Annotated in this window: 56 protein-coding genes and 1 tRNA gene (1 of these 57 cut by a window edge); 27 read left to right on the forward strand and 30 right to left on the reverse strand. The window is 64.7% G+C overall.

Translation table 11 applies throughout. From position 1 onward, the window contains the following. Positions 1-88: 88 nt before the first annotated feature. Positions 89-171, reverse strand: a tRNA-Leu gene (locus ACWIVK_RS04475). A gap of 318 nt (positions 172-489) precedes the next feature. Continuing rightward, positions 490-2025, reverse strand: coding sequence for a PucR family transcriptional regulator (locus ACWIVK_RS04480; protein WP_448575378.1), 1536 nt, complete (start codon positions 2023-2025; stop codon positions 490-492). Positions 2026-2316: 291 nt separating this feature from the next. Between ACWIVK_RS04480 and ACWIVK_RS04485 the strand changes: the two genes are divergently transcribed. From ACWIVK_RS04485 to rimM, 12 genes are all read left to right on the forward strand, one after another. Continuing rightward, a complete protein-coding gene (locus ACWIVK_RS04485) occupies positions 2317-2814 on the forward strand; it encodes an SRPBCC family protein (RefSeq protein ID WP_448575379.1) in 498 nt (165 codons plus the stop codon). 37 nt (positions 2815-2851) lie between these two features. Beyond that, positions 2852-4015: an NAD(P)/FAD-dependent oxidoreductase gene (locus ACWIVK_RS04490; protein WP_448575380.1), complete on the forward strand. Its 1164-nt coding sequence runs from the start codon at positions 2852-2854 to the stop codon at positions 4013-4015. A 434-nt stretch (positions 4016-4449) separates the two neighbouring features. After that, positions 4450-5586: an aromatic ring-hydroxylating oxygenase subunit alpha gene (locus tag ACWIVK_RS04495; protein ID WP_448575381.1), complete on the forward strand. Its 1137-nt coding sequence runs from the start codon at positions 4450-4452 to the stop codon at positions 5584-5586. A gap of 46 nt (positions 5587-5632) precedes the next feature. Continuing rightward, positions 5633-6799 (forward strand): NAD(P)/FAD-dependent oxidoreductase, encoded by a 1167-nt coding sequence (locus tag ACWIVK_RS04500; protein ID WP_448575382.1) that lies wholly within the window; start codon positions 5633-5635, stop codon positions 6797-6799. A 39-nt stretch (positions 6800-6838) separates the two neighbouring features. Then, positions 6839-8035, forward strand: a complete 1197-nt coding sequence (locus ACWIVK_RS04505; RefSeq protein ID WP_448575383.1) for an ABC transporter substrate-binding protein — start codon at positions 6839-6841, stop codon at positions 8033-8035. Positions 8036-8443: 408 nt separating this feature from the next. Next, a complete protein-coding gene (locus ACWIVK_RS04510) occupies positions 8444-8878 on the forward strand; it encodes an acyl-CoA thioesterase (RefSeq protein ID WP_448575384.1) in 435 nt (144 codons plus the stop codon). Beyond that, entirely contained in the window at positions 8875-11046 is a 2172-nt protein-coding gene (locus tag ACWIVK_RS04515) for an acetate--CoA ligase family protein (RefSeq protein WP_448575385.1), read from the forward strand. Before ACWIVK_RS04510 ends, ACWIVK_RS04515 begins: the two co-directional genes overlap by 4 nt. Next, complete coding sequence (locus tag ACWIVK_RS04520) at positions 11043-12329, forward strand: acyl-CoA dehydrogenase family protein (RefSeq protein WP_448575386.1); 1287 nt, start codon at positions 11043-11045, stop codon at positions 12327-12329. The genes ACWIVK_RS04515 and ACWIVK_RS04520 overlap by 4 nt, the downstream gene beginning before the upstream one ends. 348 nt (positions 12330-12677) lie before the next feature. Then, positions 12678-12998 (forward strand): heavy metal-binding domain-containing protein, encoded by a 321-nt coding sequence (locus ACWIVK_RS04525; RefSeq protein WP_448575448.1) that lies wholly within the window; start codon positions 12678-12680, stop codon positions 12996-12998. Positions 12999-13470: 472 nt separating this feature from the next. Continuing rightward, positions 13471-13770, forward strand: coding sequence for a 30S ribosomal protein S16 (gene rpsP / locus ACWIVK_RS04530; RefSeq protein ID WP_448575387.1), 300 nt, complete (start codon positions 13471-13473; stop codon positions 13768-13770). 12 nt (positions 13771-13782) lie between these two features. Continuing rightward, positions 13783-14130, forward strand: a complete 348-nt coding sequence (locus ACWIVK_RS04535; protein ID WP_448575388.1) for a KH domain-containing protein — start codon at positions 13783-13785, stop codon at positions 14128-14130. After that, on the forward strand, positions 14093-14647 hold the full coding sequence (gene rimM / locus ACWIVK_RS04540; protein ID WP_448575389.1) for a ribosome maturation factor RimM: 555 nt from the start codon (positions 14093-14095) through the stop codon (positions 14645-14647). Before ACWIVK_RS04535 ends, rimM begins: the two co-directional genes overlap by 38 nt. Here rimM and hisIE read toward each other — a convergent pair. From hisIE to trpE, 10 genes are read right to left on the reverse strand one after another with little or no spacing between them, the layout of a single operon-like run. After that, on the reverse strand, positions 14632-15288 hold the full coding sequence (gene hisIE / locus ACWIVK_RS04545) for a bifunctional phosphoribosyl-AMP cyclohydrolase/phosphoribosyl-ATP diphosphatase HisIE (protein WP_448575390.1): 657 nt from the start codon (positions 15286-15288) through the stop codon (positions 14632-14634). The genes rimM and hisIE overlap by 16 nt on opposite strands. A gap of 19 nt (positions 15289-15307) precedes the next feature. Continuing rightward, positions 15308-16366 (reverse strand): 3-deoxy-7-phosphoheptulonate synthase, encoded by a 1059-nt coding sequence (aroF, locus tag ACWIVK_RS04550; protein WP_448575391.1) that lies wholly within the window; start codon positions 16364-16366, stop codon positions 15308-15310. Continuing rightward, entirely contained in the window at positions 16363-16779 is a 417-nt protein-coding gene (gene aroH / locus ACWIVK_RS04555; RefSeq protein ID WP_448575392.1) for a chorismate mutase, read from the reverse strand. The genes aroF and aroH overlap by 4 nt, the downstream gene beginning before the upstream one ends. Before the next feature lie 6 nt (positions 16780-16785). Next, complete coding sequence (gene trpA, locus ACWIVK_RS04560; RefSeq protein WP_448575393.1) at positions 16786-17619, reverse strand: tryptophan synthase subunit alpha; 834 nt, start codon at positions 17617-17619, stop codon at positions 16786-16788. Beyond that, positions 17616-18830, reverse strand: a complete 1215-nt coding sequence (gene trpB / locus ACWIVK_RS04565) for a tryptophan synthase subunit beta (RefSeq protein WP_448575394.1) — start codon at positions 18828-18830, stop codon at positions 17616-17618. Before trpB ends, trpA begins: the two co-directional genes overlap by 4 nt. Beyond that, complete coding sequence (locus tag ACWIVK_RS04570) at positions 18827-19519, reverse strand: phosphoribosylanthranilate isomerase (protein ID WP_448575395.1); 693 nt, start codon at positions 19517-19519, stop codon at positions 18827-18829. The genes trpB and ACWIVK_RS04570 overlap by 4 nt, the downstream gene beginning before the upstream one ends. Then, positions 19504-20331, reverse strand: coding sequence for an indole-3-glycerol phosphate synthase TrpC (trpC, locus tag ACWIVK_RS04575; RefSeq protein WP_448575396.1), 828 nt, complete (start codon positions 20329-20331; stop codon positions 19504-19506). The genes ACWIVK_RS04570 and trpC overlap by 16 nt, the downstream gene beginning before the upstream one ends. Continuing rightward, a complete protein-coding gene (gene trpD, locus ACWIVK_RS04580) occupies positions 20328-21374 on the reverse strand; it encodes an anthranilate phosphoribosyltransferase (RefSeq protein WP_448575397.1) in 1047 nt (348 codons plus the stop codon). Before trpD ends, trpC begins: the two co-directional genes overlap by 4 nt. Further along, positions 21371-21982, reverse strand: a complete 612-nt coding sequence (locus tag ACWIVK_RS04585; protein ID WP_448575398.1) for an anthranilate synthase component II — start codon at positions 21980-21982, stop codon at positions 21371-21373. The genes trpD and ACWIVK_RS04585 overlap by 4 nt, the downstream gene beginning before the upstream one ends. Beyond that, positions 21979-23598, reverse strand: a complete 1620-nt coding sequence (trpE, locus tag ACWIVK_RS04590) for an anthranilate synthase component I (RefSeq protein ID WP_448575399.1) — start codon at positions 23596-23598, stop codon at positions 21979-21981. The genes ACWIVK_RS04585 and trpE overlap by 4 nt, the downstream gene beginning before the upstream one ends. Before the next feature lie 806 nt (positions 23599-24404). Between trpE and ACWIVK_RS04595 the strand changes: the two genes are divergently transcribed. Further along, positions 24405-26534, forward strand: a complete 2130-nt coding sequence (locus ACWIVK_RS04595) for a methyl-accepting chemotaxis protein (protein WP_448575400.1) — start codon at positions 24405-24407, stop codon at positions 26532-26534. A 303-nt stretch (positions 26535-26837) separates the two neighbouring features. Here ACWIVK_RS04595 and ACWIVK_RS04600 read toward each other — a convergent pair whose 3' ends face one another. From ACWIVK_RS04600 to ACWIVK_RS04620, 5 genes are read right to left on the reverse strand one after another with little or no spacing between them, the layout of a single operon-like run. Continuing rightward, the gene (locus ACWIVK_RS04600) at positions 26838-27326 is read right to left on the reverse strand and encodes an ATPase (RefSeq protein ID WP_448575401.1); all 489 of its coding nucleotides are present in this window, start codon (positions 27324-27326) and stop codon (positions 26838-26840) included. 4 nt (positions 27327-27330) lie between these two features. Beyond that, a complete protein-coding gene (coaD, locus tag ACWIVK_RS04605; RefSeq protein ID WP_448575402.1) occupies positions 27331-27834 on the reverse strand; it encodes a pantetheine-phosphate adenylyltransferase in 504 nt (167 codons plus the stop codon). Then, positions 27831-28418 carry an RsmD family RNA methyltransferase gene (locus ACWIVK_RS04610; RefSeq protein ID WP_448575403.1) on the reverse strand — a complete coding sequence of 196 codons (588 nt, stop codon included), beginning with the start codon at positions 28416-28418 and terminating at the stop codon, positions 27831-27833. Before ACWIVK_RS04610 ends, coaD begins: the two co-directional genes overlap by 4 nt. 11 nt (positions 28419-28429) lie before the next feature. Continuing rightward, a complete protein-coding gene (pheA, locus tag ACWIVK_RS04615) occupies positions 28430-29287 on the reverse strand; it encodes a prephenate dehydratase (protein ID WP_448575404.1) in 858 nt (285 codons plus the stop codon). 51 nt (positions 29288-29338) lie between these two features. Then, positions 29339-29593, reverse strand: a complete 255-nt coding sequence (locus ACWIVK_RS04620; protein WP_448575405.1) for a hypothetical protein — start codon at positions 29591-29593, stop codon at positions 29339-29341. 167 nt (positions 29594-29760) lie between these two features. Here ACWIVK_RS04620 and thpR point away from each other — a divergent pair, with 167 nt between their 5' ends. From thpR to prmC, 4 genes are read left to right on the forward strand one after another with little or no spacing between them, the layout of a single operon-like run. After that, positions 29761-30360 (forward strand): RNA 2',3'-cyclic phosphodiesterase, encoded by a 600-nt coding sequence (gene thpR / locus ACWIVK_RS04625; protein ID WP_448575406.1) that lies wholly within the window; start codon positions 29761-29763, stop codon positions 30358-30360. Then, a complete protein-coding gene (locus ACWIVK_RS04630; RefSeq protein ID WP_448575407.1) occupies positions 30357-30866 on the forward strand; it encodes a TIGR00725 family protein in 510 nt (169 codons plus the stop codon). The genes thpR and ACWIVK_RS04630 overlap by 4 nt, the downstream gene beginning before the upstream one ends. Beyond that, positions 30863-31954, forward strand: a complete 1092-nt coding sequence (prfA, locus tag ACWIVK_RS04635; protein ID WP_448575408.1) for a peptide chain release factor 1 — start codon at positions 30863-30865, stop codon at positions 31952-31954. Before ACWIVK_RS04630 ends, prfA begins: the two co-directional genes overlap by 4 nt. 7 nt (positions 31955-31961) lie before the next feature. Next, positions 31962-32813 (forward strand): peptide chain release factor N(5)-glutamine methyltransferase, encoded by an 852-nt coding sequence (prmC, locus tag ACWIVK_RS04640; RefSeq protein WP_448575409.1) that lies wholly within the window; start codon positions 31962-31964, stop codon positions 32811-32813. Positions 32814-32837: 24 nt separating this feature from the next. Here prmC and rpmB read toward each other — a convergent pair whose 3' ends face one another. Further along, the gene (rpmB, locus tag ACWIVK_RS04645) at positions 32838-33029 is read right to left on the reverse strand and encodes a 50S ribosomal protein L28 (protein ID WP_448575410.1); all 192 of its coding nucleotides are present in this window, start codon (positions 33027-33029) and stop codon (positions 32838-32840) included. A gap of 230 nt (positions 33030-33259) precedes the next feature. On the opposite strand from rpmB, the gene ACWIVK_RS04650 reads away from it, so the two are divergent. Genes ACWIVK_RS04650 through ACWIVK_RS04660 form a run of 3 tightly spaced genes read left to right on the forward strand, consistent with a single transcriptional unit; the run spans position 33260 to position 36189 of the window. Next, positions 33260-34456, forward strand: a complete 1197-nt coding sequence (locus tag ACWIVK_RS04650) for a glycosyltransferase family 4 protein (RefSeq protein ID WP_448575411.1) — start codon at positions 33260-33262, stop codon at positions 34454-34456. Then, positions 34444-35580 carry a glycosyltransferase gene (locus tag ACWIVK_RS04655; protein ID WP_448575412.1) on the forward strand — a complete coding sequence of 379 codons (1137 nt, stop codon included), beginning with the start codon at positions 34444-34446 and terminating at the stop codon, positions 35578-35580. The genes ACWIVK_RS04650 and ACWIVK_RS04655 overlap by 13 nt, the downstream gene beginning before the upstream one ends. Before the next feature lie 36 nt (positions 35581-35616). After that, positions 35617-36189 (forward strand): flavin reductase family protein, encoded by a 573-nt coding sequence (locus ACWIVK_RS04660; protein WP_448575413.1) that lies wholly within the window; start codon positions 35617-35619, stop codon positions 36187-36189. Here the strand turns inward: ACWIVK_RS04660 and ACWIVK_RS04665 are convergent. Further along, a complete protein-coding gene (locus ACWIVK_RS04665; RefSeq protein ID WP_448575414.1) occupies positions 36168-36956 on the reverse strand; it encodes a hypothetical protein in 789 nt (262 codons plus the stop codon). The genes ACWIVK_RS04660 and ACWIVK_RS04665 overlap by 22 nt on opposite strands. 14 nt (positions 36957-36970) lie before the next feature. Further along, on the reverse strand, positions 36971-39394 hold the full coding sequence (gene recG / locus ACWIVK_RS04670; RefSeq protein ID WP_448575415.1) for an ATP-dependent DNA helicase RecG: 2424 nt from the start codon (positions 39392-39394) through the stop codon (positions 36971-36973). Between the two features lie 316 nt (positions 39395-39710). On the opposite strand from recG, the gene ACWIVK_RS04675 reads away from it, so the two are divergent. The 4 genes from ACWIVK_RS04675 (at position 39711) to ACWIVK_RS04690 (ending at position 44062) form a co-directional block, all read left to right on the forward strand. Continuing rightward, the gene (locus tag ACWIVK_RS04675; RefSeq protein ID WP_448575416.1) at positions 39711-39968 is read left to right on the forward strand and encodes a hypothetical protein; all 258 of its coding nucleotides are present in this window, start codon (positions 39711-39713) and stop codon (positions 39966-39968) included. A gap of 73 nt (positions 39969-40041) precedes the next feature. Continuing rightward, positions 40042-41658: an alpha-amylase family glycosyl hydrolase gene (locus ACWIVK_RS04680; RefSeq protein WP_448575417.1), complete on the forward strand. Its 1617-nt coding sequence runs from the start codon at positions 40042-40044 to the stop codon at positions 41656-41658. A gap of 489 nt (positions 41659-42147) precedes the next feature. Continuing rightward, positions 42148-43107: a TerC family protein gene (locus ACWIVK_RS04685; protein ID WP_448575418.1), complete on the forward strand. Its 960-nt coding sequence runs from the start codon at positions 42148-42150 to the stop codon at positions 43105-43107. Between the two features lie 49 nt (positions 43108-43156). Then, complete coding sequence (locus ACWIVK_RS04690) at positions 43157-44062, forward strand: universal stress protein (RefSeq protein WP_448575419.1); 906 nt, start codon at positions 43157-43159, stop codon at positions 44060-44062. Here ACWIVK_RS04690 and ACWIVK_RS04695 read toward each other — a convergent pair. From ACWIVK_RS04695 to ACWIVK_RS04705, 3 genes are read right to left on the reverse strand one after another with little or no spacing between them, the layout of a single operon-like run. Beyond that, positions 44031-44483: a hypothetical protein gene (locus tag ACWIVK_RS04695; protein WP_448575420.1), complete on the reverse strand. Its 453-nt coding sequence runs from the start codon at positions 44481-44483 to the stop codon at positions 44031-44033. The genes ACWIVK_RS04690 and ACWIVK_RS04695 overlap by 32 nt on opposite strands. Before the next feature lie 24 nt (positions 44484-44507). Continuing rightward, a complete protein-coding gene (locus ACWIVK_RS04700; protein ID WP_448575421.1) occupies positions 44508-45110 on the reverse strand; it encodes an amino acid permease in 603 nt (200 codons plus the stop codon). Between the two features lie 15 nt (positions 45111-45125). Continuing rightward, a complete protein-coding gene (locus ACWIVK_RS04705) occupies positions 45126-46049 on the reverse strand; it encodes an APC family permease (protein ID WP_448575422.1) in 924 nt (307 codons plus the stop codon). Between the two features lie 149 nt (positions 46050-46198). On the opposite strand from ACWIVK_RS04705, the gene ACWIVK_RS04710 reads away from it, so the two are divergent. After that, positions 46199-47062 carry a cytochrome c oxidase assembly protein gene (locus ACWIVK_RS04710; RefSeq protein WP_448575423.1) on the forward strand — a complete coding sequence of 288 codons (864 nt, stop codon included), beginning with the start codon at positions 46199-46201 and terminating at the stop codon, positions 47060-47062. A gap of 6 nt (positions 47063-47068) precedes the next feature. Here ACWIVK_RS04710 and ACWIVK_RS04715 read toward each other — a convergent pair whose 3' ends face one another. Continuing rightward, positions 47069-48562: an FAD-dependent oxidoreductase gene (locus ACWIVK_RS04715; protein ID WP_448575424.1), complete on the reverse strand. Its 1494-nt coding sequence runs from the start codon at positions 48560-48562 to the stop codon at positions 47069-47071. A 441-nt stretch (positions 48563-49003) separates the two neighbouring features. After that, the gene (locus tag ACWIVK_RS04720; protein ID WP_448575425.1) at positions 49004-49342 is read right to left on the reverse strand and encodes an ArsR/SmtB family transcription factor; all 339 of its coding nucleotides are present in this window, start codon (positions 49340-49342) and stop codon (positions 49004-49006) included. 355 nt (positions 49343-49697) lie between these two features. Here ACWIVK_RS04720 and ACWIVK_RS04725 point away from each other — a divergent pair, with 355 nt between their 5' ends. Then, positions 49698-51293: an amidohydrolase gene (locus ACWIVK_RS04725; protein WP_448575426.1), complete on the forward strand. Its 1596-nt coding sequence runs from the start codon at positions 49698-49700 to the stop codon at positions 51291-51293. A 77-nt stretch (positions 51294-51370) separates the two neighbouring features. On the opposite strand, the gene ACWIVK_RS04730 is transcribed toward ACWIVK_RS04725, so the two are convergent. After that, the gene (locus ACWIVK_RS04730; RefSeq protein ID WP_448575427.1) at positions 51371-52774 is read right to left on the reverse strand and encodes a M28 family peptidase; all 1404 of its coding nucleotides are present in this window, start codon (positions 52772-52774) and stop codon (positions 51371-51373) included. Positions 52775-52797: 23 nt separating this feature from the next. Continuing rightward, on the reverse strand, positions 52798-53760 hold the full coding sequence (locus ACWIVK_RS04735) for a PfkB family carbohydrate kinase (protein ID WP_448575428.1): 963 nt from the start codon (positions 53758-53760) through the stop codon (positions 52798-52800). Between the two features lie 344 nt (positions 53761-54104). Here ACWIVK_RS04735 and trxA point away from each other — a divergent pair, with 344 nt between their 5' ends. Continuing rightward, complete coding sequence (trxA, locus tag ACWIVK_RS04740) at positions 54105-54428, forward strand: thioredoxin (protein WP_012641485.1); 324 nt, start codon at positions 54105-54107, stop codon at positions 54426-54428. 49 nt (positions 54429-54477) lie between these two features. Here the strand turns inward: trxA and ACWIVK_RS04745 are convergent, their stop codons facing one another. The 3 genes in view from ACWIVK_RS04745 to ftsZ are tightly spaced (at most 18 nt apart) and all read right to left on the reverse strand, a layout consistent with a single transcriptional unit that may run on beyond the window. Next, positions 54478-55650 (reverse strand): hypothetical protein, encoded by a 1173-nt coding sequence (locus ACWIVK_RS04745; protein WP_448575429.1) that lies wholly within the window; start codon positions 55648-55650, stop codon positions 54478-54480. Beyond that, on the reverse strand, positions 55608-56093 hold the full coding sequence (nrdR, locus tag ACWIVK_RS04750; protein WP_448575430.1) for a transcriptional regulator NrdR: 486 nt from the start codon (positions 56091-56093) through the stop codon (positions 55608-55610). The genes ACWIVK_RS04745 and nrdR overlap by 43 nt, the downstream gene beginning before the upstream one ends. An 18-nt stretch (positions 56094-56111) precedes the next feature. Next, positions 56112-56731, reverse strand: partial view of a cell division protein FtsZ gene (gene ftsZ, locus ACWIVK_RS04755; protein WP_448575449.1) — the 3' portion only. 490 nt of this gene lie beyond the right edge of the window; the window shows 620 of its 1110 coding nt (coding positions 491-1110); the start codon falls outside the window, past its right edge — the gene reads right to left on this strand; its stop codon occupies positions 56112-56114.

The following is a 56731-nucleotide window of genomic DNA, read 5'->3' on the forward strand; positions in this document are numbered from 1 at the left end:
ACTCGTACACCACTGACGCCACTGACCGCACCCGACCACGGCCGAGGCTGCCGCTCGCTGCGTCGTCGTTTTGCCTGTCCTGGTGCGGTGCCGGAGGTGGGACTCGAACCCACACGGGGTCGCCCCCAGCGGTTTTTGAGACCGCCGCGTCTGCCGTTCCGCCACTCCGGCGTCACTCCTTGTAAGTATAACCGCTCGTTCTTCTCAGCGGCAGTGCGCACCCCCCATGCGTAGACAGAGCCGACGGCATCGGCGCAAGGGCCTCCGTGCGCCGAAGATAACCGGTCGTTGGCCGGTCAACCACCACACGTTTGCGTAGCCTGTCCACCACCTGCTCGACCTCGTGGCTCGCCCAGCCGACCACGGTGATGCTGGTGTTCCCCGGAGCCAGACGAAGCACAACGCGCCACCCGCTGCGACCGCGTGTCGCCCACCAACGACAGCGACCTGTCATCGCTTCCACAATGCTTCCACAATCGTGCGTTTCCACTAGTCGACTACCGATCCCTGAGGTGTTGAGTCGCCCGCACCAGCACCCAAAATCTGAGCCGCTCGCATCGCCAGCCAGAGGGTCGCCAGATCATCCAACCGGTCGACGCGCAATCCCGTCAGCATTTCCACCCGTCGCAGGCGATAGAGCAGTGTCTGGCGATGGATGCCCAGCCGGCGAGCCGTCTCGCTCCACGACCCGTTGCAGGCGAGGAAGGTGCGCAGCGACGTCAGGAGTGCCGTGCCGTGGGTGGCGTCGTACGCTTGCACGGGAGCCAGTACCCGCGCGACCAGTTCCCGCGCCGCTTCGAGCGAAAGGGGCCAGCCGAGCGCACCGCCACGCACCGCTGCATACCGCTGCAGTCCGCGCTCCTGCACATGCGCTGCCCAGCGAGCCTCGACCACAGCCACCGGTATCCGGCTGAGCGAGCGGATCGGATCGCTCCACCCGATCGCCCGATCGCTCGCGAGCGCGCGCATCACCTCGAGTGCGTGCGAGGAGTCGGGGAGCAGCACGAGAAAGTAACCATCCCGCCGGATGACGGCATGGGGAACGAGCCGTCGCTCGAGTATGGTGTGCAGCTCCTCGAGCGTCACGGCGAGTTCCGGCACGGCAGCGATCGCGTACGGTGGTTCGGGGAAACCATGCTCGCGGAGCAAGAGGTCATGAGCGAGATCCGGGTTCAGGCGTTGGTCGACGAGCTGAGCGAGCAGCTCACCTGCCAGGCGTCGCTGCCGCTCTCGTTCGACCGCCTTGCGTTCCAGCGCGAGTGCAACGACCGTCGCCACATGCCGCAAGACGACGACATCATGACCGCGTCGCCGATCCTTCGGGATGACGACCAGGAAAGTTCGACCACGCGTCGGAACCGGCAACGCGATCGCCCCACTGGCGAGCTCGGGCAGCTGCACCACGGCGGGGAGCTGCCCTTCCGGATAACGTTCCACGGCGCGCCGCACCGATCGAAGCAGCTCCGGCTCGGGACCCGCCACCGGCAGGAGCTCCTGACCGAGTACGAGGTCGAGGACGATGAGTCGGGCAGCGAGGATCCGTTCCAAGCGTCCCCGCAATTCCGCGTCCTCGGCCGTCCCGTGCACGACGAGCCGCGCGACCTCATAGATCTGCACGGTGCGGCGCAGGCGCTCGTGCTCGTCGCCGAGATTGGCGTCGGCCACCACCCGGGAGACAGCGACAAATGGCACATCGTAAGCTGCGAGGAGAACCGGTACGGCTAGGCGATCAGCCGTCTCCAGCATGGCATCCGACAGGGCTGGGGCCCGCATCCCCTCGCAGATCATGAGCCCGCTCAGACGAGCCCGAGCGAGACGCTCGATGTACGCCACTTGCCCAGCCTCATCCCGGGGTATACCGATCCCGACGGTCATGACGAGTTCGCCACCACTCAGCCAGACCGTCGGATCCTCCAGCTCGCAGACATGCGCCCAAGTGATCACCCGGTCGAGGCCAGCTTCACCCGCCACCAGGCGGGTCTTCAACTCAGGATGTTCGAGCAGCTCGCGCACCGTGATGCCCATGGCACCTCGCATTTCACCTGCCGATGCGGTCGTCTGCTGAGCCCTTCGCCGAGATTCCGCACTGAAGGCCCGCGACGGTCTCGACCGCTCATCCTGGTGAGTCACATCCCCCGGCCTGCACTTAAGGATACCGGACGGTTCGTTGCGATCGTCCAGCAAATCTCTGCCGCTTCGTGCAACTGTGGGATTGCTCGGCCACCTCTCTCCACCTCACACTGGCTATGAAGCGACCGGAACCGTCACAGGAGAACGACAGGGCCAAAACGGCGACGAGCGAGAGGGGCAACGAGTGTGGCCGAACTAGGAGAACACGGCGGGGACGTTACAGCAGCGGCTGAGACGCTGCTCCCTGCAGCACGCGAGCGAGTGTGGCAGTTTCTCCTGGATATCCCCCGTTCCACGCGCTGCCTGCCTGGCGTCCACGACGTGGTCCAGGTCGGAGAGCGCATGTTTCGTGGGACGGTACGCTTTCGAGCTGGCTTCGTACAGTTCGCCTTCGACGCTCTTGTCGAACTCACCGAGCTGGTGCCCCCAGAGCGGATCCGCCTGACTGCCCTGGCGACTGACCCGCTGACACGAGAAACGGTAACTGCTCATGCCGTTGCCGAACTTCGGGAAGACGGCGAGCGAACGGCGATCCGCTACACGCTCACGGTCTCGAGTCCTGGCCTCTTCGGTAGTCTCGGCCGACGCATGCTGGAGGAAGTGAACCGCCGGATGATCGACGCATTCTTCCGCTGTGTCGAACGGACTCTGCTCAGCGAACAGCCGGTCGAGATACAGGAGTGAAGGAGCGCGCCTGGAGTAGCAGGAAAGGAGTGCGCACATGCGCAGTTACGACGTCGTGATCATCGGCGCTGGAAATCTCGGTCTCTGGACCGCCTACCACCTGGCCCAGCGAGGGGTACGTCGGATCGTCGTCTGCGAACGGTATTGGGCCGGGTACGGCGCCACGGTGCGCTCAGCTGGGATCATGCGGCAGCAAGGCGGGTCGGAGACCGCCGTGAAACTCGGGAAATGGTCGCGCGAGCTATACCGAAAGCTCGGCCAGGAACTCGGGCTGGACAGTGGCTTCCGTGAAGTCGGCTACTACGTCGTCGCTTCTAGTCCCATGGAGAAAGCGGTGTTCCAGCGCCTGGTGGAGCTGCGAACCGCTCACGGCGTTCCGAACGAATGGTTGGAGCCGGAGGATCTCGCCCGACGCCTTCCTTATGTCGATTGGAGCCGATTCGCCGGTGCGACCTACACACCCAACGACGGCTATGTCGAGCCAGCGATCATCGTTCGCAACATCGTCATGGCCGTGCGAGCCGCCGGCGTCGAGCTGCTCGAGCAGTGCGAGGTCCAGGGGATCGAGCCGCTCGCCAGTGGTTATCGAGTCGTGACGTCGCGAGGCGTACTCGAGACGGAACGGGTAGTCGATGCTGGCGGCCCACGCGGTGCCCGGCGTATTGCCGAGTTCGTGGGGATCGAGGTACCGGTGGCCGCTGCCCGGCACATGGTGATCTCCTTCCCGGAGCGACCGCCCGACATGCCGGCGAACTTCCCGATGATGTTCGTTCTGGCTTCTGGCTTTTACCTACGCCCGGACGAGCAGGGAGTGCTCTTGGGGTTTTCGAATCCCTTGGAGCAACCGGATCCGAGCGATCGCTACCTTCTGGAATTCGACTGGGACTACTTCGAGAAGCTGAGACCAGAGTGGGAAGCGACGATCCCCAGTTTGACAGGGAAGGTGATCGGTCGAGCCTGGACCGGTTCGATCGATTACACACCGGACCAGCTTCCCATCATCGACGAGCCGCGCTTCGGTTTCTACGTGCTGGCCGCCGGTGGACACGGGATCATGTGGGGGCCAGCTCTCGGGATGAAGATGGCAGAACTGGTTACCGAAGAGCGCTTGAGTGACCTCGACCCGGAGGAAGTGCGCCTCAGCCGTTTCACGGAAGGCCGACTGGCCACCGACGCCATTCATCTCCCTTTCCCGCACTGAGCACACGGTCGAATCTCCCCAAACCGACGGTCAGCGGGGGGGCAGCGTGGTGGACCACGCTACCCCCTCGATCTGTCGTGACAGTTCCGGGGGGCCGGTCACCCGCTATCGATTGCCGGCCCTCTTCGGGTAATGACTGGGGCCACCGCGCGACGACGAGTGGCGCGGGCTGTCTCGAGTGCGTATGAGCGCTCGCCGGGACGCGGTGGCTGTCGCCTGACGAGCGTGTTGGTCGACCGCAACTCAGCCTTGGCCCTCTTCATCATCGTGCATCTGTATGAACCAGCTCGACAGTCTTTCGACCCTTCGTGGATTGCCAGCAGGGGGTTCCGATCGGTATACGTGGTAACAGGAACTTTTCCAGCCGCGGTAAAGGCGAGGATCGATCCTTCGGTTTCGGCTTCATGATCGATCGCGTGCAGCGGAGGTGAGTAGTGAAGGTCGAGAGCGTCTCGCTCGTCCCTACGTTGCCAGGCCGCTACTATGTCGATCCGGCGATCTACGCGCGCGAACAGGAGCGGATTTTCGGCCGCCTCTGGACCTGCATCGGGCTCGCCCAGTCAGTAGCCGAGCCTGGCCAGTATCTCACCACCGAGCTCGCTGGTGAGCCCGTGCTGGTCATCCGCGGTCACGATGGTGAGTTGCGAGCCTTCCTGAACGTTTGCCGCCATCGCGGAGCGCGACTCTGCACCGAGTCCAGAGGATGTCTGGAATCGCGCGTGATCCAGTGCCCCTATCATGCCTGGAGTTATGCCCTCGATGGACGCCTGATCGGTGCACCGAACATGCGGGACGTGTCCGAGTTCTCCCCGGAGCGATACGGGCTCGTACCCGTACCGCTCGCAGTCTGGGAAGGCATGATCTGGGTCAACCTCTCGAACGATCCTCCGCCGGTCGAGTCGCAAATCGTGCCTCGCATCATCGAGCGACTGGGAGATCGCGCGATCTTCGATCGGTATAGGGTCGGCCAGCTCCGCATCGGGGCAACGCTGACCTACGACGTGCAAGCGAACTGGAAGCTCATCGTCGAGAACTTCATGGAGTGTTACCACTGTGCCGTCGTCCACCCCGAGCTGAGTCGGCTCGTCCCGAGCTTCCGTGCCGGTTACGCCTACCAGGAAGGGCTCGGGGCCACGTTCGCTGAAGGGGTCGAGACACTGACACTGACTGGCAAGCGCACGCGCCCGCTCTTGCCTGGTCTTCGCCCCGAGGACGATCGCACCTACTATGGTATGGTCCTGGTACCCAACATCTTCGTCAACTTGCATCCGGACTACGTTCTCATTCATCGCTTGGAGCCGCTCGGTGTCGGACGCACCTTGGTGCACTGCGACTGGCTGTTCGATCCGGCTGTCGTCGCCGCGCCGGATTTCGATCCCAGCGATGCAGTCGAGTTCTGGGATCTCGTCAACCGGCAGGACTGGGCGATGTGCGAGCGGTGCCAGCTGGGCGTCGGCTCGCGGGTCTATGCAGATGGGGGCGTCTTCGCACCGATCGAAGCGCACATCCGCCGTTTCAACGATTGGGTGCTCGCGCAACTCGGAGACGACGCGACGGGCCCATCGACCTGAGGCAGGTGGCCGAGGATGAGGAAAGCGGTGAAAGGAGTGACAGGCAATGCCCTCCTATGATGTGCTGATCATCGGCGGTGGAAACCTCGGGCTGTGGACAGCTTATTTTCTCGCGAAGCGTGGTCTGCAGCGGATCGCCGTCTGCGAGCGCTACTGGGCCGGATTCGGTGCCACCACGCGCTCGGCCGGAATCGTGCGCCAACAGGGCGGCTCGGAAACTGCGGTGAAACTCGGGAAATGGTCGCGCGAGCTCTACCAGGAATTGGGCCGTGAATTGGGCCTCGGGAGCGGCTTCGTGGAAGTCGGCTACTACGTGCTCGCCTCGACACCGGAAGAACGAGCAGCCTTTCAGGAACTCGTCACCCTGCGCCAACGCTGCGGGGTCGAAAATACCTGGCTCGAGCCGAGCGAGCTCGCCCAGCGCCTCCCCTTCGTCGACTGGAGCCGTTATCTGGGCGCGACCTACACGCCGAACGACGGCTTCGTTTACCCGCAGATCGTGGCCCGCAACATTACGCACGCCGTTCTCCGCGCCGGTGTCGCACTCTTCGAGGAGTGCGAGGTCCAGGAGATCGAGCCGCTGGCCAGCGGCTACCGCGTGAGGACAACGCGGGGCACTTTCGAGGCCGAGCGCGTGGTGGATGCCGCCGGTCCACGCGGTGCCCGCCGGATCGGTGAACTGCTGGGCATCGACGTGCCAGTCTCGGCAGCCCGACACCAGATCGTCAGCTTCCCGACGAGGCCTGCTGACCTGCCGGCGAACTTTCCCATGCTCTTCGTCCTCGCCAAGGGATATTACCTGCGTCCCGACGAGCACGGTGTCCTGTTGGGGATGAGCAACCCGGAGGAGCAGCCGGATCCGACCGAGCGCTTCCTCCTGGAATTCGACTGGGACTATTACGAGCGACTCAAACCCGACTGGGAAGCCACGATACCCGCACTCCGTGGCTTACCGATCGGCCGGGCCTGGACCGGTTCGATCGATTACACGCCGGACCATCTTCCCATCATCGACGAGCCGCGCTTCGGCTTCTACGTGTTGGCCGCCGGTGGACACGGCATGATGTGGGGGCCAGCGCTCGGCATGAAGATGGCCGAACTGATCCTGGACGAGCGCGTGAGCGACCTTCCCGACGAGGAAATCCGGCTCAGTCGCTTCCAGGAACCTGGCAAAGTGCGCGATGCCATCGCGCTTCCTTTCCCGACGCGCTGAGAGCGTTGGGAGCAAATCTGATCGAGGAGGAAGTACTCTATGGCTGATCGCATCGATGCCCTGCTCCAGTTCCTGGCGCGCCAGCAGCGACTCCGCCGCCGCGAGCTGCTCGGTGGCCTCCTAGCAGCTGGCACGCTCGCTGCCTGCCGGCAGTCCGCCACCCCCACGCCGACCGCTGCTCCAGCGGCGCTGACACCCGCTGCCCAGGCATCACCCAGTCCCGCTCCGATCGGTGAGTTCACCGTACCGGGCTACGATGATCCCAACCGCTGGAAGGGGCGCACGATCGTCGTCACCTCCTGGGGCGGCGCTCTGCAAGATGCCCTCCGCAAGACGATCTACCAGCCCTTCTCACGTCTCACCGGCTGTCAGATCGTCGAGGATACGACCGACGAGGCCAAGCTGCGGACGATGGTCGAGTCCGGCACTGTCCAGTGGGACGTGGTCGATGTCGGGACCGAATCGGTGATTCCGATGGGTCGTCTCAATCTGCTGGAGCCACTCGACTACAGCAAGATCGACACCTCCGACATCTTCCCAGAACTCGTGCTCGAACACGGCGTCGGTTATTTCTATTATTCGACTTGCCTCGCCTACCGGAAGGATAAGTTCCCGGACAAGCCACCGCAGAGTTGGGCCGATATTTGGGACGTTCAAGGTTTTCCCGGTCCGCGCGCGTTCCAGAAGTACATCCAATGGGGGCCGCTCGAGGCAGCTCTCCTGGCGGATGGTGTGCCGATCGACCAACTCTACCCGCCGGATGTCGACCGTGCCTTCCGCGCACTCGACCGCCTCAAGCCGCACGTGACGGTCTGGTGGGAGGCAGGTGCCCAACCGGCCCAACTCCTCACCGATGGCGAGGTGTATCTGACCGATGCCTGGATCGCCCGCATCCAGTTCCTGATCGAGCAAGGATCCACGGTTCTCGGCTACACGTGGAACCAGGGGCGCCTTTCCAGCGATTCCCTGGTCATCCCGCGCGGCTCCAAGAACGTCGATGTCGCGCACGACTTCATCAACTTCGCCTTGCGGCCAGAAGTGCAGCGGGCCTTCGCGCTGGCCTATCCGGACGGCCCAGCCAACAAGCGGGCGTTCGAAGCCCTGCCGGCAGAACGCGTGGCGGTGTTGCCGAGCGCGCCGCAGAACAAGGCGCTCCAGGTCTATCCGGACTATCAGTGGTGGGCCGATCACCTCGACGAGGTCGTCGAGCGCTTCAATAGCTGGATCGCCAGCTAGCACCGTCGTCCAGCGCTCCAGGTACGCCGGACGCCACCTGTCTCTGGTGTCCGGCGTATCGCGGGCCGGAAGGAATCCGACTCGGGACCAATGCACCGCGTCTCCGCGGCCGCAACGAGGGAGGAGAGTTGTCTTCCTTTGCTGGTGAGAGGAACCGAGTTCGAGAGCCGATCGTTTTCATACGCCTGACACAGGCATCCCGCTCGGTACCGTACTCGGCGCGAATTGAGCGCGAGCGCCGTTCCGCTATCCTTCTACTCGAGTGGCAGCTTCGTTCCAACGAATCGATCGGATCGTCGGCAAATACCAGCCAGCAACGACCAGTCGAAGGAGCGACCCGTCCCCGATCATCCGTTCAGCGGAACATGCTCAGGTCCCGCTGTTCGAGCGTTTGACGGGAAGATGCTGATGCAGGCCGAACTCGCAGCGTTCCGCTTCTGGTACCCCTGGCGGGTACGTTACCGTGACTGCGACATGCAAGGAATCGTCTACTTCAGTGTCTATTTCGAGTACGTCGAGCAGGCGATCATGGAGTATTTTCGGCAGATCGGCATCCCGATCGGTCAGACGATCCACGAGGGATCGTTCGACTGGGCGTTCGCTCATGCTGAGATCGATTACCGAGCACCAGTCGCCTTCGATGACCTGGTTTCGATCGGGATCCGCATTCCGAAGAGGGGACGATCCAGTTTCGAGGTGCACTTTGCGGTCGTGGACGAAGCGCGCGAACGTGTCCATGCGCACGGTCGTCTCGTGCTCGTCTGCTACGACAGCCGGTCTCGACGGTCCTGCCCATTGCCCGATTTTGTTCGGGAAAAGATCGAGGCATTCGAGGGTGCATGATGCTCGAGCAGAGAACAGCCCAATCGGAGATGCTCGCTCCGTTGTTGCGACCGCGTAGCATCGTCGTCGTCGGCGCGAGTCCGCGGCGGCGCATGGCCCGGACCGTCCTCTTCAATTTGCGAACCTTCGGCTTTCGCGGCCCAGTCTGGGCACTGCATCCAAGCGGTGAGCCGGTCGAGGGGTTCCCCTGCTTCCGCACGGTCGAGGATCTTCCCGAGACGCCCGACTGTGCCGTGATCGCCCTCTCACCGGAAAATACCCTGGAGGCGTTTCGCGCGCTCGCTGAGCGAGGAGTGCGGGCTGCGGTCATCCTCGGCTCCGGTTTCGCCGAAGCGGGTCCGTCGGGCTTGGCGATCCAGCGGGAAATCGCCGCCATCGCCCGCGACCGCGGCATCGCTGTCTGTGGTCCCAATTGCCTCGGATTAGTAACTCCGGACGCACGAGCGACCTTGACCGGCTATCACCTGCCAGGCGACCTCGCGCCCGGTCCGGTTGCGGCGGTCGTGCAGAGCGGGTCGGTCTTTTGGTCGCTGGTCCACAACACGAGGGCACTTCGCTTTCGCTACCTGGTCTCCAGCGGGAACGAAGCCGTCCTGACCGCCACTGATTACTTCGCCGCCGCCTTGTCCGATCCCCACGTCCGTCTTCTCGTCGGCTTCCTCGAAGTCGTGCGCGACGGTGAGCGGTTCCTGGACGTAATCCAGGCCGCTCACGCGCGTTCTGTCCCGATCGTCCTGCTCAGGGTCGGTCGCTCGGAATTGGCCCGAGCCACGGTTCTGGCGCACACCGGCGCGATCGCTGGCTCGGACGCGATCTTCCGTGACGTCATGCGCCAATACGGCGTGATCCTGGTCGAGACGCTGGACGAGCTGTACGACACGGCTGAATTCCTGCTCGCTGGGCGCTGGCCGCAAAGCTTCCGCGTGGGCGTCGTGACCGATAGTGGAGGCGAGAAGGCGCTCATCGCGGACTGGGGAGAGCGGATCGGGCTCGAGTTCCCACCCTTGTCACCGAAAACTGTTGAACGACTGCGGACGGTTCTGGCTCCGTACGTCAAGCTGGAGAATCCGCTGGACGCCTGGGGTTCCGGCAACTTCGACGAAGTCTACCCCGCCACGTTGGCCGCCTTGGCAGACGACCCGAACATCGAGACCGTCGTTTTGGGAACCGACATGGTGCGGGAAACCGAGGAAGCGTACCTGTATGCCGAGGCGATGCTCGCTTTGCGCGAGCGCACCGCCAAACCACTCGCGGTGGTCACCAACCAGGCAACGGGCCTCGATTGCACGGAAGTACAGCGCCTCCGCGCGGCCGGGATCCCCGTTTTGCAAGGAACCGAATACGGTTACCGCGCGATCGCTCATGCGGCGCGCTACAGCCAGTGGCGAGCCAACGCACCGGGCCCGCTCGCTCCACCGTTCTCCCTGGGGGAGATTCGCCAGGAGATCGCGCGCTGGCACCAGCGTGCCACGCGGTCAGCACCCGACCAACCGGTCGCGCTGACCGAGTACGAAGCGAAGCAGATCCTCGCCTGCGTGGGGTTGCCTATCCCGAGCGAACACTGGGTGACCTGCCTGGAGGAAGCACTCGCGGCAGCCGACGAGATCGGGTATCCGGTCGTACTCAAGGCGCAGGGACCGACCTTGCTCCACAAGAGCGACCTCGGAGCGGTCCGGCTCGGTATCGCCGATCGCCAGGCGCTGATCGAGGCATGGCGGGGGATGGTGGACACTCTCGCGGCCACACCATCGCTGGAGGTCACTGGGTATCTCGTTCAACGGCAAGTTCCGCGCGGATTGGAACTTCTCCTCGGATGCCTCCGCGATTCGACGTTCGGCATGGTGGTAAGTGTCGGTCTCGGTGGTGAGTTCGTGGAGATCTGGCGAGATGTCGTGTATCGGAAAGCTCCGGTCAGTCCAGACGAGGCAGATCGGATGCTCAGCGAACTGCGGGGCGCAGCGCTGCTGGCTGGTCATCGACGGCTGACTCCGCGAGACCGCCGGGCGGCGGCCGAGGCCATCGCGCGTTTCAGCTGGTTCGCCGTGGCAGCGGCTGACCTCATCGAGGTCGCGGAAGTGAATCCGCTCATCGTGCTCGAGGAAGGACGAGGTGCGTGGGGAGTGGACAGTCTGATCGTTCTGCGTGCTCCGGAAAGGAGGGATGGATGATGGATGGAGTCCGGCCGGAGGTTCTCGAGTTCGTCGAGGAAACCAAGCGCTACGTCTACGAGGAGCTGATGCCACTCGAAGACGAGATCGAGCGGACAGACTATCTTCCCCCAGAAGTGATCGCCGATGTGGCCAAGCGCGGCTACTTCGGCATGACGATTCCCAAAGAGTACGGGGGGCTCGGCTTCAACCTGCTCGAAACGTGCATGGTCCTGGAGCAGATCCACAAGGCCCCTCTGGCCATCGGCTACGTGGTGGACCTCAACAACGGCATCGGTAGCCTGGCCATCCTGCACGGCGGCAGCGAAGAGTTGAAGCGCGAGTACTTGCCTCGCCTGGCACGCGGGGAGATCATCGGCGTCTTCGCCATGAGCGAGCCGCAGGTCGGATCGGACGGCCAAGGCATCTCCACCCGAGCCGAGTGGCGTGACGGCTACTGGGTGCTCAACGGCGTCAAGTACTGGATCACCTGGGCAGAGCGTGGCGATATCTTCACGGTCGCCGCGGCGACCGATCCCGGCAAAGGTGCTCACGGCGGGATCAGCGTGTTCCTCGTTCCCAAAGGGACGCCCGGAATGCGGGTCGCGCGTCGACAGAAGATGATGGGTAACGCCGGCATCGACGAAAGTGTCCTCGTCTTCGAGGATTGCAAAGTGCCGGCCGAAAACCTGTTGGGTGAACTCGGTTGGGGCTTCCGGCTGCTCATGCGCACGCTCGACGAAGGGCGTGTCAAGTGCTGCTCGCTCGCGATCGGCTACGCCGAACGCGCCTGGGAACTCGCCATGGCCTATGTGAAGCGTCGGCAGGCCTTCGGTCAGCGGCTGGCCGACTTCCAGGGCATCCAATGGCAGCTTGCGGAAGCGGCGACGACGATCTGGCTCTCTCGCCTGGCCATGTACGAGGCAGCGCGCAAGATCGATCGCGGCGAGTTCGCCGCCAAAGAAGCAGCGATGGCCAAGCTCTACGCTACGGAAGCATGTCAGCACGTCGTCGATACGGCTGTGCAGCTCTTCGGTGCGCGCGGTTACTGTCGTGATTACCCGCTCGAGCGCATCTACCGCAACTATCGGAGTCTCCGTATGGTGGAAGGAACCAGCGAAATCCAGCGGCGCATCATCTGGAAGCAGATGTCCAAGCTCTACGACCCGGAGCGCGCCCCGGACGAACGGACGCGCGAGCACGCGATCCGCGTCGAGCGCATGCTCGAGCGCGCGTTAGCAGTCGATCGCCCCTATCAGGATTGGGGCTTCCGGTATCTGGACGAGGCGGCAGCGGACGACTGAGAGCGGCCTCGCTCGACCGACGCTGTCGAGCGAGTCGTCGCCCAACGACACGGGAGGCGTGCGCTGCCGATCACGCTTCCCGTGATCGGTGTCGCGGTTTTTGCCGATAACGACGCGTGTCGCTCGGCAGGAGGATCGACGAGGAGTCGCCACACGCACCGGGTCGGCGATCGCTGCGCGGTGCGGCGGTGCGCGGCTGGCAGCGAGGAGACCGTCACGGAGCAGGTAGGCACTCATGAGCGTGCCCAGTGAGGCCTGCGTCGCTGGTGATGTCCGACGAAATCTGTGTGGTAACATGTCACCGATGAACCGTTCGGCCGCAAGGGGGAGAGCAGCATGACGTCCGATCTGCTGATCACGACCACGACGGCGATCGAGGGACGACCGGTCAAAGAGTATCTGGGCGTGGTGACGGGGGAAGCCATCCTGGGAGCGAACATCTTTCGCGACATCTTCGCCAGTATCCGCGATATCGTCGGTGGTCGCTCCGGGGCCTACGAGAAGGAACTGCGCAAGGCCCGCGAGATCGCCTTGCAGGAGATGGCCGAGGCAGCCCGCCAGCTCGGTGCCAACGCAGTGATCGGAGTGGATATCGACTACGAGACGATCGACATGGGCGGGGGCAACATGCTCATGGTCACCGTTTCAGGTACCGCAGTCCGGATCTGAGACGGGGCAGAGACTCGAGAAAAGTGCACGCTGTTGCGGCGCAGCAGAGTCGTCATCCCGAGATCGATTGCGCGCTGGGCTTCGATCCAGCCGACCAACGCTGCGCGGGATGGCTCGGAACGAGTGATTCGTAGGAGTTCCGCCGCGTCGCTGGATGACCCCCGTCTTTCTGTTGTCACCGGTCTTGGGGGTGGAGCGGGTATTTCGTGTCCCCCCGCATGCACTGCTGAGCGTCCGTCACGCGGGAGACAGCGCTGCGCTGCGTTGACGCTTCGCGACAGCGCTCTCGGGTGACCGGCCGGCAAGCTACCCAGGTATCGGCACAGGACTACTGAGAAACAGGGCTCGAGCGATTGACGCCTTCCCATAATGCCTGCTACAGTTGCCTGGTGCCGATCGGTGCAAACCACCGATCGCTTGCCAGTGCTATCGATGGACCGTCGGACAAGTCGGAGGGTGGAGCGAGCAGACGATGATCAAGCTGCGCCTACGCCGCATGGGGAAGAAGAGGCAGCCGCACTACCGGATCGTCGCGGCCGAGGCACGTTGGCCCCGCGATGGCCGGTTCATCGAAGTCATCGGGTATTACAACCCCCGTACCGACCCGTATACGCTCGAAGTGAATGTCGAACGGGCACGGTGGTGGCTCGAGCACGGGGCACAGCCGACTGAAACGGTCCGTGCTCTCCTGGTTCGTGCTGGCGTCCTTCCATCGCGACCGCAGAACGAGGCCAAGCGCGGAACTGCTGAAACCGCGCAGCCCGAGGCATGAGGAGCGTGAATCGTGCAGCGCCGCGACGGCCAACGACCACCCCAACGCCCGCCGCGTCGCGAGCGTCCACTGATCGACCCGGACCTGGCGATGAACCGGCTCGCGACGCTCGTCCGCTACATCGCGGGCCAGTTGGTCGATGATCCGTACGCCATCCAGGTGCGCGCCCGGCGTCGCGGCCGCGCAGTCATCCTCCGCCTCTCAGTGCCCCACGACCAACTGGGTAAGGTGATCGGCCGGGAAGGAAAGATCGCCCGCGCGATCCGCACGATGCTCGGCATCGCCGCCGTGCGGCAAGGTGTCCACGCGAGCCTCACCATCGATGACCAGATCGACGCCCAACCGACAGCCACCAGCTGAGCGACCAGCGTCTCCCGAACGACTGTCGATCGGTCGGATCGTCGGTGCGCACGGGGTGCGCGGCACCTTGAAACTGAAGATCTGGACACATTTTCCGGATCGCATTCCGCATCTCGAATACGTCTACCTGGGCGAGGAGCCGACACCGCGTCGGCTTCTCCGCGCTCGGGTGCAGGGTGATCTGGCTTTCCTCCAGCTGGAAGGCATCACGACGCGCAACGAGGCAGAAGCCATGCGCGGCGTCGTCGTCCGTATCGACCGCAGCCAGGCCGCCCCTCTAGCCGAAGACGAGTACTACCAGTTCGAAATTCTCGGGTTGCAGGTAGTGGACGAAGCAGGCAACCTGCTCGGACGCGTGATCGAGATTCTGGAGACTGGTGCCAACGACGTCTATATCGTCCAACGACCGGATGGAAACGAACTCCTCCTGCCCGCCATCCGCTCGGTCATTGTCGCGGTCGACCTCGAGCAGCAACGCTTGGTCGTCCGCCCGCCGCGGTACTATGACGAGGACTGACGACCTCGGCGCTCCCGGAGAACCCGCCAGACCTCTCCAGCAGGAACACCAGTCGCCTGCAACAAGACCAAGAGATGGTAGAGGAGATCGGCTGCTTCCTGGGCGATCGCCTCGGGCTCGCCGTTCTTGGCGGCGACGATGACTTCAGCCGCTTCCTCGCCAATCTTCCGCGCGATGCGATCCAGTCCGGCCTGGAGCAAGGCGCTGGTATAGGACCCCGGCTGTGGTTCGACTGCTCGTGCCGCGATGATGCTGGCGAGCTCGTCGAGGATCGTTGCGTTCGTTGGCTCCTGAGGCGTGCCCACGAGCGGTTCCGTATCGAAACAGCTCGGACGACCGGTATGGCAGGTCGGGCCATGCGGGTGGACCCGCGCGAGAAGCGCGTCCCCATCACAATCGGCGCGCAGCTCCACCAACTCCAAGACGTGTCCCGAAGTCTCGCCCTTCATCCAGAGCTGCTGACGACTCCGACTCCAAAAGTGCACTCGTCCCGTCTCGACTGTCCGTCGCAGCGCATCGGCATTGGCGTAGCCGATCATGCGGACCTGACCGTTCGTGGCATCCTGCACGATTACCGGAATCAGTCCATCCGCGCCGAAGCGAATGGCACCCAGGAGCCGAGTGATCGTGTCGTCGCTCATCCTCGCTCCTCATCGGCTCCTAATCGGCCGGCGAGAGACTGGGCTCGGCAGTCGCCACGCCGCGCAGGGAACGGCCGACTGCCCGGGCGACGGCGGCCAGCTTGGACATCACCGCAGCGAAGTTCTCCGGAGTGAGCGACTGAGCGCCATCGGAGAGCGCATGGTCCGGATTCGGATGCACCTCGACGATCAAGCCGTCGGCCCCAGCAGCGACAGCAGCCAACATCATGGCGGGAACCATGAACCAACGACCAGTGCCGTGGCTCGGATCGACGATGATCGGCAAATGACTGAGGTGTTTCACTGCTGGAACCGCGTTCAAGTCCAGCGTGTTGCGCGTGAAGGTCTCGAAGGTGCGGATACCGCGCTCGCACAAGATCACCTGCTCGTTCCCCTGTGCGACGATGTATTCAGCAGCCAGGAGCCATTCCTCGATCTGCACTGCCATCCCACGCTTGAGGAGAACCGGCTTCTTGGCCCGTCCCACCGCCTCCAGCAGCAGATAGTTCTGGCAGTTGCGGGCACCGATCTGCAGCACGTCGGCGTACTCGGCCACCAGATCCACATGCTGGGCACTGAGCACCTCGGTGACGATCGGGAGCCCAGTTTCTTGGCGAGCCTTGGCCAGCAGTTTGAGTCCTTGCTCGCCCAACCCGCGGAACTCGTAGGGCGAGGTCCGCGGCTTGAAGGCACCGCCGCGCAGCATACTGGCGCCCGCCGCCTTGACGGCTCGAGCCGTCTCGATGATCTGTCGCTCATTCTCCACCGAGCAGGGGCCAGCGATGACCACGACCTCGTTTCCACCGATCGTTACGTCGCGCACCTGGATCACGGTATCCAGTGGATAGAACTCGCGACTGACCAGTTTGTAGCGCTTGCTGACACGGATCACTTCCTCGACACCCGGCAAGCGCTCGAGCGCCTCCTTGAGCGTATCCGGCAACGGTGATCCGACGACCCCGATCACCATCCGCTCGGCACCGGGAGCGAGCTTGGTTTGGAAACCGAACTCGGCAACCCGATCGATCACTGCCTGGATCTGCTCTTGGGTCGCGCCTGGCTGCATGACGACGATCATGGCTCAGCCCCTCCCATTCCTCGGCGATCTTCGGTCAGCACAGTCAGGTCTTGTCCGAACTCGGGACGCAAGACACGCGCACCACGCAGATAGACATGCCGGATTTCGCGCGGCGACTTCTCGGTATTGACGTGCATCAACACGCGCACCACCCCCGTTGGCGCACCGGGAACGTCCATCTCGTGGGCGCAGAGCAACGGAACATGAATCCAGCCGAGTTCACGTGCAGCGACGGCTGGAAAGGTCGCGTTGAGGTCGCGCGTCGTCGTGAAGATGATGCTCGCGATCTGGTCCGTCTCCACTCCATTGGCCTCGACGAGCGCGAGCAAGAGCTCACGGGTCGCTTGGACGATCGCTTCCGCGGTGTTGGCCTCGACCGTCGTCGCCCCCCGGATCCCGCGACACTGGACCATCGTCGCCTATAACCCCTCCCCCACTGGTGCGACCGCATCCGCTCCTTGTCGCAACCAAGCGATGAACGACTCTGCCGCGGCAGCCTGTCTCTCCGGTGGCTCTCCAGCCAGGCGATCGAGCAGCGCACTCCCGACGACGACCGCATCGACCAGCCCACGTGCCTGACTCACGTGCTCCGGTCGCGAGATACCGAAACCGAGCGCGAGCGGGAGATCGGTCACCGCTCGCACACGCTGCAGGAAGGCTGGCAGATCGTCCGGCAGACGCTCACGCGCACCGGTCACGCCGGTCAGCGAGACGCAGTAGATGAAGCCACTCGCATGAGCGGCCACCTCGCGCAGATGTCGATCGGTGCTCGTCGGCGCCACCATGAAGATCAGGTCGCGCCCGGTCGCCCGACAGAGGGCGTGGAGTTCGTCACTTTCGTTCGGTGGAAGATCCGGCACGATCACGCCGTCGACGCCGACCTCGACACATGCATGAATGAACCGCTCCAAACCATACTGGAGCAGTGGGTTGAAGTATCCCATGAAGACGAGCGGAACGTCAACACCCTGCTCACGCAGCCGCGCCGCCGTCTCCAGACAGAAGCGCACGGTCACCCCATTGGCCAGCGCGACCTGGCTCGCCCGCTGGATCGTCACGCCGTCCGCCAGCGGGTCGGAAAAGGGAATCCCCAGTTCCACCGCGCAGGCTCCGCCCCGCACCAGTGCGGGAACCAGTTCGAGCGTACTCTCCCGATGCGGATAGCCGATCGTGAGATAGGGGATGATCCCCAGTTGCCCACGTGCACGCAACGCCGCGAACGCGTCAGCAATCCGGCTCGTCCCTCGCGTCACAGTGTCACCCCCAGCGCACTCGCGACCGTCTGCATATCCTTGTCGCCTCGTCCGGAGAGATTGACCACGATGACCTGATCGCGTGGCCGCTCCTGGGCCAACCGCACCGCAAGAGCGATCGCATGAGCCGACTCCAAGGCCGGGATGATTCCTTCTGTCCGGCAGAGCAGCTGGAACGCCGCGAGTGCCTCCGCATCAGTGATCGCGTGGTACTGCGCGCGACCCGTCACCTTGAGATAGGCATGCTCCGGCCCCACCCCCGGATAGTCGAGACCAGCCGCGATACTGTGCGCTTCGACGATCTGCCCATCCTCGTCCTGCAACACGAACGACCGCGAGCCATGCAGCACGCCGACTCGACCAGCCGTCAAACTGGCCGCATGCCGTCCGGTTTCGATCCCTTCTCCGGCAGCTTCGGCACCGTGCAGCTCGACCGACTCGTCCTCCAGGAAGGCTGAGAACATACCGATCGCGTTCGACCCTCCACCGACGCAGGCAACGACCGCATCGGGCAAGCGTCCCACTGCGGCCAAAACCTGCTCGCGCGTTTCCCTGCCGATCACCGACTGGAAATCGCGCACGATCATCGGGTACGGGTGCATCCCAGCGACCGACCCCACGAGATAATAGGTGGTCCGGACGTTGGTGACCCAATCGCGGATCGCCTCGTTCATCGCGTCCTTGAGTGTGCGGCTTCCCGAGCTGACCGGTCGGACTTCGGCTCCCAGCAGCTTCATGCGGAAGACGTTGAGCGACTGTCGCTGTACGTCGAGTTCGCCCATGTACACGACGCACTCGAGACCGAGCATGGCACAGACGGTCGCGGTCGCGACTCCATGCTGCCCGGCACCGGTCTCAGCGATGACGCGCGGCTTCCCCATGCGTTTGGCCAGGAGCCCCTGGCCGACCGCGTTATTGATCTTGTGCGCGCCGGTGTGCGCGAGGTCTTCGCGCTTCAGGAAGATACGGGCTCCTCCCACCCTCTCGCTCAGGCTCGCGGCGTAGTAGAGTGGCGTGGGGCGGCCGACGAAGTCGCGCAACAATCGCTCGAACTCGGCCTGGAAAGCAGGGTCACGGCGGGCATCCTCGTACGCCGCGATCAGTTCTTCGATCGCTGGCAGGAGCGTCACCGGCGCATACATGCCGCCGAATTCCCCGAAGCGCCCACGCTCGTCGGGAAGCTGCCGTACTGGCTGGGTTCTGGTCGTCATCGCTTTCCTCCGATCCGTCTCTCCACCGGTCGATCGAGGGTCAGGAACGCGCGGCGCGCTGCCGCGACGAACGCCTGCATCAGCTCAGGGTCCTTTTGCCCGTCGCGCTCGATCCCGCTGGAGACATCCACACCCAGCGGCCGGACGAGCGCGATCGCCTCTGCCACCGTCTCTGGGCGCAATCCACCAGCCAAGATGATCGGAAAGCGCGCGGCGAGTTCGGCCGCCAGCGTCCAGTCGACGATCTGGCCGGTCCCACCCAAAAGGGACGGGTGATAGGCATCGAGCAGGATCGCGAGCGGGGTCGGTTCTCGGCGGAAGTACGGCGCGATGCGATCGCAGGCTGCCTCCAGGTTTTCGCCTGGCCGCAGCCGAATCGCTTTCAGGGCTGGCCAACCGAGTCGCGCGAGCACCTCAGGCGGCTCGTTCCCGTGAAGCTGAACGAGATCGAGCTCGAGCGCGCTCGCGATCATCGCGATCTCCTCGACGGGTGCATCGACGAAGAGTCCGACGATGCGCGGCGGATTCAGCGATTCCCGTACCGTTCGGCAGATGGCGCGAGCCTCGGCGAGCGAAACCCGACGCCGGCTCGGCGCGAAGACCAGTCCGATGAGATCCGCACCGGCCTCGATAGCTGCTCGTGCGTCCTCCCGTGTCCGCATGCCGCAGAGTTTCACGAGTCCCGGCATCGGACCACCTCCACGCTCGCCAGTGCCTGCACGGCCGCCCGACGATCCGGCGCCATCATCAACGCCTCGCCGACCAGGATCGCATCGATACCAGCCCGCGCCAGCCGTTCGACATCAGCCACTGCATGGATGCCGCTCTCAGCGACCACGACCCGATCGGACGGGACGAGCGGCGCCAGTCGCTCGCTGACGGCCAGGTCGACCGTGAAGCTCCGGAGATCGCGGTTGTTGATCCCGATGACCCGGGCGTCGGCTTCCAATGCGGTCGCCAACTCTGACTCGTCATGCACTTCGACGAGTGCCTCCATGCCCAATTCCCAGGTAACGCGGAGAAGCTCGGCGAGCTGCCGGCGATCGAGCACTGCGACGATCAGAAGGACGGCGTCTGCACCACAGGCCCGCGCCTCCACGATCTGATAGGGATCGAGCAGGAAATCCTTGCGCAGCACCGGTACCGGTCCCGGGCTGGCATGCGCCAGCCGAGCGACGACAGCCAGATCCTCGAGACTCCCGTGGAAAAAGGGTTCGTCGGTCAGCACCGAGACGGCAGCGGCCCCACCAGCGAGATAGTCCGTTGCGACCGCACCGGCATCAGCCTGAGGTGCGAAGAGGCCACGCGAGGGGGAGCCACGCTTGAGCTCGGCGATGACGCGGACCCGATCACCGCGCAAGGCCGGTACCATGGGGATCGGTGGCGCCTGCTCTCGAGCCTGTGCCCAGAGTGCGTGCTCCGGTACCCGGCGGCGACGCTCAGCCAGGTCCGCACTCGTCCGCTCGACGATGCGGTCGAGAACGGTTCCCGTCCGTGTCACGACGGCACCTCCGCCTCAGCCAGCGCGTGAGAGAGCGCTTTCAGCCGCTCCAAGCGATCCAGCGCAGCACCACTGTCGATCGAGTGGCGAGCCAATTCCAATCCCTCAGCGAGCGACTGCGCCGCGTCCGCCGCGACGAGCGCGGCAGCCGCGTTGAGCAAGACCACATCGCGTGCTGGACCGCGCACTCCCTCCAGGACAGCCCGCACGATGCGGGCATTCTCTTCGGCAGTGCCGCCGCGGAGCGCATCGCTGGGAACCCGCTCGAGCCCGAGCGACTCGGGCTCGAGCGTCCACCGTTGGACCTCGATTGTCCCGTTGCGACGAACCTCGTACACCGTCGTCGGAGCGCCGAGGCTGATCTCGTCCAAACCGTCCGCCGAGTGGACGACCAACGCATGCTCGACATCCAGCAAAGCGAGAACCCGCGCCACTATCTCCACGAGTTCGGGCATCGCGACCCCGAGAAGCTGGTAACGCACGCGGGCTGGGTTCGCGAGAGGGCCCAGCACGTTGAAGACCGTTCGAAAGCCGAGTTCTCGCCGCACCGGCGCCGCATGCCGCAGTGCGGGATGGAAACGTTGGGCGAACATGAAGCCGATCCCTGCCTCCTCGACGCAGCGAGCCACCGCACTCGGACTCAGGTCGATCCGTACGCCCAGTGCCTCCAGGACGTCAGCCGATCCGGCTCGGCTGGACATTGCCCGGTTGCCATGTTTGGCGACCGGAACTCCCGCGCCAGCAACGACGAACGCTGTCGCCGTGGAGATGTTGAACGTCCGGTTCCCGTCACCGCCGGTTCCCACGACATCGATGACCGGTTGCGACAGCTGGAGTTCCACCGGGATCATGTGGGCTCGCAGCGCTTTGACGAAGCCAGCGATCTCCGTCTCACGCTCGCCACGCACACGGAGAGCAGTCACCAGCGCCGCGATCTGTGCTGGGGTCGCCTCCCCCGTCATGATGGCGCTCATCGCCTGCATCGCCTCGTCGATATCCAAGATCTGACCAGCAACGACTTTCTGCAGGACAGCTCCGATCATGCAGCACCCCCTTTCGACGACACGAGTTCGCGCTGGTGCGTGTCGACCTGGCTCAGAAAGTTGCGGAGCAGTTCTTTACCGACCGTCGTGAGAATCGATTCCGGGTGGAACTGCACGCCTTCGACGAGTCCTGTGCGATCGCGTATCCCCATGATCACGCCATCCTCGCTCCGCGCTGTGACCACGAGGTCCTCCGGCAGACTCTCCTCCTCCACCATCAGCGAGTGATAGCGGGTAGCCAGGAACGGATTCGGCAAGCCGGCGAACACTCCCTGCCCATCATGCGTGATCCAGCTCGTCTTGCCGTGCATGAGGCGGGGAGCCCGAACGATGCGCGCTCCGTAGGCCGCCCCGATCGCCTGATGCCCGAGGCAGACACCGAGAATCGGCACGCGACCGCGAAAACGCTGGATGACCGGGACCGAAATCCCAGCCTCGCGCGGCGTGCAGGGCCCCGGCGAGACGACGATGCCAGCCGGCGCCAGATCCTCGATCTCCTCCAGGGTCACGGCATCGTTGCGGAACACTACGAGGTCGGCACCCAACTCAGCCAGATACTGGACCAGATTGAAGGTAAACGAATCGTAGTTATCGATGACGAGGATCATGCACGACCTCCTCGCTGTTCGACTTCCAGTCGTTCGGCCTGCTCGATAGCGCGCACCAGTGCCCGCATCTTGTGATGGCATTCCTTGTGTTCGAGTTCCGGCACGCTATCCGCGACGATGCCAGCTCCGGCTTGGAGAAAGGCCCGTTGGCCTCGCATCACGATCGTTCGAAGCGTGATCGCGGTATCCAGGTTGCCGCTGAAGTCGACGTAGCCGACTGCTCCCGCATAGGGACCACGCTGTTCCGGTTCCAGTTCAGCGATGATCTCCATAGCGCGCACCTTCGGCGCACCGCTCACCGTTCCGGCGGGGAAACAGCTGCGCAGTGCGTCCAGCGCGCTCAGGTCCTGGCGGAGCCGGCCCGTCACCTCGCTGACCAGGTGCATGACGTGACTGTAGCGCTCGACGACCATGAGGCGGGGCACCTGCACTGTCCCCGGCTGGGCGACGCGACCGATATCGTTGCGCGCGAGATCGACGAGCATGATGTGCTCAGCACGCTCCTTTTCGTCGGCAGCGAGCTCTTCCGCCAATGCGGCATCTTCTTCCGTTGTGCGACCTCGCCGACGCGTCCCGGCGATCGGATGGGTAGAAAGCTCGCGACCATCGACCCGGACGAGCATCTCGGGAGACGCACCGATCAGCGCATCGTCACCGAGGCGGAGAAAGTACATGTACGGCGATGGATTGATCCGCCGGAGCGCTCGATAGATCGTGAACGGATGAGCACCCGTCTCCAGTTCCTGGCGCTGCGAAAGAACCACTTGGATGACGTCGCCAGCCGCGATGTACTCCTTGGCTCGCTCGACCATCGCGACATACTGCGTGGGCTCGACGTGGGGACGGAGCCGGGCTTCGACCGATTCCGGCTCGACCGGTCCGGGACCATACGGGATGACCGGTGGCCGACGCAAGCGATCGACCAACCGCTCGATCCGTTCCACCGCACTCGCGTAAGCTTGGGCGAGCGCTGTTCCCTCTTCCACATGCACGTGACTGACTACGGCGATCGTGTGCTCGAGATGATCGAAGACGAGCATCGAGTCGACGAAGAGGAAGACCGCCTCCGGCATGCCGAGCGTGTCGTGCGGTGCTACGGGGACGCGCGGCTCGAAATAGCGGACGACCTCGTAACCGAGGTAGCCGACCGCCCCACCCAGGAAGCGTGGCATGCCTGGCAGGTGGACCGTTCGATAGCGTGCGAGCAAGCGCTCGAGGAAGCGAAGCGGATCACTGAAGGTCGTCAACTGCTCCGCTGCGGGAGGCTCGTAATAGTCCGCTCCGCCGAACGAGGCCAGCGCGGGCGTAGCGAAGGTCGTTCGGGTGCCGGTACGCCGCAGGCGGACGCAGCCGCGGTCGAGTTCGACGACGAGAAACGGATCGGTCCCGATGAAGGAATAGCGCGCGAGCCGCTCCCCACCTTCGACGCTCTCCAGGAGGAATGCGTAGGGCTCGTGCGCCACCTTGAGGAACGCCGACACCGGTGTCTCCAAGTCGGCATCGAGTTCGCGATAGATCGGGATCACCGTCGCGTCGCGCGCGAGGACTGCCACCTCTTCGAGGGAGGGGCGATAGCGGCGAGCTGGCGAGCGGAGAACTGCGTCCGTTCTCGTCATCGATGCGCCTCCAGCGGATAGATTCCCAAAGAAAAACCCTCCGTCCCGTCAGGGACGGAGGGGTCACGCTCCGCGGTGCCACCCTGGTTGGATGCCGCTGGGAAGGCATCCCACCTCGACCGGTACGGGATCGCTGCGCGATCCGATACCGAGCTCCGGATAACGGTGGAGCCTCCGGCGCCGCCTACTTGCTCGAGACGTTCGGGGCGCGACTCCCGGATCCATTCCGTCCAGCCGTGAGCACCGGTCTCGCACCACCCACCGGCTCGCTGCGCCCCGTGCCAGACGTACTCGCTCCGTTCGTCGTCGTTGCCGGTCTTGCGTTGTCTGTATGGCTAGTATGCGGGAAACACGTCGTGTCGTCAAGTGCCAGCAAGGCCATCCGGACGAGTCACCCCTGCAAGACTGTCCCCAAACGGGATCCGACTCCCGCACGACAACGCGCCCTGCGCGTCGCAGCCACTCATCGGAGGCCGCGAATAGGTGCGATCGGGGACCAGGAAGCTCACGCGCTCGAAAGTCGAAGACCCCGTTGCCTGGGACCTCGACGATCGGCCCAGTCTGCGACCGACAACTGTGGCAGACACCTTTTCAGGGAAGCAACGCGCAGGACGAACCATCACGAGCCACCGGCTGCCGAGAAGCGCTCGACGGAAACGTCAGGTCGTGCCCAGCCGAGCGCACGCTGCTGGGCAGGACTATCCCACTCATGCCAGTAGGACCTTTGGGTCTCTCGAGCACGCAGCCCTCGCCGTGATCGATCTACGGGGTACAAACGACCCGCGGTATCTCGGGGGAGGTTCAGAGTGGTCGGGTTCATCGCACGACTCCGACTCAGCTACCAAATGGGGTTGATGGTGCTGGTGTTCTTAGCCGGGTTCGCGCTCTCCACCATCGTCAGCATGTCCGGCTTGCGCCAGGTCATGGTGAACAGCCCTCTTTACCGGCAGATCGCCCGCGATCAGGAATTGATCGCCGATATCTTGCCACCGCCAGCCTACATCGTCGATGCCTACGCCAACGTCCTCCAACTCAAACTGGCTGTCGAGAACGGGGCCGACCAGCAGACTATCCAGCGCCTGCTGACCGATAGCCAACGAACGCGACAGAAGTACGAAGAACGGCTCTCCTATTGGAGAAGCGTGCTGCCTGAGGGTGAGATCCGCGAGCAATTGACCGAACGAGCAGCCGATCCTGCCCTCGAGTTCTTCGACATTCGCGATCGCCAAGTGATTCCCGCTCTCCTCGCGGGCGAGACAGCTCGTGCGAACGAACTCATTTGGAACGAGCTTCGCCCCCGGTTCGAGGCGCACCGCAGAGCCATCGACCGCACGGTGGAGCTCGGGTACGCTGCAGTCACCCGGTCGGAGCAGCACGCCGAGAGCGTCGTCACCCGGGTCAACGTGCTCGTTCCAGCCGTCAGTCTGATCAGCGCGCTCGTGGCAAGCCTTTTGGCTACGATGGTCGCCCGCCTCCTGACCAAGCGTCTCGGACACGTGGCCAAGGCGCTCGACGAACTCACAACTCACGACATACCGACCCTCGAGCGAGCGCTCGGCGCGCTCGCTCACGGTGACCTGCGAGCGAGCGTCTCGTTCACCACCCGCCCGCTCGAGCTGACTGGGCGAGACGAAGTGGCGACGCTGATCGGGGCGTACAATCGTCTCCAATCCGCTCTGCATAGCGTCGAGCAAAGTTTTCGGTCTCTGGTCGAGGGCCTTCGCGACATGGTGACCAGCCTCCGAGGCGCGGCGACCCTGCTCAACGATGTCGGGGCTGACGTGCATCGGCGTGTCGAGCAGACGTCCGTCGCCATCCAGAGCGCGACCGGCGCTGCGGAACGAGTCGCCCGCGGGAGTGCCGATCAAGCCTACGCACTCACCGGATTGCGTCAATCTTTGACCGAACTAGCTCAGACCAGTGACGCGCTGGCCAAGGCCGCTGCTGACCAAGCACGGGTCGTGCACCGGGCATTCGAGTTGGCTTCCGAGATCACCGGGCGGAATCAGGAGGCGGCGCAAACCGCCCGCGCGGTCGGTCAACTCGCAACGGAGCACGCGCAGCACGCACAGCAAGGACAGCGAGCGGTCGAGCGCACACTCAGCGCGATGACGCGCGCTCAAGCCAAGAGCACCGAGGCACAAAAGCGCGTGGACGAGATGGTCAAGCACGCGCAATCGATCGATCAAGTCCTCACGATCGTTCGCTCCATCACCGAACAAACGAATCTGCTCGCACTCAACGCAGCGATCGAAGCAGCTCGAGCCGGGGAAGCAGGGCGCGGATTCGCCGTGGTTGCGGAAGAAGTGCGCAAGCTTTCAGCCAGTGCTGCCGAGAGCACGACGCACATCGCCGAACTCGTTCACCAGTTGCAGAACTCGGCAGCGTCTGCCGTCCAGGCAGCGACCGAAAGCCTCGAGGCGATGACCGGAGTCGTCAACGAAACCAACACGGTCTCGGACCTCTTCGAATCGACTGCGGAGGCAGCACGCGAACTGGCGACATTGAGCGAGCGTGCACTCACCCTGGCCGAGCAAGCCCTGAAGAGCGTTGAACATCTACGAGCACAGCTCGAGCGAGCAGCATCGACGGTCGAGGAAACGAGCGCGGGGACTGCCGAACTCGCGACTTCCGTGGCGACCATCAGTGCCACCGCATCCCAACTGTCCGCGATCGGCGAAGAGAATGCCCACGCGAGCGAGCATGCGAGCAACGCGATGGACGAGATCAGTCGCGAACTCTCAGAGGTGGCTCGCCATGCGCAAGAACTGTTCCAGCTCGCCCAGCAGCTGCTCCACGAGACCGAGCGATTCCAGCTCGCCGAGGAGACTTCTTCCGGATCAACCGCTCCCAGTCGAGGCTGGAAATCGGGGAACGGTCTACCGACATTGGGCAACGGGTTCGTCGCTCCACCGGTCGCTAGCCGCTGGGACTAGCCGAGGCGTGCTCCGCGCACAGTCCTGAACGGCCAGAGCATACTGCGACGATCGGTGGCGTTTTCGATCCGCCGGGCTCCTCGACGTGCGTAGCGGGCAAGCTCGGAGCCTAGGCGAGGCCCGGCCCGAGCGTAGGCCGCGTGCTCGGATGGGAGGTCGCACAGCGAGAACAGCGCGAGCGCGGCTCAGTACGGCGCATCGAGCCGTGCTCGCGCACGATCTCGATCGAGGGGGATTCTTGGGTCCTCGTTCGACTCAGATGAAAGCCTGCAAAGCAGCGAGGAGAGGCGCTCTTCCTCTGGTTCAGCGCTTGAGCTCAGTCTTGACTCGCTGGACGTGCTGGAGCGTACTCATGGCCGCCGCTTCGATCCGCTCCAACATCTGGCGCACGTACTCGTCGGTCTCGCTCATGATGCGTTGCTTTCGTTCCATCGCCTGGCGGAGCATCTCTTCACAGCGAGCACGGGTCTCGTTCATGATCCCTTGCTCGCTCATCAAGTACTGGGCACGCTCTTGCGCGGTGGCCAAGATCCGCTGAGCCTCGAGTTGTGCTTCCGTGATGATCTGCTGACGTTCCTGCAAGACGCGTCTCGCTTGGCGAAGTTCGCGGGGAAAAGCTTGTCGCAAGCTTTCGACCAACTCCAAGAGCTCGTGCTCGTCGATCATCAGACTATTGCCGAACGGCAGCCGCCGACTACGCTCGGCGAGCTCTTGTAAGCGCTCGAGGAGCTGATAGAGATCTGGAGCCGGCTCGGCAACCGGATAGCCACGCAGTTCGTCCACCGACGCCATCGCCCTACTCCCGTACGAGTGTCCGGAACTTCTGCACCAGCGCCTCGGCCACGTGGTCAGGGACCAGGCCCGTCAAGCTCCCGCCGAGCTGCGCCACCTCCTTGATCATGCTCGAGCTGATGAAGGAGTACTGCGAACTCGTCATCAGGCACACGACATCCACATCTGGCGCCAGATGACGGTACATGTGCGCCAGAGAGAACTCGTACTCGAAGTCGGAGACCGCGCGCAGCCCCCGAACGATCGCCTGTGCCCCGACGGCACGAGCGTAGTCTACCGCGAGCCCGCTGAAGACGTCAACGCGCACGTTCGGCAGGTGACGTACTGCCTGCTCGGCCAAAAAACGACGTTCCTCGGCGCTGAAGAGGGGTTGCTTGGCTCGGCCCTCGTGGCCGGCATAAATGCCGACGATCAGAAAATCGAAAAGCCGCGCCGCCCGCTGCACGACATCGACATGCCCATTGGTGATCGGGTCGAACGTTCCCGGATAGAGCGCGATGTGCCTCACTGCTCCCCCTCGGCTTCTGCTCGAGCTCGTTCGCCTCGCCGAATGACGTAGATGGCCACGCAACTGTCGCCATGACAGCGGTCCCGCAGCTGCTCGAGGCCATCGAGCCGTTCGGGCATCGGTACGCGCGGTGAGTGGCCAACCACGAGGATCGTCCCATCCCGAACATGAGGGGACCGCGCGACAGCGAGCATCGTCTCGTGGATCGTCGGATCAGCATAGGGGGGATCCATGATCACGAAGTCGTAGGGCTCGCGGGGCGGCCGACGCAAAAAGGCTTGCACAGTCGTGCAGTGCACTGCTCCCCGATCAGCGAAGCCAGTCGCGGTCAGATTGGCGCGGATCACCGCGCAGGCAGCCGCGCTCCGATCCACGAAGTCGACCCAGCGCGCACCGCGCGAGAGCGTTTCGATGCCGATCGCTCCGCTCCCAGCATAGAGATCGAGCACCCGCTGCGGGCGGATGCCGAGCGAGTCCAGCATGCTGAACAGTGCCTCGCGGATCTTGTCCGCCATCGGCCGCGTGCGCAACCCGCGCGGGGCTTTGAGCCGACGCCCCCGGGCACTGCCGCCGATCACCCGCATGCTCATCTCCTTCAGCGCGACCCGCGCGTCCCGTTCAAGCCATCCTCGTCACGTGGGTACGATCCGAAGATTTTCAGCTCGGCAGCCTTCTCGGCGACCCGCTCGAGGGCAGCCGCGATGTGCGGATCCTTGCGGTGTCCTTCGATGTCGACCAAAAAGACGTATTCCCCCAGCACCGATTTCATGGGTCGACTCTCGACCTTGGTCATCTGGATGTTGGCGACGGCGAGTTCGTTCAAGACTTCGACCAAAGCACCCGGCACGTTGCGCTTGACGGTGAAGCACAAGGAAGTCCGATCGACGCCAGTCGGCTCGGCATCCTGGTGAGCCAGGACGACGAACCGGGTGGCATTGCTCTTTTGGTCCTGGATATCACGGGCCAGGACGACCGCGCCGTAGAGCTCGGCTGCCCGCAGTGTCCCGATCGCAGCACGGGAACAGTCCTCGCTGCGCATGATCTCAGCGACAGCTGCAGCCGTGCTGAGCGCCGCTACTTGTTCCGCCTGCGGCAGACAGCGCTCGAGAAAGCGCCGGCATTGGGCCAACGCCTGCGGATGAGAGAGCACAACGCGGATCTCCTCCAGCCGCGTCCCCGGGTGAGCGAGCAGGAAGTGCCGTACCGGCAAGATCAGTTCAGCACAAATCTTGAGGTCAGTCTCGTGGATCAGCAGATCGACGGTAGTGCTGACTGTTCCCTCCAAGGAATTCTCGATGGGAAGGATGGCCCGGTCGGCCAATCCGGTCTCGACAGCCGAAACGAGAGCGGGCATGGAACCGAACGGGATCAGTTCCGCCGACTCCCGCTCCGCGTAGCGCAACGCTGCCTCTTCGGTGAAAGTTCCTGGTGGTCCCAGATAGGCGAGCCGCACGCCTCACGTCCTCCCGCTGCTTCGCTCGTCCCCATTCGACAGGATACTCGATCAGCCGGCCCGCGCTCGCCGTCCGCTCAGGAGAAGCTCGCGCACTGGCTGCCGGGCTCCGCACTGCCGGCAGATCAACACTGCTCCCTGCGACATCTCCTCGACTGTCGCGCAGAGCGCGTAGAAACGACGCCGGCGCAGGAGCGCGAGCGGGGCACCGCACCGTGGACAGGGAACGAGGCGCCCGCGGAGACGCTCCGGCGGGAACGGAAGCGCGAGTTCTTGCCAGCAATCGACCGGGTTTCGGCTCTCCACCGTGAAGGCATCCTCCCTACCGATGATGGTACGTCGCGGAGTCGGAACGATGCGACGGGAGACCAAGGAAACTCGTGACGCATGACGAGCGTCAGCCGAGTGCCAGCGCCTATCCCAGCCTGCTCAGGCACCACAAGGCTGCGATTGGTATACTGAAAACGAGAACGATGAGGCTACGAGGTCGTGCCGCCATGCGTGAAGAGTGGCGGCTTTTTGCCGCCATACCGGTTCCAGATGAGGTGCGCCAGCGGGTCGCCGCGGCCATCGCGCATCTGCAAGCACGCGGGTACCGTGCCAAGTGGGTCGATCCGGAGGCGACGCACCTCACTGTCAAGTTCTTCGGATCGGTCGCGACGGACAGCCTGCCGGAACTCACGAGAGCGCTGCGCAAAAGCGTGGCCGGTCTTGCCCCGTTCGAGCTCCAGGTGCGTGGTGCCGGGGCGTTCCCGCACCCGCTCCGTCCGCGGGTCCTCTGGCTCGGCATCGATGGGGAGACCGTACCGCTCGCTCGGCTCGTCGAGCAGGTCGAGCGTTCTGCTGGTTCCTTTGCCGAAAAGACCGACGAGCGGCCATTTCATCCTCATCTCACGCTGGCCCGAGTCCGGCCGGAGGACATGGCGACGCTGCGTGCCCTGCCGCAGGAACTCGAGCGACTCGCTCGATTGCCGCCGCTCCCGTTCGCCGTCGACCGGCTGACGTTGTATCGGAGCGAGCTCTTCCGTTCTGGGCCGCGCTACACCATCGTCGAGGAGTTCTTGCTCCGATGAACTCGGCGATACACGTTGCGGTCTGCGGGCCGCACGAGGCGACCCCGGAGGAACAGGCACTGGCCGAGCGGCTGGGAGAACTCTTGGCAGTATATGGTCTGACGGTCGTGTGCGGCGGTCGCGGTGGGGTCATGGCGGCCGTGTGTCGGGGCGCCAAGCGCATCGGGGGCAGGACGGTCGGCATCCTACCCGGCACCGACCCGGCAGACGCCAACGAATGGGTCGACCATCCGATCTGCACTGGCTTGGGTGAGGCACGCAACGTCGTCGTCGTCGCTTCGGGGCGCGTGGTCATCGCGGTCGGCGGCGGACTCGGTACGCTCTCCGAAATCGCACTGGCACTCAAGTTGGGGCGCCCAGTGATCACCCTGCGCTCGTGGCCGCTCGACGCCGATCTTCTGTCACGGGCTGGCGCCTCGATCAGCGAGGTCACGACACCAGAGGAAGCAGTCACCCAAGTCCTCGCTGTGCTCGGCGTCCAACCCATCGGAGGAGCAGAGCCGTGACGACTCAGACAGTGTCCGTACTCGACAAACTCGCCGAACTCGAGCAGCGCTTCGACGAGGTGGAACGACTGCTCGCGGATCCGGACATCGCCACCGATCCTCAGCGCGTGGCACAACTGGCACGCGAGCGAGCGGAACTCGAGGAGATCGTGGCGCTGTACCGCCAGCTCAAGGATGTCGACCGGCAAGTCGCTCAAGCGGAGGAACTCCTGGAAGCCGAGGATCCCGAGTTGGTGGAACTGGCTGCTGAGGAGATCGACCGGCTCCGCGAGTACCGCGAGACCGTTTACCAGGAGCTGCGGCGCCGTCTCGTCCCGCGCGATCCGAACGACGAGAAGGACGTCATCGTGGAAATCCGAGCGGGTACCGGAGGGGAAGAGGCTGCGCTCTTCGCGGCCGATCTCTTCCGCATGTATACCCGCTACGCGGAGCGACAGGGTTGGAAGGTGGAAGTTCTCTCCAGTAGCCCGACCGAACTCGGCGGATTCAAGGAGATCATCTTCGAGGTGCGGGGCAAGGGGGCCTACAGCCACTTCAAGCACGAGAGCGGTGTCCACCGCGTGCAGCGTGTCCCGATCACCGAATCGTCCGGCCGCATCCATACCTCGACGGCGACCGTCGCCGTGCTTCCAGAGGCGGACGAGGTCGAAGTGCACATCGACGAGGACGACCTACGCATCGAAGTCTTCCGCTCCAGTGGACACGGTGGACAGAGCGTCAATACGACCGACTCAGCCGTGCGGATCACGCATCTTCCGACTGGAATCGTCGTGAGCTGCCAAGACGAGCGGTCTCAGCTCAAGAATCGTCTCAAGGCGATGGCAGTTCTCCGGGCACGGCTCTACGAACTCCAGCGACGCAAGCTCGAGGAAGAGCGGACAGGGCTGCGCCGGCAGCAGGTCGGCACGGGTGAACGGGCGGAAAAGATCCGCACCTACAACTTTCCCCAAGACCGTGTGACCGATCATCGACTCAAGCTGACGGTCAACAACCTGCCAGCCGTACTGGACGGTGAGATCGATATCTTCGTTCAAGAACTGCAAGCGCTGGAAATGGCCGAGCGCCTGCGAGCAGCTGGCATCGACTGAGCGGACCGTGCTGACGTTGCGCGACGTCTTGCGCCGAGCGACCGAGCGGCTGCGCCAGGGCGGCAGTCCGACGCCGCGGCTGGACGCCGAAGTGCTCCTCTGCCATGTGCTCGGTATCGACCGTGCCGAACTCTACCGCCGCCTTCCGGAGAAGCCACCGGGTACGTTAGAACGTTTTTGGGAACTCGTCGCCCGGCGGGAACGCGGCGAGCCGGTCGCCTACCTGACCGGCCATCGCGAGTTCTACGGTCTCGATTTTCTCGTCACACCGGCGACGCTGATTCCCCGTCCAGAGACAGAGTTCCTCGTCACCTGGGCAGCCGAGCGCCTGCGCGCCCGGCACGACAAGCCCCGCTGTGTCGACGTCGGAACCGGCTGCGGGGCGATCATCGTCGCACTCGCCGTGACGCTGGGGAGACAGCATCCAGCATTGCTCGTCGGCAGCGACCGCTCGCTGGCGGCCCTCCAGGTGGCTCGCGCTAATCGCGAGCGACTGGCGCCCGGGCGCGTGCATCTCGTGTGTGGCGATCTCTTGAGCTGGTGTCGGGGGCCGCTCGATTTGGTGGTCGCCAATCTCCCGTATCTTCGCCCAGACCAGTGGCACCCCGGTCTCGCGTGGGAGCCCGCGGAAGCACTCTTCGCCCCGGAAGAGGGATTCGGCTGGTATGCTCGCCTGCTCCCGCAAGTCGCCGCGCTGCTGCGGTCCGGTGGCGGTTGCATCATCGAGATCGATCCAGCACAAACAGAGCGGGCGCTCGCGACAGCCCGCTCCCTCTTTCCATACGGAAGGATCGCGATACGACGCGACCTCGCTGGCTTTCCGCGCTACCTCACCATCGAGTTGCCCGATCCAACCTGATCGGGCAGCCTACCGAGTCGGAGACTACGCCTTGCGAGCCTCTTTGTAGAGTGTCCGGAGGCAGCGTGTGCAGATGCGCATACGCTTCGGGACACCGTTCAGGATGACCGTCACCCGCTGGACGTTCGGCTTGAACTTTCGGTTCGTCTTCCGGTTCGAGTGGCTGACGTTATGGCCGAACATCGGCTTCTTGCCACAGAGTTCGCACATCGCCATGGTCGTCGCTCCGTCGCTCTTCTGCGAAGCCGCACTCGCTTTCCACCGAATGACTAGCCTAGCACGCTGCGAGTACACGTGCAATCCGCGACGCGCTCTCTGCGGGCACCCGCTTCTCCACTGGAACGCACGGCTTTCCAACCCGTCGGGCGGGTGGATAGGCGCGGTATCTCGAGGACGGACCGTCCTGAACGCACACTCTATACTCACCGTGGGAGGAACGGGGAGCAGTGGCAGGATCACGCTTCGATGTGTTACTCGACGGTGCCTTCATCGCCCACCCACGGACCGGCAGCGGCCAGTACACGCTCGCGCTCTGGCGCGAACTGGCTCGACGCGATGATCCGGTCGTGACCCTCGCGCTCCCGGATCAGCCACTCGCGGAACTCGCTGACTCGGCACGGGTGCTGGTCCTCGCCCCACCCTCTCGTTGGCCGAGAAAGGTGCGCAAGCTCTGGTGGGAGCAACGCGGCATCCCTGAACTCGCTCGCGCTGCCCAGCCACGACTCGTGCACATCCCCTACTTCGCGGCACCGCTGCGCCTGTCGACTCCCTTCGTCGTCACCGTCCACGACGTCATCCCGCTCGTTCTGCCGGAATATCGTGCCTCGTTGGCGGTGCGCCTCTACACCGCGCTGATGCGCCGCACCGTGCGACGAGCTCGCCTCGTCCTGACCGATTCCGAGTGGTCTCGAAACGATATCGTTCGCGCGCTCGGCTATCCGGCCGAGCGGATTCGGGTGGTTCCCCTCGGGGTCGAGGAGCGCTTCGCACCCGCTCCTGAACCGGACGCGACGCAGGCACTGGCTCAGAAATGGGGGATAACCGGACCGGTAGTTCTCAATCTGGGCGGCTTCGACGTCCGAAAAAACCTCCCGCTCCTGGTCCGCGCCTTTGCCCGTGCCCTGCCTCGACTCCCCGCGGGTACCCGGCTGGTCATTCCGGGCCAGCCGCACAGTGCGAATCCACGCCTCTATCCACCGCTGGCACCGCTCATTCGCGAACTCGGTTTGGAGCAGCATGTTCTTCTTCCTGGTCCGGTCAGCGAGAACGAAAAGCTTCTCTGGTATCGACTGGCGAGCGTGTACGCGTACCCCTCTCGCTACGAGGGGTTCGGGCTGTCACCGCTCGAAGCGATGGCTTGTGGCACTCCCGTCATTGCAGCTCGCTGTACGAGCTTGCCGGAAGTCGTCGGAGAGGCTGGAATCCTCGTCGAACCGGAGGAGGAAGTCTTCGCGGAGGCGCTGGTGCGCGTCTTGACCGATGCGGAACTCCGCTGCACGCTGCGCGAGCGGGGTCTGGCTCGTGCCAGGATGTTCAGCTGGCAACGAACAGCTGAGCGGACCGTCGCGGTCTACCGCGAGGCGATCGCAGGGGCTGGTGAGAACAACGCGCGAGCAGTGGTCGGGAAACGATGCGGATCCTGATGGTCTCGAAGGCCCTGGTCAATGGCATGTATCAGCGCAAGCTCGAGGAGTTAGCGCGCCTGCCCGGCGTCGAACTCCTCGCTGTCGTACCGCCAGCTTGGCACGAAAGTCGGGTCGGTGTCCTCCAGCTGGAACGACGCTTCATCGAAGGCTATCAGCTCGCAGTCGAGCCGATGTGGTTCAACGGTCATCATCACATCCATCTCTATCCGGGTCTGGGTAAGCAGATCGCCCGCTTCCGCCCCGACATCCTGCATATCGATGAGGAACCATACAACCTGGTGACCGCGCACGCCGCCCTGCTCGGACGGCGCTCCGGAGCCCGGATTCTCTTCTTTACCTGGCAAAATCTCTATCGTCGTTACCCCCCGCCCTTCTCCTGGTTCGAGCGTTTGAATTACCGGCTCGCCAGCATGGCGGTAGCAGGTAACCAGGAAGCTGCCGCAGTGCTCCGGCGGAAGGGATACCGGGGGCCGCTCGCGGTCATCCCACAGTTCGGAGTCGATCCCGACCTCTTTCGTCCCCTGTCGGTACCGCGGGCTGACGTTCCCACACTCGGGTTCGTCGGCCGGCTGGTGCCGGAAAAAGGCGCCGACCTCGTCATCCGGGCGCTGGCCCGCTTGCCTGTCCGGGCCCAGCTGGAGATCGTCGGTGAGGGAACCGAGCGGACGCGGCTCGAGCTGCTGGCCGCGCAGCTCGGCGTGCGCGACCGCGTCATCTTCCGCGGGAGCGTGCCAGCCACACTGATGCCGGAAGCGCTCAACCGCTTCGACCTCCTGGTCGTGCCCTCGCGAACGCGCCGCAATTGGAAGGAACAGTTCGGACGAGTGATCATCGAGGCGATGGCCTGTGGGGTGCCGGTCGTCGGTTCGTCCTCCGGCGAAATTCCGCATGTCATCGGCGACCCGAGCTTGATCTTCCCGGAGGACGACGTCGAGGCGCTGGCACGCCTGCTCACCACCTTGCTGGCGACCCCGGAGCGATTGCGCGAACTCGGGGAAGCAGGCCGGCGGCGTGTCCTCGTGCACTACACGCAGCGGCGCATCGCCGAGCAGTACTATGCGGTTTACCAAGCGATGCTGGCCGCGTCACGTTCCCAGCACTCGACTCTAGAAAGGATTTGAGGGACCGTGGGACGCAAAGAGCGACGCGAGCCGCGAATGGCGGCGCGATTGCTGGAACCTGGCCCGGTCGTTCTCGTCACTACACAGTACCGGGCACAACCGAACGTGATGACCGCGGCATGGGTCATACCGCTGAGCCTCGATCCACCGCGCATCGGCCTGGCCGTCCACCCCAGCCGCTTGACGCACGAACTCCTCAGCAAGGGTGAATTCTTCGCCCTGAACATCGTGACGATCGAGTATCTGCCCGCTCTCCACCTCTGCGGCCTCCTCTCTGGCCGCGACGCGGACAAATTCGCCCGGGCACAGCTCCATCCGACCGATGCGCTCGAGACCGACATTCCGGTGCTGGAGGAAGCGATCGCCCAGATCGAATGCGGGCTCGCGGCCCGACTGAGCCTCGGCGACCACGATCTCTTCGTCGGCGAAGTCCTGGCCGTCGCAGCGGACAACGAACTTTTCGGTGACCGTTGGCTCCAGTTGGAGGAAGCCCCGCTCGCCCATCATGTCGGTGGAGAATGGTACGCCGCGCTGGCTCGCGTCTATCGCGCGCGACTGCCCGACGAAGAGGAAACCGAAGCGGAGGATCACGAAGCGAGCGGCCGGTAGATCTCCCCTGGTGGTACGCGCAAGCCACTTCCGCTGCGCCGCACCAACTCGTCGACCGCTTTCCGCACTTTGGGCGTCACGACGCTGAACGCCTCGCTCAGCACGACTCGCAGTCGCTCGGCATCGAGCGGGTGAGCAGCGACCAGTTCGGCCGCGAGCTCGGCAGCGCGGCCAGCGAGTTCCTCGGCAAGCCTGTGCAACAGGCTGGCGACAGGACGCAGGGCGTCACTCGGTAGCTCCGATGCGACGACCAGCAGGTGGCTCACGAATGGTTGCCCGGTCAGGACGAACCAGGCACGCCCCAGATCATGGTAGCGCTCGTCGAGTGGGCCGAGCGCCGCCTCGTCCTCCTGGACTCGCAGAACCGGCAGCGCAGCGACGCCCTGTTCGCCGTTCCAGGCTCGGACCCGCACACCGAAGAACGGCTCGATAGTGGCACGGGCCAGCGCCCGACTGGCCGGCCGACAGCTCTCGCTCACGACGACCGCTTCGGTGATCCGATCAGGCCGCTCCGGAGTCTCCAGCGCCACGACACTCGCGTGCTGCGCGACGAGCGCCAGGTCAGTCGCGAGAGCGTAGGCCGGAACGAGCGCCAATGCCTCGATCGTATCGAGGAGCGCCAGTCCCGGCGCACTCCGGACGGTCACGGCGGTGAGATCGCGCTGTTGGCGGAGTTCCCAACCCATCTGCTCCAGCGCTGGGCGGAGAAAGGGCGCGAGCACGCGCCCGAGAAGGCTCTCGTCGAGCCAGAAAACCGGCGACGGCATCACTGCCTTTCCTTTCAGCTCACGTCGGCGACGCTGCGTGTCCAGAGAGCACGGACCAATTCGGCCAGGGGAGCATGCTCGGGTGCGGAGAGCGACGGATCCTGGCGCAAAAGATCCTCGGCCGTGCGGCGAGCGGCTTGGAGCGTGGACAGATCGGCCAGCGAGGCGAAGCGGAGATTGGGAAGACCACTCTGACGGGTTCCGAGGAACTCGCCAGGGCCGCGCAGCTCGAGGTCGATCTCGGCGAGCCGGAAACCATCGGTCGTGCTGGCGACCGCCTCCAAGCGCTGCCGCGCGGTCTCCGTGCTGGCGTCGGAAACGAGCAGACAGTAAGACGGCGCGGAACCGCGACCGACGCGACCGCGGAACTGGTGCAACTGCGCGAGGCCGAACCGCTCAGCTCCCTCGATCAGGATGACCGTCGCGTTGGGAATATCGATCCCGACTTCCACAACAGCGGTGGAAACGAGGATATGGAGCTCACCGTCACGGAAACGCGTCATCACGTCCTCTTTCTCCCGCGGGCTCATGCGGCCATGCAAGAGGCCGAGCCGCAAGTCGGGGAAGACCTCGCGCTGCAAACGCTCGTACTCGGCCGTCGCGGCGCGCGCCTCGATCGCCTCCGACTCCTCTACCAGTGGGCAAATGATGAAAGCCTGATGCCCCTTTTCGATTTCGCGACGGACGAACTCGTAGGCCTGCGTGCGTTTCCGTCCCGGTACGACGTAGGTCTTGACCGGCTGGCGCCCAGGCGGCAACTCATCGATGATGGAAAGGTCGAGATCGCCGTGCAGGACCAGTGCCAAGCTGCGGGGAATCGGTGTGGCGGTCATCACCAGCACGTGCGGGTTTTCCCCTTTACTGCGCAGGGTGTGGCGCTGCAGGACACCGAAACGGTGCTGCTCGTCGATGACGGCCAGCGCGAGCCGCCGGAATCGAACGCGCTCCTCGAGGAGCGCGTGCGTCCCCACGACGATGCTGATCGCCCCGCTGACGAGTCCTGCGAGGATCGATCCACGATCGCGCTCCGGCGTGCTTCCGGTGAGCAGCGCGACGAATGGCCGTTCCCCGCCAGGCAAGGCAGCGTAGAGACGAGTCAAAGTCCGGTAGTGCTGTTCAGCCAAGATCTCGGTCGGGGCCAGAATGGCAGCCTGATAGCCGGCACGGTGGACCAGCAAGGCTGCGGCCGCTGCGACCACCGTCTTGCCGGAACCGACATCGCCCTGGAGGAGACGACTCATCGGGTGCGGCTCGGCGAGATCCGCCAGGATTTCTTCGAGCGCGCGTCGCTGCGCTCCGGTCAGCTGGAACGGGAGGGATGCGAGGAACGTTTCCAGGAAGTCCCGGTCGATCGGGATCGCGATCCCCGCTTGGGCATGCCAGGCGAGTCGACGCTGCACGAGACCGAGTTGCAAGACGAGGAACTCGTCGAAGGCCAAACGGCGGCGAGCACGCTCGGCTGCCGCGAGTGTCTCTGGATAGTGCAGCTGCTCGAGTGCCCAGGCGAGCGGGGGGAGCTGGTTCCGCTCCCGCAACGCTGGCGGCAGAGGGTCCTCGAGACGCGGAAGCGCCAGGTCGAGCGCCGCTCGCGTCAGCTGGCGCAACTGGCGCTGATACAGCCCCTGCGTGAGCGGGTAAACCGGAACGATGCGTCCGGTCTGGAGCAACTCGGCCTCGGCCGGCTCCCACTCCGGATTGCGGAAGCGGACGTACGGCCCATTCCCCTCGAGCCGCCCGCTGACCGCGATCCGTTGCCCCACTTCCAGCTGGCGCGCGATGTAGGGGTTGAACCAGATGACCGGGATCGTCCCCGTCTCGTCACGCAGCTGAACGCTGACATAGCGGCGGCCGCCCGATGTCTCCCGTGTCTCGATCTGCACGACTTCACCGATGACGGAGCACGTCACCTCTTCACCGGGGCGAACGAGGCGTCCGAGCCGACCGATCGGCACGACCTGGGTGTAATCGAGATAGCGGCGGGGGACGAGATAGAGGAGGTCGCGGACCGTGGTGACGCCGAGCGCTTCCAGTTGGCGGGCTCGTTGGCTGCCGACGCCGGGCAGCACGGTCACTGGGTCATCGGGCGTCACCGCTCGGTCGATACGAACAGGCGCAGTGCGTGCTGCTGCGCGCGGGCGAGCCGGTCGGCGCGCCTGTTCGGAGGGCAGGATCGCCTCTCCGTCCAATACGGCCAGTGCTTTTTCGATCAACTCCGCGCGGGCAGCCGGCGAACGGTCGGCGTAACCGCGGAGGAGCGCTGCCAACTGCTGGAGTCGCACTTTCTGGCTCGGGAACTCGGCCAGCCAACCCGGAAGATTGCGTGCGACCAAGCGTTCCAGTCCACCAGCGGCAGCGGTATCTTGAAATCCTTTGCGCTTCTCCAGCTCGAGGATACGCCGGAGCAACTGGAAGGGATCCTGACTCGTGCTGGTCGTCATCGATGCTGGTTACCTCTCTGCGGCATCGCCCCGCAGCACTCAAGTCAAGCCTTCCGCCGGCGTGACGTCAAGGCGACGAGCGTGTGCGCGGTGGCGCTGCGGTTCCTGCGCTCTCACGGCTCCTGTCACGAGGACGCCTCTGTCTCTCCCACGAAAGCCGCACCGCTGAACCAGGCGTAATGAAGACAAATCCGTCGGTGCCGAGCGAGGCGGGGATCCAGAGAGAGCAGTCATCATGCGTGTCGGCTTGACAGCCCCAGCAGCGTGCGGCAGGCTGGTACGCGGGTGAAACGGTCGCGGATGGGAGGAACGGGCGATGGGTGAGATCCTACCGATCAGCGCAGGGATCCTCGTCGGGTTGATCTGCTGGCGTATCGCGTCGGTCCGGCTGCGCACGGCCGCGTTGGTCGTCCTGAGTGTCCTCTTCGGAGCATTGGCAAGCTTGGTCAATGGAGAACTGGCGCTGAGCTGGGGCTTTCTCCTGATCGATATCCCGCTCGTCTTTCTCGTCGCCGTGGGCACGAGCGTGCTCGTCTCTCGGTTGGTGAGCGCGCGGCAGGCAGCCCGGCGCTGAGCGATGACGCGATCGAAAGAGCGCCGCGCGGGCGAATCGCTCGCCGGCGCTCTCGCCGTGCGGGGAGGGAACGGTGGAAGAAGAGCGACGCTGGTCCTGGTGGCAGCGCGCGGTCATCTATCACATCTATCCACGCTCGTTCGCCGATTCCAATGGTGATGGCGTCGGTGATCTGGAAGGGATCCGCCGCAAGCTCGATTACCTGACCTGGCTGGGAGTCGATGCGCTCTGGCTCTCGCCCATCTTCCGTTCCCCGATGGCCGACTTCGGATACGACATCAGTGACTATCTGGATGTCGATCCTACTTTCGGCACACTCGACGACCTCGACCGGCTGATCACCGATGCTCATGCCCGCGGGATCCGGGTCATTCTCGACTTCGTCCCCAATCACACCTCCGCCCAGCACCCCTGGTTCGTCGAGTCACGCAGTGATCGCGACAACCCGCGCCGCGACTGGTACATTTGGGCCAATCCGGCTCCCGATGGCGGACCACCGAACAACTGGCGCAGTGTTTTCGGGGGTTCGGCCTGGGAACTCGACCCGACGACCGGACAGTACTATCTCCACACCTTCCTCAAGGAGCAGCCGGACTTGAACTGGCGCAACCCGGAGGTGCAGGCAGCCATGCTCGATGTCTTGCGCTTCTGGTTCGCGCGGGGGGTCGATGGCTTCCGGCTGGATGCGATCTGGTATCTGATCAAGGACGCCGAACTGCGCGACAATCCGGTCGACCCGGATTACACGCCCGATCAGCCGGCCTACCGGGAACTCTTGCCTGTCTACACCAGCGACCGGCCGGAGGTCCACGAGATCCTGGCTCGCATGCGTCAGGTGGCCGACGCGTTCGGGGAACGCCTGTTGATCGGCGAGATCTATCTCCCGATCGGTCGCTTGGTCACGTACTACGGATGCCGGCATCGCCGCGAGCTTCATCTCCCTTTCAATTTCCAGCTGATGCTGGTGCCCTGGGAAGCGCAGCGGATCGCTGCCGCTATCGATACCTACGAGGCGCTGCTCGGTCCGGACGACTGGCCGAACTGGGTGCTGAGCAACCATGATCGCCCGCGCGTCGCCACACGCATCGGGGAGGATCAGGCGCGGGTCGCCGCGATGCTCCTCTTGACCCTGCGCGGGACACCGACCGTCTATTATGGGGACGAACTCGGCCTCGCCGACGTTCCTATCCCGCCGGATCGTCGCCGCGACCCCCTGGAGCACACGATCGGTCCCGGAGCTGGGCGTGACCCTTGCCGAACACCCATGCCATGGGATACCAGCCCTTACGCCGGCTTTTCCACGGTCGAACCCTGGCTTCCCCTCAACCCTGACTATCCGACGAGGAACGTCGCAGTCCAGCGCGATGATCCGCGGTCGATGCTCTCGCTCTGCCGCCAACTGCTGGTCCTTCGTCGCGCCGAACCAGCGCTGGCGATCGGCAGCTACCGCCCCGTCTCAGCGACCCGTGACCTCCTCGTCTACCTCCGCGAGGCAGCTGGACGGCGCCTGCTGGTCGCGCTCGACTTCGGCGGTCGTGAGCAGGTGTTCACGACGACGCGCTTCGCTTTGCAGGGACGGATCCTCCTCTCGACCTATCTGGACCGTGCGGGCGAGCTGGTCTCCGGTAGCCTGCACCTGCGACCGAACGAGGGCTGTATCGTCGCGCTCGCGGCGCATCGAGCAGAGTAGAACGAGATATCCCTCACCTTTCCTCAAGCGATCTCTTCGGATCAGGCATCTTGTCGACCCGCCTCTCCTGCGCACGCGCGGACAACGTCCCAGCACGCGGGGGAGAAGGCGTCCATGGCGCACCTCACTCAGTCCGACGAGAGACAAGCAGTTTGGGTCAGTCACGGTCACACGCCGCCCCGTACGACAGCATCACGCGAGACTGCTCGGCCAGTCCGCAACGCCGTGCAGGGGCAGCTTGGTCGGTCGGCACCCGAGCGCGCGCTTGCGCGGGGTGGAACCGTGAGCTATACTCCGGGCGCTCGTGGGGAGTAGCCTCCCAGCGGACCGCGCTGGGGCGTTCGGTCGTCAGCACAGGGAACACCCTCGGCCGAGCGAGACCGAGAGGCGAGACCACGACGGGTCGGTCGATCCGTCTGGCTCGCCTCTCGGTCTCGTTTGAGACCGACTCGACGAGCCGAGCGGTCAACAGGTGGAGGTGTGCAACGAATGGTCGACGTGCCGCTTTGGGGTTGGCTCGCTTTTCTCGCACTCATCCTCGCGCTCTTGACCCTCGACCTGGGTGTCTTCCATCGCAAGGCACACGTGGTCGAGATGAAGGAAGCCGGGCTCTGGGTGGCTTTCTGGGTCAGTCTCTCGTCGCTGTTCGGTGTCTTCCTCTGGTGGTGGGCTGGTCACGAGGCCGGGCTCCAGTATTTCACCGGGTATCTCATCGAATTGTCGCTCTCGGCCGACAACATGTTCGTTTTCGTCCTGATTTTCACTGCCTTCGCCGTCCCCGCGCAGTACCAACATCGGGTGCTCTACTATGGCATTCTCGGTGCCCTGATCATGCGCGGCCTGATGATCCTCGGCGGTGCCTGGCTCATCAGCCAGTTCCACTGGATCCTCTACATTTTCGGCGCTTTCCTCGTCTTCACTGGCATTCGCATGCTGCTCGAGAAAGAAGAGCGTGAAGTCGACGTCGAGAACAATATCGCCATCCGGCTCGTTTCGCGCATCGCCCCGATCGTCCCGCGTTACTTCGAGCAACGCTTCTTCGTCCGCATCGACGGCAAGCGCTACGCAACGCCGCTGATCGTCGTGCTCGTGCTCGTCGAGATCACCGATCTCATGTTCGCCCTCGACTCGATCCCAGCAATCTTCGCAGTGACGCGGGACCCCTTCATCGTCTTCTCCTCCAACGTCTTCGCCATTCTCGGCCTGCGCTCGATGTATTTCCTCTTGGCCGGCTTGGTTCGGCGCTTGGCCTACTTGCGATACGGGTTGGCCTTCATTTTGAGCTACATCGGCATCAAGATGCTGATTCAGGACTTCTACAAGATCCCGACAGCACTGTCGCTGGGTATCGTGATCGTGACGCTCGCCATCAGCGTCATCGTCTCGCTCGTGCTCGCCGAGCGGCGGACGGTGCGGCAGCCGGTCGAAGTGCCGCCGCCGCGCGACTGAATCGGCTCGCTCGGTTGTCCAGGTTCTGTCGAGGGGAGGGAGTTCGACTGTGCCGACAGTGATCGTGCCGCTCGAGTACGACCGCACCAAGCCTCAACCGCATGGCGTGAGCGAGCGCGTGCTTCCCTGGGCGCGCGCCCTGGCCGCTCGACTGGAACCCTCGCTCGTGCTCGTCTCGGTTCTCGATGTTCCGGTAGGATTACGCTCGTTGCAGGAGCAGGAACTCTTACGTGCGCTGCTCGAAGACTGGCGAGCCGAGTGCCGCAGCTACCTCGAGGAAGTCGCCCGAACCTTCCCGGGCGGTCGTCCCGCCCGCATCCTCGTCGAAGAAGGTGATCCTGCCCTCGTCCTGACGCGGCTCGCGGCCGAGGTACCCGATCCACTCCTCGTGATGGCCGCGCATGCCCGGGCAGGCTGGCGCCGGCTGGTGCTCGGCTCGGTGACGGCTCAAGTCATCGGCAGTGGCGTAGCGCCGGTCTTCGTCGTCCCGGCTCATCTTCCACCGCCCGTCGAGGAACCGGTGCTCGACCGCGCCCTCGTTCCACTCGATGGTTCTCGACTCGCCGAAGCGGCGCTCGCTCTCCTGCCAGTGCTCGGCACGAAAGGCTGGGAAGTTCTGCTCCTCCACGTGCGTGAGAGCCGCGCCCGACGCATCGAGGCCGACGTGACCGGGGACGATCCTGAAGCGTACCTCCGTGAACTGGCCGATCGCCTGACGGCTGAGGGATACCGGACACAGTGGCTCGTGGCCGACGGACGACCAGCGCAGGCGATCGTCGAAACCGCACGAGCCCGATCCGTCGACCTGATCGCCATGGTGACACACGGCTGGACAGGTCTCCGTGACGTGCTGATGGGCTCCACCGCCGAGCAGGTCTTGGCGCACGCCCCAGTTCCCGTCCTGGTGCGCCGACCGGCGCCGTTCAGTCCCGGAGGTGGTACGGGACCATCGTGATGGCGACATCAGGAAGGTGCGCGAGCGCTCGCCGCAGACGCCAAGCGGTCTGAGTGTGCAAAAGACGCTCCCACCAGTGGGCAGGAACGAATTCCGGAATGACCACCGTGATGAGCGGTCCTCCCTTTTCGCGGTGAAGTTTCTCGATGACTGCCACCAGCGGCCCGAGCAGCTCGCGGTAGGGTGAATCGACGATGACGAGGGGAATCGTCAAACTGGCCTCGCGCCAGCGCTGCTGGAGCGTGAGGCCCGTTTCCGGCTCGGTCGCCACATGGACAGCAGTCACGTCGTTGGCGATGACCCGAGCAGAGGCCAGCGCGGTCAGCGAAGCACGATCGAGCGAGGCGATCGTCCCGATCGCCACGCTCCGGCGCGGGAGAAGACGCAGCCGGTGCCGCGCTTCCTCGCTCGAGATGCGCAATCGATCAGCGAGAGAAACGTAAGGTCAGTGGATCGCGAGCATCGTCCCGATCAGGGATGGGATCAGGAGCATGACGATCCAGGCTCCGTGGGTGAACTTGGTGACGATCACCACCACGGTCACGATGCCGGTCACGACAGCGCCGACGGCATCGATGACGAGACTGTGCCACGGGGCGCGACGCAGCTCTCCCTGGGCACTGCGCCCCCAGTGAACGACCATACTCGTCTGGGAGAGCGTGAATGCCGTAAAAACGCCGACTGCGTACAGCGGGACGAGTGCTGCCACACTGGCATGACGAGCGATCACCAGGAGAATCGTCAGCACGCCGAGCGTCAGGATACCGGTCGAAAACGCGAGACGATCCCTCTGAAAGCGAAACTGGCGGGGCAGGAAGCGGTCGCGCGCGAGGAAGTAGCCCAGGCGCGGGAAATCAGCGAACGCCGTGTTCGCCGCCAAGAACAGGATCGATGCGGTCACCGCTTGGATCACGGAGTAGAACGGTGAGCCATCGACCAGCGTGCGAGCGAGCTGGGACACGATCGTCTCGCGCTCGTTCGGGATCAGGTGGAAGTGATAGCTGAGGAATGTGATCCCGCTGAACAGGAAGGCCAGGATCAGCCCCATGGCGGGGAGCGTGGTTCAGGCGTTCTCGGCTTGTGGCTCTTTGAAGGCCGGAACCCCATCAGTGATCGCTTCGACGCTGGTCAGTGCCGTGCTCCCGGAGGCGAAGGCTCGCAAGTTGAGGAAGAGCGTGAGTGGGCTACTCGGCAGTGGTACCTCGGCATGGACTGGCTGTGGTTGGGGTCCGATACCAGCCAGCGAAGCGAGCCCGAGGAGGACCAGTGCGCCCAGGCTGACGATGAAGGCATCGGTGGGGAGCATGAAGATGGTCGCGCTCTCGCGAACGCCACGCAAGTTGGCGACAGTGAGCAGAACGATAGCAGCGACGGCCAGCTCGACCCGGTACGGATAGAGCGAGGGGAAAGCCGAAGTCATCGCGGCGACACCTGCCGAAATACTGACCGAGACCGTGAGGACGTAATCGCTGAGCAGCGCGCCAGCTGCGAACGAGCCGGGCGCGATACCGAGATTGTCCTCGGTGACGATGTCTGTCCCACCCCCGTGTGGATAGGCACGGATCGTTTGACGGTAGGAGAAGACGACGATCGCCAGCAGAAGCACGATCGCCAGTCCGATCGGCAGAACGAAGGCATAGGCCGCTGTTCCGGCCAGGACGAGGGCGCGCAAGATTTCTTCGGTCGCATAAGCGGTCGAGGAAAGCGCGTCCGACGAGAAGACGGCCAGCGCTTTTGCCTTCCCGATCCGCTCGTGGGCTGCTTCGGTCGTGCGGAGCGGCCGACCGATCAGTATGCGCCGCAGGCGTACCCATGTCTTGCCCCAAGCGCTCGCTGGTTCCTCCAGCTCGGCAACAAAACGTCCAGGCTCGGCTTCTCGGATCGGGAGGTCGCTCGAGGCGACGTGCCGGCTAAAGCGATCTCCTGGATGAGTACCGGGGATGCTCGTCGTCTTGCGGCTCGACGAACTCGCCTCGCCCGTTTCCATCGCCCAATCTCGGGGAGCAGCAGCCCGTCGCCCTGCTCCACACCAGTGCTGGAGTCTACGCTCCGGTCAGCGATCGGCGAGGAGGACCGATCGAGTGGTGGTACCCTTGACCTGACTAGAAAGGCGCACTTGCGCTGCGAGGTGCTGTGATGCTCCTACCGCTGCTCCATACGTGCCCCACCTGTCCGAACGTGCTCGGCATCACGCTCTACCCACCCTCGCTGCTCTTGATCGCCGTCCCGACGATCGTGTATACGCTCGCGCTCCGGCGTCTCGCGCAGCGAGGACGTCCAGCACCGACGAGTTGGGTCATCGCGTTCTACGCTGCCATGCTGACTGCCCTCATCGCGCTCGCTGGACCACTCGATACCTGGAACGACGAACTCCTGACGATGCACATGGCGCAGCACCTCGTCCTCATCCAGGTGACCGCTCCCTTGCTCCTCCTCGGTCGCCCAGTCCAGGTCATCCTGCGAGCTCTGCCGCCACAGCGGGCGGGTCTCGTGACGCGCCTTCTCCTGCGGCCGATCTGGTCACGCCGCATTCTGGAGTTTCTCACTAGGCCGCTCGTCGCGACCGGCTTGTCCATCCTGGCTCTCGTGGTCTGGCACTTCCCCGCCCTCTACGAACGAGCCGTACTCCACCAGTCTGTGCACGATCTCCAGCACTTGAGCTTCTTTGGGACAGCGCTCCTTTTCTGGTGGCCGATCATCGATCCGGTACCGCGGCACCACCGGGTAAGCGGGCTATGGGCGAGTCTCATGGTTTTCATCACGGCCGTTGCGAGCACCGTCATCGGAGCGATCCTCACGCTGGCCGATGAGGTCCTCTACGAGCCGTACCGGTACGCTGCCATGCCGTGGAGGTTCACTCCGCTGGTCGACCAGCAGGTCGCTGGGCTGCTCATGTGGATCGGCGGCGGGACAATCTACCTGGTGATCATTCTCGTCCTCCTGGCCCGCTGGCTCCTGCACGAGGAAGGACGCCGCATGGCCAGCGAGCCGGCTGGTTGAGCGTGTTCAGCCACAACGCGTCTGCCCCGCCGACTCGCTCTCACAGGTGCACACCGGCTCGTCAGCTCGGTCGGCGCAGCAAACGCCCTGCTCGGCTTTCGCGGGACGCGGCCATGGGCACGCTGGCCCGGCGATTTCGGGTGCCGGACGGAGGCGAGCGAGCTCAGGGCCACCAACGAGGAGAAGGGGCCGCTCGGCGACGACAGTCCGCTGATCGGTCTCCTTCTCCGCCACGCCTGGCTCCGAACAGCACGCTTCGGCTTTCGCCCCACCACATACACCAGTGGCAGGAAGCCGCAGCTCGACGCGGCGCGCAGCATTCCAGTCACCGGCCAGCGCGGCGACGATCGATCGGACCTGCTCATAGCCAGTCCGGAGGAGGAAGGTCGGCGCCCGCCCATAGCTCTTGAGTCCGACGACGAAGAAGTCCGGTTCCTGCGGATGGGTGAGTTCCTCGACTCCATGTGGCGGTACGGTCCCGCAGCTGTGGAGAGCAGGATCGATCGCTGGAGCGAGTGCGATCGGGGCTTCGACGGCGGGATCGAGTGCCAGCCGGAGTTCCCGCAGCGGTTCGAGATCCGGCCGATACCCGGTGGCGCAGACGATACGGTCGACCGGAGGCAGTGCTCGCTCGCCAGCGAAGACGACGATTCCCTCGCTCGTGCGCTCCAGGCGATCGATGAAGATACCGCGGTGGAGCACGATCCGATCAGCCTCGAGTGCCGCCACGAGACGCTGACCGAGACGCCCTCGTTCCGGCAGCTCGTCCTGGAGGCTTCCCAGGCGACCTGCGAGCGAGCGTCGCCGGATCGCCCAGTGCACGACGGTGCCTGGTTCCTGCTCAGCCAGACTGACGAGATCGAGGAGGGTACCGAAGGCCGAGTGGCCTGCGCCCACGACGAGGGTCCGTGCACCGGCATACCGTGCCCGATCGCGGCCGCGCACGTCCGGCATACCGTAATCGATCGAATCGGTACACGCTCGCTCGCCGAGTGCCGGCCAACCGCTCGCGCCGAGGGGATTGGGCATCGCTCCCGAGGCATCGAGGACAGCCCGGGCGAGGAGTTCCTCCTCACCGGTGGGTGTCGTCACCCGCAGCACGAAGGGACGACCAGCTCGAGCGTGCCCAGACAGCTTGTCTCGCCCGAGGCGGCCGATGGCAGTCACCCGATGCGAGAAGCGGAGAGCGGGCCGGATGCGTGGGTGTCGAGCCAGTGGTTCCAGAAAGCGAGCGATGAACTCGCCACCAGTCGGGTAACGCTCGGGATCGGGTGAAGACCATCCCTCGCTCGTCAGCAGGCTCATCGCGACGGGATCGAGATCGAAGTCCCAAGGAGAGAACATCCGTACATGACTCCAGCGACGGACCGACGTCGCGATGTCCGGACCAGCTTCGAGAACGAGAAACGGAAGTCCCCGCTGTGCGAGGTGAGCAGCTGCCACCAACCCGATCGGTCCAGCACCGACCACGACGACCGGCAAGGTCTCCCGGGCAACCATCCTCGCGCCTCCTTCACTCGCAAAACACTCATACGCGAATGACCGCTCCAGCGTGCGCCCCGCGTCCCGAGCGAGATGGAAGCGACTTACCGAGCGCCTCGAGAGGCGCCTTCGGCCGCTGTTCGGGTTCCTCTCGACGAACTCAGGAGTCGACAAAGCGGTCGACCAGCATGGACAGACTCGATCCACGAACGACGTGCACCGGTGTACGCAACAGCAATCCGCCGGAGATCCCCTCTGCAGAACTCTGGAGAGCGGAGGAGAGGCGAAACCGCGCTCCCGAGCCGGGCAGGCACGTGCGAGCAACCGCGTCCATCCGATTTCCCGTTCGGGCGAGCGAGGATGCCCCGAGCTGCCTGGACCAGCTGAGTCTTGCGGGATTGTATCGACCGTCGTCGATACAAAAGCGCCGGAGCAAGGTATCCATCTCGATCGCCTCCCTCACGCCTTGACCGGACGGTGAATCGCTTCGCTGAGGCGCTCGAGCAAGAGACGGGCGAGCGGTGTCGCCTGATAGTACGCCCACGTACCGCGTCGTTCCACCGTCACCAGTCCTGCCTGGCGCAAGAGGCGCAGGTGATGAGAGACCGTCGGCTGACCGACCGGCACGCGCTCGACGAGGTGACAGACGCAGAGCGGCTGGTTCTGCTCGACGAGCAGCCGGAGAATCTCCAGGCGCGTCTCGTCGGCCAGCGCCCGGGCAAGTTGCGCCAGCTGTCGAGTCGGCTGCGCGGGTCCGGCAAGGGATCGGTCGTCGATCGGGCAGCAATGACGCTCCATCCTCTACCCTCCAGGCCCATGGTAATACTAAAATCGATGAGTGTCAATACCAAGAATCCTCTTCCGCCCCCGCGAACCCGCTCGGCCGGTCAACAGTCGGTGGCGAGGCTGCTGGCCGAAGAATGACTGCTCGCTAACACCGCTGTCGTCGATAAACCCACGATGCGCTGCCGACCGACGAACGTGCACTGCAGTCTTTCAGTTCCTCCGACCACAGAGCACAGGAGGCCATTACCTCCGGCACGTTCTGTGACTTCGTGGCTGCCTGCTGTTTCCCCCTTGTTCGCCACCTTCCGAACCGTTAGGGTGCTGGATGGAGACGGACACGCACGGCTCGACGAGAAGGAGCGAAACGATGCAGGCTTATCTGGTCACCAACGGCACCATCTTGACTATGGACCCGAGCCAGCCGGAAGTGGAAGCGTTCGGCGTCATCGGGGAGTGGATCGTATCGGCCGGTTCACTGGCCGAGGTGGAAGCAGCCTTGCCGCGCGGGGCGGGTCGGCTCGATCTGGCTGGTGCGACGTGTCTGCCCGGCTTCAACGAAGCCCACAACCATATGCTCAGTTTCGGTTTCGTGCTGGGGCAGGTCAACTGCCGCTATCCCGCGGTGCGCTCGATCGAGGAGATCGTTGCCCGCTTCGCCGAGCGTGCCGAACGGACACCATCCGGCAGCTGGATCCGCGGGCGCGGCTACGACGACAACACGTTGACCGAGCACCGCCACCCGACCCGCTGGGATCTCGATCGCGCCAGCACGGCGCACCCGCTCGTCCTCGTCCACAGCTCCGGGCACATGCTCGTCGCCAATTCGCTGGCGCTGCAACTGGCTGGTGTGAGTCGCGAGACGCCCGATCCGCCGGGCGGGCACATCGTGCGCGATGAGCACGGTGACCCGACCGGGCTCCTCCAGGAGAACGCGATGGAACTCGTCGAGCGAGTCATCCCAGCACCGACGCTCGAGGATATGGTGGAAGCGCTCCGACGCTGCAACGATGCCTACGTCGCGGCCGGCATCACGTCGAGCCAGGATGCCGGGCTCGATGATCCCCAGCAGGTCGAAGCGTTCCAGCGGGCAGTCCAGCGCGGGCAGCTTCGGCTCCGCACTTCCATCATGCTCCGGCACCAACTCCTACCCCACCTCCTCGGTTTGGGCATCAAGCAGGGATTCGGCGACCACCACCTCCGCATCGGCCCGGTCAAGCTCTTCGCCGATGGAAGCCTGATCGGGCGTACCGCGGCAGTGAGTCGCCCCTTCCTCGACGATCCGCGCCCAGACAACTACGGGATCACCATCTGGTCTCAGGAAGAGTTGGACGAGTTGGTCTGGCAGGCACACGCCGCCGGCTTTCAGGTCGCCACGCACGCGATCGGTGACCGGGCGATCGAGATGGTGCTCGACGCCTACGAACGCTCCCTCGCGCGGCTGCCTCGCCCAGACCACCGTCACCGCATCGAGCACGGCGGCGTCTTGCGCCCCGACCTCATCGAGCGGATCGCCCGCCTCGGCGTTGTCGTCGTCAGCCAACCGATCTTCATCGCCGAATACGGCGATGGCTTCATCCGCCACCTCGGTCTCGAACGGATCCAGCTCACCTATCCGTTCCGCAGCCTGCTGGATGCAGGCATCCGGCTCGTCTTCTCGACCGATTGCCCAGTTTCGACCTACCAGCCCTTGCGCTGCATCCAGGCGGCTGTGCAGGAGCGAACCGCCAGCGGCCGCTCGTATGCGCTGGAAGAAGCGATCACCGTCGAAGAAGCGCTGCCGCTCTATACGGTCAACGGCGCCTACGCGAGCTTCGAGGAGCACTGCAAGGGGATGCTCCGGGCCGGCATGCTCGCCGACTTCGTCGTGCTGGAGCGCGACCCGCGCCGCGTCGATCCTGAGGAGCTCGCGGAGATCAGGGTGCTGCGTACCGTCATCGGCGGCGAGACAGTCTACGAGGCGTAAGCGGACCCAGTCGTCAGGATTCCGCGCCCTGAACAGCAGCATCCAGTTTTTTTGACGCCGCACGCCGGTGTGCGGCGTCAAATCACACTCCCTTCCGTTGCCCGTACCCGCTCGAGGAGTCCGGCGTCGGCTAGCTGCTGGCGCACTTCCTCGGGTGTGCGCAACCGCCCTGGGAAGGTTTCGTCCTCGCTGAGCCGGATGACGAGACGAACAGCGAGAGCAGCCGCCAGCTGGATGCTGCGCAAGGTGACCTTGTCCAGCGTATCGGCCTCGGTATGGCCCCAGCCGCGCCCGAGCATCCCAGCCGTCGCATCGCGGCTGCTCAGCGTGGCATTCGGGATGCCGCGCAGTGCGAACGGGAAATGGTCGGAGTGAGCGTTCAGCTCATCGCGGATGGTGAAATCGTAGGGAAGCTGGCGGGCGAGAGACTGGAAATAGGGAACGAGCTCGGGCAGTCCGGAAAGCACCAGCTGCTCCTGCCCACCGGTGCCACGCCCAGCACCGTCCAGGTTGAGCACGAAGCGAAAACGCTCGCCGCGCGCCGCCGCTTGCGCCGCGTGATGATAGGCCCCGAGCAGGCCCAGTTCCTCCGCACCGAAGCAGATGATGCGCACCGTCCGCCGAAGCTGGCCGACCAGTGGAGCGAGTGCCCGGCCGACTTCCAACCCGACGACTGTCCCTGCACCATCGTCACTGGCACCTTGGGCGATATCGTGTCCATCGTAATGTCCACCGACGAGCACGATCTCGTCCGGTCGCTCCCGGCCGGGAATCTCGCCGATGACATTGGCCGAGCGGGAGTCGTACGTGTGGTTCTCGGTCGCGATGCGGAGACGCAACGTTCCTCGCTCGGCCAACCGGCGCAGCAGCATCCCCGTCTCGTAACTCAGGCCGAGCCCGGGAATCAGCGCCTCGCGATCGACCGCTCGGGTCCCGTTGGGGTTCCGACCAGTGAGCGAGCCGGTGATGTGGAGTTGCCCGGGGTTCTGGTTGATGAACAGCACCGCAACCGCTCCGCGCTGGATCGCCCAGTTGAACTTGTCCGTCCGGTGACTCTTGCGCTCGCCCGGGCGGTTCGTCTCGGCATCAGTGAGGACGATCTTGCCCGGAATCTCGCTCGCCCAGCGCTCGAAGTCCGGAAGCTCGCCTTCGCCGACATCGATGACCTCGGCCTCCAGTCGGGCACTCGGGCAATACGGCATGGCGATGGCCGGAAGCTCGCGCTCGAGCGGAGCAGTGACCCAAAGCTGACAGGGACCGCGATCCCAAGTCGCCATCGGGAATTCTTCCAAGCGAACGTTCTGAAGTCCGTAGGCCCGCATCCGCTCGGCCAGGAACTCGGCAGCTCGCCATTCGTGCTCCGTGCCAGCGAAACGATGGCCGAGATCGTCGCAGAGGAAAACGAGGTTGCGCCACGCTTCGTCGCTCGTCCAGATCTCACCGAGCACGATCCGATCCAACTCACGCAGGTCTCGCGTCATTCCTCGCTTCCCTTCCACACGTTTCAAAACGTTTCGGCAGCAGCGCGCAGGAACTGCATCACCCGCTGACGCGTCGGCAACGCCGGAATCGCCCCCCGCCGCGTGCAAACGAGTGCCCCCACGGCGTTGGCCAGACGCAGCGCCCGTTCGATCGCCTCCCGCGACCACTCCCCACCGTGTTCGAGCAGCCCGACCAGCAGTCCAGCGACGAAGCCGTCCCCCGCACCGGTCGTATCGACGACCCGGACCGGAAAACCGGGTACACGCCCTTCGTCGTGACGCGTCAGGTAGGCACATCCCGCAGCACCGAGCGTCACGACCAGGAGGCGCAGCCGGTCGTGCCACAACTGGCGCGCGGCTGCTGGATCGCTCGACCCGGTCAAGAAAGCCAGCTCCTCACTGCTCAACTTGACGAGATCTGCCTCCGCGAGCCCGCGCAGCATTCCCTCGCGCGCAGCCGTCGGCGAGGGCCAGAGGGTAAGACGCAAGTTGGGATCATAGGAGACCAGCGCCCCGCCCGCTCGCGCCAGCGCGACCGCTTCCAGCGTCGCCGAGCGGGCTGGCTCATCGATCAGCGAGACGGAACCGAAGTGGACGATGCGAGTCGCACCAGCTATCGAGCGCTCCACGTCCTCCGCTCGCCAAAGCATGTCGGCGCTCGGGTGGCGATAGAACAAGAAATCACGCTCGCCGTCCGCGCGGAGACTCACGAAGGCCAGTGCGGTTCGGGCGGCACTGCTGAAGCGCAACCCGCGCGTGTCCACACCGGCTCGGCGGAGCGTTTGGGCCAGAAAATGGCCGAAGTCGTCGTCACCGACCTGACCGAGAAAGGCAGCTCGCCGACCGAGGCGCGCCACCCCCACAGCCACGTTGGCTGGCGCACCGCCGGCCGCTCGGCGGAACGCCGGAGCATCGGCCAGCCGCACGCCGCGCCGCAACGCGACGAAGTCGACGAGGAGCTCACCGCAGGTCACGACATCGAACACGGTTCGGATGCTCCTGTTTCGCGAGCCGACCCATCGCCCGGCCGATCATGCCGGTAAACCGGCCGAGCCGTCAAGTCTCGCCACAGGCGGAGCACTGTCCTGCCGCGCCGTCACCGCCACAGCCGTACGTCGTCGCTGCTATCGGCAGCCTGGCGAGAACGGTGACCCGAGCTCGACCGGACCGATCGACACGCCGCGATGTAGGCTTCTCGTCGAGCAATCCGAGGGCGGCACGATCCAATCGCGGTCGGGCTGCTTACCTTGCCGACGGGGGCAGCGCTCCCGTATAGTGAGGAGAAACGACCCACGCGTCGTGGGGGAACGGAGCGAGAGGGAGCGAGAGGATGGCCAAGCCGGTAACAGTCAGCGACGAGACGTTCGAACGCGAAGTCGTCCAGTCACCGGTACCGGTGCTCGTCGACTTCTGGGCACCCTGGTGCGGTCCCTGTCGGATGATCGCCCCCATCCTGGAGGAGATCGCCGAGGAGAAAGCGGGCAAACTCAAGGTCGCCAAGATCAACGTCGACGAGAACATGCAGGTCGCGATGCAGCATGGCATCAGTAGCATTCCCACCCTCATCCTGTACAAGGGCGGCAAGCCGGTCGAGCGGATCATCGGTGCCATGCCCAAGCAGCGGCTCCTCCAGCAGATCGAGAAACACCTCTAAACCGGGACCAACCTCCTTTTTCCGACGCGACCGGGACGGTCCGGTCGCGTCAGCGCTTTCTCCGGAGCAACACGACTGCTAGCCCGGTGAGGAAGACGAACAGCGCAAGACCAGCCGTGCGCACCGCCCGCTGCGGCGCGGTCAAGAGCGGACTGGCCAGGCTCGCCAGGATCGCCGTGCGTCCCCCGAGGTAGGCCGAAAGGGGCACCGCTACGATGGTCGTGCGTCTCCCATCTACCGCCAGTGGTGGATAGGTGTAGCGATCACGCGCCAGATCGATGGTGACGACGGTGGTCGTCGCATCAGGATAGTTCGGGTCCGCGACCCAGACGAACGCTTCGTCGGCTCGCTCCTGGCAGAAGGCGTAGGGCACCACCGTGTGTCCTTGCCCGAGAAGGGCTTGGAGCAGATCGCGCCGCCAGGGCCGCGGGACGTTCAGGTCGAAGCAGCGCTCGCTCCAACCCCGCTCGAGGAGATCACCGACGAAAGCGCGATAGGCGCGGCGCGGGCTCGGCCACAGGAACCAGGGGAGTCCAGCGAGAAGCGCTCGGTCGCTCAACTGCCTTCCGTGCAGGACGAGTACTGTCTCGCGCAGGTCGTGCGTGGCGGGCAGGCAGCTGAGTGCCCGAGCGAGCGCGGTGCGGGCGAGCCCGGTGCAGAGTCCACCACGGACGAAACCATCGGCCTGGCGCTGGAGCTGGACGACCTCACGATAGAGACCACGAAAGAACGCACGGGGGGCGATCGTCAGTCGGAACGTGCGCTGGAAGGTGTCCCAGGACGGCTCGACTGGACCGAGCTCTTCGATCCGATTCGCCCAGGGCAGACGATCGCGCTGTGGATCGAAACGATTGCGTCCGCAGAAGCGAACCGGTAGCGCGAACGCGGCCAAAGCCCGCTGCGTCCTGCCGGTGCGCCTGATTACCCGGAGTACGACCGGGAAGGATGGCGGCCCTTCCGGGAAGACGAGCCAACCACGCTGCTCTCTCTCCTGAATCGGCAAGGATCGCCAGCGCCATGGAAGGTCGAGCTCGAGCGATGAGCACTCGGTTTCCGGCTCTCCTTCGCTGGTCACCATGAGCCGGAAGCGATCGGGGATCCAGCGGAAACGGTCGCTCCCATCGTTGGTGTAGCGAAGCGTGGCCAGCGGCTCACCGCTCGCCGAGACGAGCGTGAGGCTCAGCTGGTCTCGTCCACCGTCACCGCAGGTTGGGGACGCCACCCCAGCGCCTCCATCTCTCGGCGCAGGTCCTCCAGGTCCGCGAAGCGCCGATAGACCGACGCGAAGCGGATGTAGGCCACATCGTCCAGTTGCTTGAGCTCGCGGAGCACGATTTCACCGATCAGCGTGCTCGGCACCTCGCTCGTCCCGAGCGACTGCAGTTCGCGCTCCACGGTCGCCACGATCCGGTCGATCTCGTCCGGCGAGACCGGCCGTTTCTTGAGGGCGAGTCGCAACCCCTCTCGCAACTTCCCGACGTCGAACGGCTCGCGCCGCCCATCGCGTTTCACTACCATCAGCCAGATCGGCTCGACCCGCTCGTAGGTCGTGAAGCGGCGACCACAGGCGACGCACTCCCGTCGGCGACGGATGCTCTCCCCACCGTTGAGCTCGCGCGAGTCGATCACGCGGGCATCGCGCGCACCACAGTACGGGCACTTCACCGCGTTCGCCTCTCCTCATCAGCGGTCGCGGAGGAAGCGCAGGATCGACGGCTCAGTCCACTCGTCATCCGGCAGGATCGGCGTGCGCGGGGCACCGTTGCCAGTCGAGCGAATTGGCTCGGATCGGAAGCGGCGCTCAGGAGTGCGCGGCCGCCGCGCCGTGCCGGTCCCGGTGAAGCCAGCAGCGATGAGCGTGATCGTCACGTCCCGTCCCATCGCGTCGTCCGGTTCCGTCGTCCCGAAGATGATCTCCGCCTCGTCGTCGACCATGCCGCGGATGAGTTCGGCCGCCTCGCTCACCTCGGCCATGGTCAGGTCCGGTCCACCCGCGATGTTGTAGAGCACGCGCGTCGCACCCTCGATGCTCATCTCCAGGAGCGGGCTCTCGACGGCGGCGCGAGCGGCATCGACACAGCGGTTCTCCCCTGACCCACGCCCGATCGCGATGAGCGCTGTGCCAGCATCGCGCAGGATCGACTTGACGTCGGCGAAGTCCAGATTGATCAGGCCAGGCCGGGTGATCAAGTCGGTAATGCCCTGGATACCCTGGCGCAGCACGTCATCAGCGATCCGGAACGTCTCGGTCAGGGGTGTCTTCGGGTCCACCATCGAAACCAGCCTTTGGTTTGGGATGACGA

This window comes from Thermomicrobium sp. (assembly GCF_053493975.1).

Coding starts and splice junctions, on each gene's coding strand:
- ACWIVK_RS04480 (WP_448575378.1), bottom strand. CDS start 2,025: ATGGGCATCACGGTGCGCGAGCTGCTCGAACATCCTGAGTTGAAGACC.
- ACWIVK_RS04490 (WP_448575380.1), top strand. CDS start 2,852: ATGCGCAGTTACGACGTCGTGATCATCGGCGCTGGAAATCTCGGTCTC.
- ACWIVK_RS04500 (WP_448575382.1), top strand. CDS start 5,633: ATGCCCTCCTATGATGTGCTGATCATCGGCGGTGGAAACCTCGGGCTG.
- ACWIVK_RS04505 (WP_448575383.1), top strand. CDS start 6,839: ATGGCTGATCGCATCGATGCCCTGCTCCAGTTCCTGGCGCGCCAGCAG.
- ACWIVK_RS04510 (WP_448575384.1), top strand. CDS start 8,444: ATGCAGGCCGAACTCGCAGCGTTCCGCTTCTGGTACCCCTGGCGGGTA.
- ACWIVK_RS04515 (WP_448575385.1), top strand. CDS start 8,875: ATGATGCTCGAGCAGAGAACAGCCCAATCGGAGATGCTCGCTCCGTTG.
- ACWIVK_RS04520 (WP_448575386.1), top strand. CDS start 11,043: ATGATGGATGGAGTCCGGCCGGAGGTTCTCGAGTTCGTCGAGGAAACC.
- rpsP (WP_448575387.1), top strand. CDS start 13,471: ATGATCAAGCTGCGCCTACGCCGCATGGGGAAGAAGAGGCAGCCGCAC.
- rimM (WP_448575389.1), top strand. CDS start 14,093: ATGACCAGATCGACGCCCAACCGACAGCCACCAGCTGAGCGACCAGCG.
- hisIE (WP_448575390.1), bottom strand. CDS start 15,288: ATGAGCGACGACACGATCACTCGGCTCCTGGGTGCCATTCGCTTCGGC.
- aroF (WP_448575391.1), bottom strand. CDS start 16,366: ATGATCGTCGTCATGCAGCCAGGCGCGACCCAAGAGCAGATCCAGGCA.
- aroH (WP_448575392.1), bottom strand. CDS start 16,779: ATGGTCCAGTGTCGCGGGATCCGGGGGGCGACGACGGTCGAGGCCAAC.
- trpB (WP_448575394.1), bottom strand. CDS start 18,830: ATGACGACCAGAACCCAGCCAGTACGGCAGCTTCCCGACGAGCGTGGG.
- ACWIVK_RS04570 (WP_448575395.1), bottom strand. CDS start 19,519: ATGCCGGGACTCGTGAAACTCTGCGGCATGCGGACACGGGAGGACGCA.
- trpD (WP_448575397.1), bottom strand. CDS start 21,374: ATGATCGGAGCTGTCCTGCAGAAAGTCGTTGCTGGTCAGATCTTGGAT.
- ACWIVK_RS04585 (WP_448575398.1), bottom strand. CDS start 21,982: ATGATCCTCGTCATCGATAACTACGATTCGTTTACCTTCAATCTGGTC.
- trpE (WP_448575399.1), bottom strand. CDS start 23,598: ATGACGAGAACGGACGCAGTTCTCCGCTCGCCAGCTCGCCGCTATCGC.
- ACWIVK_RS04600 (WP_448575401.1), bottom strand. CDS start 27,326: ATGGCGTCGGTGGACGAACTGCGTGGCTATCCGGTTGCCGAGCCGGCT.
- ACWIVK_RS04610 (WP_448575403.1), bottom strand. CDS start 28,418: ATGCGGGTGATCGGCGGCAGTGCCCGGGGGCGTCGGCTCAAAGCCCCG.
- thpR (WP_448575406.1), top strand. CDS start 29,761: ATGAGGCTACGAGGTCGTGCCGCCATGCGTGAAGAGTGGCGGCTTTTT.
- ACWIVK_RS04630 (WP_448575407.1), top strand. CDS start 30,357: ATGAACTCGGCGATACACGTTGCGGTCTGCGGGCCGCACGAGGCGACC.
- rpmB (WP_448575410.1), bottom strand. CDS start 33,029: ATGGCGATGTGCGAACTCTGTGGCAAGAAGCCGATGTTCGGCCATAAC.
- ACWIVK_RS04655 (WP_448575412.1), top strand. CDS start 34,444: ATGCGGATCCTGATGGTCTCGAAGGCCCTGGTCAATGGCATGTATCAG.
- ACWIVK_RS04660 (WP_448575413.1), top strand. CDS start 35,617: ATGGCGGCGCGATTGCTGGAACCTGGCCCGGTCGTTCTCGTCACTACA.
- ACWIVK_RS04665 (WP_448575414.1), bottom strand. CDS start 36,956: ATGCCGTCGCCGGTTTTCTGGCTCGACGAGAGCCTTCTCGGGCGCGTG.
- recG (WP_448575415.1), bottom strand. CDS start 39,394: ATGACGACCAGCACGAGTCAGGATCCCTTCCAGTTGCTCCGGCGTATC.
- ACWIVK_RS04675 (WP_448575416.1), top strand. CDS start 39,711: ATGGGTGAGATCCTACCGATCAGCGCAGGGATCCTCGTCGGGTTGATC.
- ACWIVK_RS04685 (WP_448575418.1), top strand. CDS start 42,148: ATGGTCGACGTGCCGCTTTGGGGTTGGCTCGCTTTTCTCGCACTCATC.
- ACWIVK_RS04700 (WP_448575421.1), bottom strand. CDS start 45,110: ATGGGGCTGATCCTGGCCTTCCTGTTCAGCGGGATCACATTCCTCAGC.
- ACWIVK_RS04705 (WP_448575422.1), bottom strand. CDS start 46,049: ATGGAAACGGGCGAGGCGAGTTCGTCGAGCCGCAAGACGACGAGCATC.
- ACWIVK_RS04710 (WP_448575423.1), top strand. CDS start 46,199: ATGCTCCTACCGCTGCTCCATACGTGCCCCACCTGTCCGAACGTGCTC.
- ACWIVK_RS04715 (WP_448575424.1), bottom strand. CDS start 48,562: ATGGTTGCCCGGGAGACCTTGCCGGTCGTCGTGGTCGGTGCTGGACCG.
- ACWIVK_RS04720 (WP_448575425.1), bottom strand. CDS start 49,342: ATGGAGCGTCATTGCTGCCCGATCGACGACCGATCCCTTGCCGGACCC.
- ACWIVK_RS04725 (WP_448575426.1), top strand. CDS start 49,698: ATGCAGGCTTATCTGGTCACCAACGGCACCATCTTGACTATGGACCCG.
- ACWIVK_RS04730 (WP_448575427.1), bottom strand. CDS start 52,774: ATGACGCGAGACCTGCGTGAGTTGGATCGGATCGTGCTCGGTGAGATC.
- trxA (WP_012641485.1), top strand. CDS start 54,105: ATGGCCAAGCCGGTAACAGTCAGCGACGAGACGTTCGAACGCGAAGTC.